Raw genomic sequence first — 54,003 nt, 5'->3', positions numbered from 1 at the left:
TGCGTTTCCGACTCTATCAGACGCTTTCGTGTCAGATTCCCGGTCGGCGGGATCGCTTTCAGGTCTCCGCTTTCGCGTTTCCCTTTCGGCGTGGTCACTACTTTAGCCGATTTCCCCGGTGCCTCATAATCGAGGCGACTTGAGTCGATCGGATTTGAATTTCGGCATGCCGAAATCCCACCCGGTCGGGGTTGTCGTCAGTAGTGGATGGCCGCTCCGGAGCTGCTGAAAAGCAGTACCCGTTCAAGCGGCTCGGGCTACGTTAGGCGTCGCGTCGGTCCGAGTCAAGTCGCCGTCGGCGCGGCGCGTGGGCCCGGTACGGGCTCACGGTCGGGTCGCCCTCGATCCAGAACCGCCACGGGTGGTACGCACCTTCACCGCTGACTCCCGTCCGCGGTCCATTGAGGACCTGGTCAGGCGGGGGCGGGTTGCCCTGGAGGAGCGTCAGAGGGGAAGCCGGGCCGTTGCAGAGGTCTGCGCCGTTGAGCGCGCGGTCGACATCGAGAGCCGTGGCCAGCCGCGCGGGGCCTTTGGCCAGTTCCTTGTCATGACGGGCCGAGACACGACGTCTGCGGGTGAGCTCGGCCCCCAACTGGATCTCCCCGGCCCTCAGCAGGATTCCGCTCGCCTTGCCCTCCGGGCCGCACACCACATTGAGGCAGTGCCACATGCCGTAGGTGAAGTAGACGTACGCATGGCCGGGCGGGCCGAACATCACCTCGTTGCGCGCGGTCCGACCGCGGAAGGCGTGGGAGCCGGGGTCGGATTCGCCCGCGTATGCCTCCACCTCGGTGAGGCGTAGCTCTATCGGGCCGTCTTCCGTCATGCGGACCAGCGTGTGGCCGAGCAGTTCGGGTGCCACTTCCAGGACCGGGCGGTCGAAGAAGGCACGGGGCAGCGGCGTACGGTCGGAGCTCTCGATCATTGCTTCGAGCGTACCGGGGAACCGACTACGGTCGTCGGGCGTATGTAGGGGTCAGGACCTAGAAGGAGTGGACATGGGCTTCAAGAAGCTGCTCGCAAGCCTCGGCGCCGGTGGTGCGTCCGTCGAGACGGTGCTCACCGAGGAGAACGTCGTTCCGGGTGGTGTCGTCCAGGGCGAGGTGCGGATCCAGGGCGGCTCGGTCGACCAGCAGATCGAGGGGCTGTCCGTCGGTCTCCAGGCGCGCGTCGAGGTCGAGGGCGGCGACCAGGAGGTCAGGCAGGACATCGAGTTCACCAAGCAGCGGCTCGGTGGCGCCTTCGAGGTCAAGGCCGGCGCGGTGCACGTGGTGCCGTTCGGTCTCGAGATCCCGTGGGAGACGCCGGTCACGGCGATCGCCGGGCAGCAGCTGCGCGGGATGAACATCGGTGTGACGACGGAGCTGGAGATCGCGCGTGCCGTGGACTCGGGCGACCTCGACCCGATCAATGTGCACCCGCTGCCGTCGCAGCAGGCGATTCTCGACGCGTTCATCCAGCTGGGCTTCCGCTTCAAGAGCGCGGACATGGAGCGCGGGCACATACGGGGCACGCGACAGCGGCTGCCGTTCTACCAGGAGATCGAGTTCTTCCCGCCGCAGCAGTACCGCGGGCTGAACCAGGTCGAGCTGACCTTTGTCGCGGACGAGCACGAGATGGACGTCGTCCTGGAGATGGACAAGAAGCCGGGCCTGTTCAGCGAGAGCAGTGACTCGTACAAGGCGTTCAAGGTCGGCCACCACGACTTCGCGGCGACCGACTGGGCGGCGTACCTCAACCAGTGGCTCGCCGACGTCGGTGGCCGTCGCAACTGGCTCTAGGCTCGGGGCACAGACGCAGGACAGCCGAATCGGAGGTTTTGACGTGACCGAGCTGAAGCGGGCGCCTCTTCCCCACGACTTCCATCCGCCGGTGCCGTCGTTCACGGTGGTGAGTGACGACATCGAGCCGGGGGCGGTGCTGAAGGACGCTCAGGTCTATGCGGCGGGCAACACGTCTCCGCATCTGCGCTGGGAGGGCTTCCCGGCGGAGGCCAAGAGCTTCGCCGTGACGTGTTTCGACCCGGACGCTCCGACGGGCAGCGGCTTTTGGCACTGGGTCCTCTTCGACATCCCGGCGTCGGTGACCGAGCTTCCCGCGGGGGCGGGCACCGGGAAGTTCGAGGGGCTTCCCGAGGGAGCGGTCCAGGTCCGTAACGACTACGGGTCGAAGGACTTCGGCGGCGCTGCTCCCCCGGCCGGTGAGAGGCACCGGTATGTGTTCACGGTGTATGCGGTGGACAGCGAGAAGCTGGGGCCGGGCGCGGATGTCTCGCCGGCGGTGGTGGGCTTCAACCTGCGCTTCCACACGATCGCCCGTGCGCAGCTGATCGCTGAGTACGAAGGTCCCGCCGAGAGCTGATTGTTCGTTTTTCGTTTGCCCTGCCCTGGTCTTGGAGAGATCAGGGCAGGGCAGTTTTGTTGCCGGGGGCCGGGGGTTCGTCCTCCCGGCAGGCACAGATATTGCGTTGTCCATCTCGGCGCGCCCGGCCAGAGTTGATCCGAGTCCGATGCCCGCCGAAAAGGCTGGGCCGGCGAACGGGAGGTGGGCGAGATGCGGGACACGCTGGTGCTGAATGCGAGCTTCGAGCCGCTGTCGACGGTGACGCTCAACCGTGCGGTGGTGCTGGTGCTCCAGGACAAGGCGGTCGTCGAGCAGGCCCACCCCGGTCTCCGTGTGCGCGCGGCAGCCGTCGATCTTCCGGTGCCCCGGGTCATCAGGTTGTGCAGATATGTACGGGTGCCGTTCCGAAGACAGGCGCCGTGGTCGCGGCGGGGTGTGCTGGTCAGGGACCAGCACCGTTGTGCGTACTGCGGCAGGAGGGCGACGACCGTGGACCACGTGGTGCCGAAGTCGCACGGTGGCGCGGACTCCTGGCTGAACACGGTGGCTTCGTGCGCCGAGGACAATCACCGCAAGGCGGACCGTACGCCGGAGCAGGCGGGTATGCCGCTGCTGCACGAGCCCTTCGTGCCGTCGCCGGCGGAGGCGATGCTGCTCGGTCTGAGGTCGGGCGAGCGGGCGGCTCTGCCGGACTGGCTGGCGGCGGACACGGCCGCGTAGTCCGCGGGCGTCCGGTCGGTGGCGCCGTAGCGCGTGTCGGGCGTGGTCCCGGGCCATGCGGCCGTGGTGTGTCGTGAGGGAGCCCGTCCCCGTACGGATCGGGGCGGGCTCTTGCTCGTCTCAGCGCAGGAGCAGCTGCACGATGGCGAAGCTGCCGACGACCACGATGAACGCGCGCAGGGCGGTGGGGTGCAGTCTGCGGCCGATCTTGGCTCCGAACTGGCCGCCGATCGCCGAGCCGACGGCGATGAGGAGCACTGCGGTCCAGTCGAAGTCGGCGACGAAGAGGAAGAACAGCGCGGCGATGCTGTTCACGACGGCCGCGAGGACGTTCTTGACGGCGTTGAGGCGCTGGATGGTGTCGTCGAGCAGCATGCCCATGAGGGAGAGGTAGATGATCCCCTGGGCCGCGGTGAAGTAGCCGCCGTAGACGCTGGCGAGCAGCATTCCGCCGAAGAGGACGGGGCCGCCGTCGGTCTTGGTGTCGGTGCCGTTGCGTGCGCGGCGGCGCTGGACGGCCGTGGAGATGCGGGGCTGGAGCACGACGAGCACCAGGGCCAGCCCGACGAGGACGGGCACGATCGTCTCGAAGGCGGTGGAGGGCAGCATCAGCAGCAGGACGGCTCCGCCGAGACCGCCGATGGCGGCGGCGACGCCGAGGCGCATCACAAGGGGGCGCTGGCCCTTCAGTTCCTCCCGGTAGCCTATGGCGCCGCTGATGGAGCCGGGGATCAGGCCGAGGGCGTTGGAGACCGTGGCGGTGACCGGCGGCAGCCCGGTGGCGAGCAGTACGGGGAAGGTGATCAGGGTCCCCGAGCCCACGATGGTGTTGATGGTGCCGGCGCCCATTCCGGCGGCGAAGATTGCCAGTGACTCCCAGATGGACAACGCCATCTCCTCCACGGTCGGTGAGACGCCTCCCCGCCATCAAGGTCGAGGGGCCTCACCGATCATGCATGAAGAAGTCTCGGCTTCAGTCGATGGGGGGCTGTTCGCGGCGCTCGGTTCCGCTGCCGTTGTCCGCCTTGCCCGATCCGCCGCCCATGCCGGCCATCGGGTTGAAGTTGCCCATGGCTCCGGAGAGTCCCTTGAGCGCGTCGCCGATCTCGCTGGGCACGATCCAGAGCTTGTTGGCGTCGCCCTCGGCGATCTTCGGGAGCATCTGGAGGTACTGGTAGGCGAGGAGCTTCTGGTCGGCGTCGCCCGCATGGATGGACTCGAACACCGTACGAATGGCCTGGGCCTCGCCCTCGGCGCGGAGGGCAGCCGCCTTGGCCTCGCCCTCGGCGCGGAGGATCGCGGACTGCTTCTCGCCTTCGGCGGTGAGGATCTGCGACTGGCGGATACCTTCGGCGGTGAGGATGGCGGCCCGCTTGTCGCGGTCGGCGCGCATCTGCTTCTCCATCGAGTCCTGGATGGAGGTGGGCGGCTCGATCGCCTTGAGCTCGACACGGTTGACGCGGATGCCCCACTTGCCGGTGGCCTCGTCGAGGACTCCGCGGAGCGCGGCGTTGATCTCCTCGCGGGAGGTCAGGGTCCGCTCCAGGTCCATGCCGCCGATGATGTTCCTCAGGGTGGTGACGGTGAGCTGCTCGATCGCCTGGATGTAGCTGGCGACTTCGTATGTCGCGGCGCGGGCGTCGGTCACCTGGTAGTAGATGACCGTGTCGATGTTGACGACCAGGTTGTCCTGGGTGATCACCGGCTGGGGCGGAAAGGGGACGACCTGCTCGCGGAGGTCGATGCGGTTGCGGATGGAGTCGATGAAGGGGACGACGATGTTGAGGCCCGCGTTGAGAGTGCGGGTATAGCGTCCGAACCGCTCCACGATGGCGGCGCTGGCCTGCGGGATGACCTGGATCGTCTTGATCAGGGCGATGAAGACCAGCACCACCAGAATGATCAGGACGATGATGATCGGTTGCATCGCGTTTCCTGTGCCCTTCGCTGCCGGATGATTCTGCGGGTTGAGCTGACGACGGTCTGACGGCGGATCTGACGGCTGTTCCGACGGTCGTGATGATCAGTTTCCCAGAACAGGGGCTGTGCTGTGGGCAGTTCGGTCCGTTCGGCCGGTTCGCTCGCTTCCGTCCGGTCGTCTCGGGTGGGGTGCCGTGGCGGCGCTCACATCACCACGGCGGTGGCTCCGTCGATCTCGACCACATCGACCTGCTGGCCCTGCTCGTAGGACATGGACGCGTCGAGGGCGCGGGCGGACCAGACCTCGCCGGCCAGCTTGATGCGGCCGCCGTTGCCGTCGACCCGTTCGACGACGACCGCCTGACGGCCTTTCAGCGCGTCGACGCCGCTGGCGAAGCGGGGCCCCTGCTGGGCTCGGTGACGAGCCGCGATCGGGCGTACGACGGCGATGAGCGCGACGGACACCGCGGCGAAGACGAGCACTTGAGCCACCGATCCGCCGCCGACCGCCGCCACGACGGCCGCGGCCACGGCTCCGGCGGAGAACATTCCGAATTCGGGCATCGCGGTCAGCACGAGCGGAATGCCCAGTCCGACCGCGCCGATCAGCCACCACACCCATGCGTCGATGTCCACGTGGTCATGGTAGGTCCGCCGGTCGCGGTCGGGACAGGGGGCGATGTCAGATACGCCCCCGTTTCCTGGGGAGTTCAGCCGAGCGGGAGACCCTGCGCGGTCCAGCGCTCGCCGTTGCGCTCGACGATGAGCGGGAGGCCGAAGCAGAGGGAGAGGTTGCGGGAGGTCAGTTCGGTCTCCATCGGGCCCGCGGCGAGCACCTTGCCCTGGCGGATCATCAGGACGTGGGTGAAGCCGGGCGCGATCTCCTCGACATGGTGGGTCACCATGATCATCGACGGTGCGTACGGGTCGCGGGCGAGCCGCCCGAGACGGCGCACCAGGTCCTCGCGGCCACCGAGGTCGAGACCGGCTGCGGGCTCGTCGAGGAGAAGCAGCTCCGGGTCGGTCATCATGGCGCGGGCGATCAGGGTGCGCTTGCGCTCGCCCTCGGAGAGGGTGCCGAACTTGCGGTCGAGGTACTCGGTCATGCCGAGGCGGTCGAGGAAGGCGCGGGCGCGCTGCTCGTCGACCTCGTCGTAGTCCTCGTGCCAGGTGGCGGTCATGCCGTACGCGGCGGTGAGCACGGTCTGGAGGACCGTCTGGCGCTTGGGGAGCTTCTCCGCCATGGCGATGCCGGCCATGCCGATGCGGGGGCGGAGATCGAAGACGTCGACGCCGCCGAGGCGCTCGCCGAGGATGTCGGCCCGGCCGGTGGTCGGGAAGAGGTAGCTGGACGCGATGTTGAGCAGGGTGGTCTTGCCGGCGCCGTTCGGACCGAGGATGACCCAGCGCTCGCCCTCCTTGACCGACCAGGAGACGTCGTCCACCAGAGCGCGTCCGTCGCGGACCACGGATACGTCCACCAGCTCCAGTACATCGCTCATGAGCGCGTTGTCTCCCCATGCAATCGTCGAGGTCTTCGGGTGCGTGTGGGCGGTTTGTGCGCCTGTGGGCACAGCACCCAGGGAAAACCTACGCCACCTGCCCGGGGCGACGGTCGCCCGGCCCCGCGCTAGGGGCTGGGCGCCGGATCAGGACCGGACAGGGCGCGGCGTCCGGTGCATCGGGGCTCCCAGGGCCGCAGGGACGTCTCCCCAGGCTCCCAGGGCCGAGGGATGGGGTCTGGTGTGCCCGCCAGGGCCAAGGAACCGGGTCTCCCCTGCCCATCAGGGCCGATGGGTCGGGCCCTGGTTGCCCGCCAGGGCCAAGGAACCTCGCCACCCCAGCCCGCAGGGACCGAAGATGAGACCACCCCAGGCCCGCCAGGGCCCGAGAGATCGGGCCATCCCATGGCTGCCAGGTGCCAGGGACGGGGTCCCCAGGCCGCCGGGACCGAGGGACGGGACTCCCCACGGGGGCGGGAAGACCGATCCCCCACGCCCGCAAGGACAGAGGCAACGGGGCCTCTTTAGGCCGCAGGGCCGAGGGACTGGGTCCCCTCAGGGCCGCCAGGCCGAGAGACGGGCTCTCCCCACCCCGCCAGGACAGAGGGGCGGTCCTCCCCCGGGCCCGCCAGGGCCGAGGGATGGGGCCTCCTGAGGTGAACCAGGGGGCCGGGGGAGGCAGTCTCCCCAGGGCCCCAGGCCACAGGGTCGAGGGGAGGCTTGGCAAGGCGCCGGAGTGCCCTGGCGGCGGAGCTGTCCGGGCATCTCGGCAACGCGGCGTGGGACCCCGGAGGACACAGAGGGAGTGCTGGGGCAGCCCCAGGCGAAGCCCTGGGCGAGTCGTGATCCCTGCCATGATCCGGCGGGCGCCCCTGGGGAGCGACCCCCGGGCACGCCTAGGGTATTGGCATGCTTTCGGAACCACGTTCAGGCCGCCTGGCGGCATGGGGAAATGCCCTTCTCGCCGGGCTTGTTTCGCCGGACGACGCGGTGCACGCGATCGTCGGCGACGATGCCGTGCACCGGGTGGAGGGGCTGCCGGGCGAAACCGGTCCCGTCGGGCTCACGCTGGCGCTCGGGCGGCTGCGGACGCTGGGTGTGACCGGTTACCGGGTGGCGCTGCCCGCGCCGGGGCATCCGCTGGGTCTGAGCGGACCGCCCGAGTTCAATGCGCGGGCGCTGGAAGCCGCGGAGGCCGTCGTCGCGACGGGGGCGGCGTACGGGCTGGTGCCGGAGATCCGCGAGGCCGGCCCGTCGGGGGACGTGCATGTGGAGGTGGTGTGGCACTGCCTTCCGGTGCGCCCGGCCCCGCCCGCGGACGTGCCCTCGCTCAGTGAGGCGGAGCGGGAGCTCGCGGAGGCGCTGCGGGATGCGACGGATGCGCTGACCCGGCTCGACGTGGCCGCGTCGGGGCCGGTGGCGGAGGCGGCGGTGGACGCGTACCGGGCGCGGGCGGAGCGCGGGGCGTCGCAGACGCTGGCGCCCGGGTATCCGTCGCGGGCGGCACGGGTGCTGGAGCTGGCACAGCGCATCGGGCTGCTGATCTCGGTGGCGTACGAGAACGGGCACGGCGGCGCGGTGAGCGCGTCGGAGATGGCGGCCCGGGGCGAGACGCTGCGTCCGGTGGAGCGGGTGGCGCGGCGGGCGCAGGTGGCGGCGTACAACGCGTACGTGGAGGAGCGGGAACGGGAGTGAGCGGGAACGGGCGGTGTCCCTGCCTGGGGCTGTTACCGGGGGGTGCCTGCTGCCCGTCAGGGGCAGGCACCCGTCGACGTGGGAGTCCCCAGGCATCTGCACGTAGAACCCTGGTTACGCCGGTCCCGTCAGCCGGCCAGACCGTGCCGTACCGCCCAGAGCGCCGCCTGCGTGCGGTCCGACAGGTCGAGCTTCATGAGGATGTTCGACACATGCGTCTTCACCGTCTTCTCGGACAGCACCAGCGCCCTGGCGATCTCCCGGTTGGACCGGCCGTCCGCGATCAGCCCCAGCACCTCGCGCTCCCGCTCCGTGAGGTTGCCGCCGCGGCCCGTGCCGCTCGGTGCGTCGTCCTCGGACAAGAGCGCGCCCGCGACCTCCGGCTGCAACAGGACATGGCCCGCGTGGACCGAGCGAATGGCGCCGGCCAGTGCCTCCGGGTCGATGTCCTTGTACACGTACCCGGACGCGCCCGCGCGCAGGGCCGGAACCACCGTGCGCTGCTCGGTGAAGCTGGTGACGATCAGCACCTTGGCCGGGTTGGCGAGCTCGCGCAGCTTGCGCAGGGCGTCGATGCCGTCCATGCCCGGCATCTTCACGTCCATCAGCACCACATGCGGCTTCAGTTCCTCGGCCCGCGCAACGCCCTCCGCGCCGTCGCCGGCCTCCCCGACCACCTCTATGTCGTCCTGGACCTCCAGGAACGTGCGCAGCCCGCGCCGCACCACCTGATGGTCGTCGACCAGCAGCACGCGGATCTTCCTGTCAGCCACCGGGGACCTCCATCTCGACCGTGGTGCCCTTGCCGGGCGCCGATTCCACGCTGAGTGTGCCGCCGACGCCACTCGCCCGGTCCCGCATCGACACAAGACCGAGGTGGCGCCCGGCCCTGCGCACGGTACGCGGCTCGAACCCCTTGCCGTCGTCGGTGACGGTGAGCATGGCGCCCTGGCCGCGGCGGACGAGCACGACATCGACCCGGTCCGCGCCGGAGTGGCGCAGCGCGTTGTGCAGTGCCTCCTGAGCGACCCGCAGCAGCGCTTCCTCCTGGGCGGCGGGCAGGGCCTTGATCCCGCAGGTGTCGAAGGTGACCTTGGCGGTGTGGGCGCGGTCCAGGACCTGGATCTGGGTGCGGAGGGTGTTGACGAGGCCGTCCTCGTCGAGGGCCGCCGGGCGCAGTTCGACGACGGCGGCGCGCAGCTCGTCGGCCGCCTCGGCGGCGAGCTCGGCGACCTGCTGGAGCTCGCCCTTCGCCCGCCCCGGGTCGCGGTCTACCAGGGCGGCCGCGGCCTGCGCGGTGAGCCGCAGCGAGAAGAGCTTCTGGCTCACGGCGTCGTGCAGCTCATGGGCGAGGCGGGAGCGCTCCTCGGCGATGGTGAGTTCGCGGCTGCGCTCGTACAGCCGGGCGTTGGTGAGGGCGATGGCCGCGTGCTGGGCGAGGATGCCGAGCAGCTCCTCGTCGTCCTCGGTGAATCCGCAGCCGCCGTCCTGTCGTGGGCAGCGCTTGTTGGCGAGGAAGAGGGCGCCCATGACCTCGTCGCCGTCCTTGATGGGCAGCCCCAGGAAGTCGGACATCTCGGGGTGGGCGGACGGCCAGCCCTCGAAGCGGGGGTCCTCGCGCACGTCCGCGAGCCGCTCCACCTTCGCCTCGCGCAGCATCGCGGCGAGGATGCCGTGCTGGCGCGGGAGAGGGCCGATGGCCTTCCACTGGGCGTCGCTGACGCCGTCGACGACGAACTGGGCGAAACCGCCGTGGTCGTCGGGCACGCCGAGCGCCGCGTACTCCGCGTCGAGGAGATCGCGCGCGGAGGCCACGATCGTCTTCAGCACATCGCGCACCTCGAGATGTCTGCTCATCGCGAGGAGGGCGGTGCTGACGGCGGCCAGGCCGGAGCTCGGTCGGTGACTCATGACCTCACGGTACCGGCGGGTTGTGACAGTCCGTATCGGTCCGGGGACCGCCGCTGCCCGGGTCCCTGGTCGTAGGTCGAAGTGCCTTGCCGAGTGGGGCCTCTGGCACGAGGCGGCGGGCGCTTCCCCGTTCCTACGTTGGCTGCACCACACAGGACCGCGCGGAAGCGGTAGGGCGAAGGGGACGGTTCTCATGCCGGTAGCGGTGATCACAGGGGCGTCGAAGGGGCTGGGCCGCGCGCTCGCGGCCGCTCTCGCCGAAGAGGGCTGGGACCTGGTGCTCGGCGCCCGTGGCGAGGGCGTACTGAAGGAGAGTGCCCGGCTGGCCGGTGCGCACGGGACGCGTGTGGTGCCGGTGGCGGGGGACGTCACGGACGGCGCGCACCGCGCGGCGCTGGTGGCACAGGCCCGTGCGCTGGGTGGGCTCGATCTGTTGGTGAGCAACGCGAGCGCGCTGGGTGCGGAGCCGCTGGTGCGGCTGGACGCCCTGCCGCTGGAGGGTCTGCGGGCGGCGCTGGAGACCAATGTGGTCGCGGCGCTCGGTCTGGTGCAGGAGGCCCTGCCGCTGCTGCGGAGGTCGCCGGCCGGGGCGGTGGTGGCGGTCAGCTCGGACGCGGCGGCGGAGGCGTACGAGACGTGGGGCGGCTATGGCGCTTCCAAAGCGGCGCTCGACCAGCTGGCCGCGGTGCTCGCGGTGGAGGAGCCGGGTCTGCGTGTGTGGAGCGTCGATCCGGGCGACATGGCGACGGACCTCTATGCGGCAGCGGTGCCGGACGACGACGAGCCGCGGCCGTCGCCGGAGTCCGTCGTCCCCGGTTTCCTGCGGCTGCTAGCGCTGCGTCCGGTCAGCGGCCGGTATGCCGTTGCCGCGCTGCTGGAGTCCCGATGAGGACGGTCGGGGAGACAGGCGCCGTGCTGGAGGCGCTGAGGGTTCCCGAGGAGCTGTCGGCGCGGGTGCCGGCGGAGGAGCGGGGCTCGGGGCGCGACGACGTACGGCTGCTGGTCTCGCGCGGGACGCGGGTGTCGCATCACGCGTTCGGTGATCTTCCGGGGCAGCTGCGGGCCGGTGACGTGCTGGTCGTCAACACCTCCACGACGCTGGCGGCTGCCGTGGACGGCCGGGTCGGCGGCGAGCCGGTGGTGGTGCACTTCTCCACCCAGGGCGACGACGGGCGGTGGGCGGTGGAGCTGCGGCGCCCGGACGGCTTCGGCAGTACGGCGCCGCGCCCGGGCGGGCCGCGGGGCACTGTGGTGCGGCTGCCAGGGGGTGCGCAGCTGGTGTTGGAGGAACCGCTGGCGCCGGGCGCCCTGCGGCTGTGGTGGGCGTCGGTGCCGGTCGGCGTACCGGGTCTGCTGGCGCGGTACGGGCGGCCGATCCGCTACGGGTACACGACGAGGGACCAGCCGCAGTCCGCGTACCAGACGGTCTTCGCGCTGCCCTCCCCCGACGGTTCCGGCTCGGCGGAGATGCCGAGCGCGGGGCGGCCGTTCACCGCGCGGCTGGTGGCGGAGCTGGTGAGCCGGGGGGTGCAGTTCGCGCCGATCACGCTGCACACCGGGGTGGCGTCGGCGGAGGCGCACGAGCCGCCCTATCCGGAGCGCTTCGAGGTGCCGGCGACGACGGCGTGGCTGGTGAACGCGGCGCGGGCGGCGGGCGGGCGGGTCCTGGCGGTGGGTACGACGGCGGTGCGGGCGCTGGAGTCGGCGGCGGATCCGGCGGGGGTGGTGGCGCCCGCGGCGGGGTGGACCGATCTGGTGGTGACGCCGCGGCGGGGGGTGCGGGTGGTGGAGGGTCTGCTGACCGGCCTGCACGAGCCGGCGGCGTCGCATCTGCTGATGCTCGCTGCGATCGCCGGCGAGGCGGCGCTGACCTGTGCGTACTCCGAGGCGCTTGAGCAGCGCTACCTCTGGCACGAGTTCGGCGACGTCCATCTCCTCCTCCCGGCGGACGGCCCTCACTGACTGGATTGCTGAAGCAACACATGGTGAGGACGCCATGTGCCCGATGTGAGCCCGGGCATAGGACGCAGGTCACTTACGAAGCTCGCTAGTGGACGCATAAGGGGCATCTGAGCATGCACAGCACGGGTGAATCGGACGTATGGGGCAACCGTGATCCACTATCCCGGATCGTACGTCACACCTTTGCCACAGGATTTTGCTGCCGCTAAGAATTGCCGACGTCGCTTCCGAACAGCGCAGAGCCGAACCGGCCTGGAGCGACTTTCCGCTATTCGAAGAGGTACGTCTGTATGTCCGCGTTCAGCACCGCAGCTCTCCGTCGCCTTCGATCGCGCAAGGCCGCGGTCGCCGCCGCCGCCGTCGCCGCCTCCGCCGCCATGGCGCTTTCACTCGCCCCGGCCGACGCGGAAGCCGGCACGACGACCGAGGTCGCCGCGGCCGCCCCGATCGCCTGGAAGGTCAACGAGAAGCAGGCCACCGCGGTGCAGGAGAGCATCGCCAACCAGCAGACCGCCTTCGAGGCCCAGGTCGAGGCCGCGCAGGCGAAGAAGAAGGCCGAGGCCGAGGCCAAGAAGGCCGCCGAGGCCAAGAAGAAGGCTGAGGCCAAGAAGAAGGCCGAGGCCGCCGCGAAGAAGCGCGCCGCCGAGCAGGCCGCCAGCCGGTCAGCCGCCCGCAAGCCCGCGAAGGTGACCTACCCGAACAACCTGGACGGGTGGATCCGCGAGGCGCTGTCCATCATGAAGAAGCACAACATCCCCGGCACCTACGAGGGCATTCACCGCAACATCATGCGTGAGTCCAGCGGTAACCCGCGTGCCATCAACAACTGGGACATCAACGCCATCAACGGTGTGCCGTCCAAGGGCCTGCTGCAGGTCATCAAGCCGACCTTCGACGCGTACCACGTCGCCGGCACCTCCTGGGACCAGTACGACCCGGTCGCCAACATCGTCGCCGCCTGCAACTACGCGGCCGACCGCTACGGCTCCATGGACAACGTGAACAGCGCCTACTGAGGCTCTGGCACGAACCGCCCCGCGACGAAGCGGTGGCAGGACATACGCCGAAGGGCGCACCCCGCGCGGGGTGCGCCCTTCGGCGTCGTCAGCGGCCGTGTGCCATCACTTGCGCATGACCTCGGGCTCGTGGCGGCGCAGCAGGCGCTGGACCACGAAGCCGCAGATGATGCCGATGGCGAGCAGGACGGTCATGTTCATGCCCCACTGGCCGGCCGTGTGCTCCCACAGCGGGTCGAGGTCGGTGGGGTTCTTCGGGTCCCACGGCGGCATGAGGTGCGCCAGGTCGAGCGTCGCACCGGCACCGGCGATGGCCCAGCGGGACGGCATCAGCCAGGCGAACTGCTCCAGCCCGGGCGAGCCGTAGACCTGGAAGAGGATGCCGGTGAAGACGACCTGGACGATGGCGAACATGACCAGCAGCGGCATGGTCTTCTCGGCGGTCTTCACCAGCGAGGAGATGACCAGTCCGAACATCATCGAGGTGAACCCGAGCGCGATGACGACGAGGCAGATCTCGACGGCCGGCGGCATGATCAGGCCCTCTTCGGGCAGCTTGCGGGTCGCGAAGCCGATGCCGCAGATGATGACACCCTGCAGCGCGGTGATCAGGCCGAGGACGATGACCTTGGACATCAGGTACGCCGAGCGGGACAGGCCGGTGGCCCGCTCACGTTCGTAGATGACCCGTTCCTTGATCAGCTCTCGTACGGAGTTCGCGGCGCCGGAGAAGCACATGCCCACGGCGAGGATCAGCATGATCGTGCCCGCGTCGCCGTTGAACCGGGACCTGCCGTCGTCGGGGGCGGCCAGGCCGAAGTCGGCCGGGATGACGACGGAGACCAGGCCGAGGACGGCCGGCAGGATCACCATCAGGCCCATGAAGCCCTTGTCGGACGCGATCACCGAGGAGTAGCGGCGGATCAGGGTCCACAGCTGCGATCCCCAGCTCTGCGGCTTGGGCGGCCTGATCTGCTGCGGCGGCGGCATGTTGACCGCCTGGGGGGCGACGGCGTCGAGGTCCGCCGCGTACATCTGGTAGTGCTGCGAGCCGCGCCAGCGGCCGGCCCAGTCGTAGTCGCGGTAGTTCTCGAACGCGGAGAACACGTCCGCCCACGTGCTGTAGCCGAAGAAGTTGAGCGCCTCCTCCGGCGGGCCGAAGTAGGCGACGGAGCCGCCGGGCGCCATGACGAGGAGCTTGTCGCACAGCTGGAGCTCCGCCACGGAGTGGGTGACCACGAGGACGGTGCGGCCGTCGTCGGCGAGGCCGCGCAGCAGCTGCATGACGTCGCGGTCCATGCCCGGGTCGAGGCCGGAGGTCGGCTCGTCCAGGAAGATCAGCGACGGCTTGGTCAGCAGCTCCAGCGCGACGGAGACGCGCTTGCGCTGGCCACCGGACAGGGAAGTGACCTTCTTGTCCTTGTGGATGTCGAGCTTGAGCTCGCGCAGCACCTCGTCGATGCGGGCCGCGCGCTCGGCCGGCGTGGTGTCCGCGGGGAAGCGGAGCTTGGCCGCGTAAGTGAGCGCCTTCCGGACGGTCAGCTCCTTGTGCAGGATGTCGTCCTGCGGGACCAGACCGATGCGCTGGCGCAGCTCGGCGAACTGCTTGTAGAGGCTGCGGTTGTCATAGAGGACGTCGCCCTGGTTGGCGGGCCGGTAACCGGTCAGCGCCTTGAGCAGGGTGGACTTTCCGGAGCCCGACGGGCCGATGACGCCGATCAGGGACTTCTCGGGGACACCGAAGGAGACGTCGCGCAGGATCTGCTTGCCGCCGTCGACCGTGACGGTCAGATGACGGGCGGAGAAGGAGACCTCACCGGTGTCGACGAACTCCTCGAGACGGTCACCGACGAGCCGGAACGTGGAGTGACCGACACCGACGATGTCGTTCGGGCCGATGAGGACCGAGGACGACTTGGCGATCGGCTGACCGTTGACGTACGTGCCGTTGTGGGAACCGAGGTCGCGGATCTCGAAGCGACCGTCGGGCGTCGCGACGAATTCGGCGTGGTGGCGCGAGACCTGGAGGTCGGAGACGACCAGCTCGTTCTCCAGGGCACGACCGATGCGCATGACGCGGCCGAGGTCCAGCTGGTGGAACGTCGTGGGACTGCGGTCGCCGTAGACCTGCGGGACGTCCTGTGCCTTCTGCACGCCCTGCTGGTGCGGGATCGGGGGCGGCTGCTGTGCGTGCGGTTGCGGAGCCTGCGGCTGCTGTGGGTGCGCCTGCTGCCATCCCTGCTGAGGCGCGGCCTGCTGGGGCGCCTGGGCCTGCGGCCAGCCCTGCTGCTGGGCGGCCGGGGCCTGCTGGGCGGCAGCCTGCTGCGGGGCGGCGGCCTGGGCGCTGTAGGCGCCGGCGGCGGCGGTGAGGCTGACGCGGGGACCGTCGGTCGCGTTCCCCAGGTGTACGGCAGAGCCGGGGCCGATCTCCATCTGATGGATCCGCTGGCCCTGCACGTACGTGCCGTTGGTACTGCCATGGTCCTCGATGACCCAACCGCGCCCGCCCCAACTGATCGTGGCGTGCCGCCACGAGACCCTGGCGTCGTCGATCACCAGATCACCCTGCGGATCGCGGCCGAGGGTGTACGACCTGGACGGATCGAGGGTCCAGGTCCTTCCGTTCAATTCCAGTACGTGTTCCGGCACTCCATGCCCCACTAGTTGTCCCCCGAGCTACCCCCGTTGCCGGGAGCTTAGGGATGGCGAACATCGTGGGGAACTATTTCAGGCCGGGTCCCGTATCCGAAAGCCGGGCCCTGTGAAGACCTTGTTCGGTACGGAGTTGGGACGTTCGTGGCCCCTCCGGGACGGGTCTCGGGACGGCACTGCACCACCACTGCCCATGAATGGTGATAACAGTGTGCAACCGCAATGAACCAGAACGTGAGCAGTTTCCGGGCGCGAGTGTCCGGCAGACGGGACAGGACGTCGGATCGCGGCGGTCGCCCGATACGGTGGTAGCACCATGAGTGCATCGCAGCCCCCTCTCGGCACCGACGTCCCGACCCTTCTCGTCAAGATCTTCGGGAAGGACCGGCCAGGTATCACCGCCGGCCTCTTCGACACCCTCGCCGCCTACTCGGTCGACGTGGTCGACATCGAGCAGGTCGTCTCGCGAGGCCGCCTCGTGCTGTGCGCCCTCGTCACGGCGCCGACGGCCGGTGGCACCTCGGAGGGCGAGCTGCGGGCGACCGTGCACGGCTGGGCCGAGTCCCTGAAGCTGCAGGCCGAGATCATCTCCGGTACGGGCGACAACCGGCCGCGTGGCAGCGGCCGTTCCCATGTGACCGTGCTCGGGCACCCGCTGACCGCCGAGGCCACGGCGGCCATAGCGGGCCGGATCAGCGATATGGGCGCCAACATCGACCGTATCTTCCGACTGGCGAAGTACCCCGTGACGGCGGTGGAGTTCGCGGTGTCCGGCGTGGAGACGGAGCCGCTGCGCACCGCGCTGGCCACCGAGTCGCACGAGATCGGCGTCGACGTGGCCGTCGTGTCGGCGGGGCTGCACCGGCGGGCCCAGCGCCTGGTCGTGATGGACGTCGACTCCACGCTCATCCAGGACGAGGTCATCGAGCTGTTCGCGGCCCATGCGGGCTGCGAGGACCAGGTGGCCGCGGTGACGGCGGCTGCGATGCGGGGCGAACTGGACTTCGAGCAGTCCCTGCACGCGCGCGTGGCGCTGCTGGAGGGACTGGACGCATCGGTCGTGGACAAGGTGCGTGCGGAGGTACGTCTCACCCCGGGCGCCCGGACCCTGATCCGCACGCTGAAGCGACTGGGCTTCCAAGTGGGCGTCGTCTCGGGCGGTTTCACACAGGTCACCGACGATCTCAAGGAGCGTCTCGGCCTCGACTTCGCCTCGGCTAACACCTTGGAGATCAAGGACGGCAAGCTGACCGGCCGGGTCGTCGGCGACATCGTGGACCGGGCGGGCAAGGCGCGGCTGCTGCGGAGCTTCGCGGCCGAGGCCGGAGTGCCGCTGTCGCAGACGGTCGCGATCGGCGACGGCGCCAATGACCTGGACATGCTGAATGCGGCGGGGCTGGGAGTGGCGTTCAACGCCAAGCCCGTGGTCCGCCAGGCCGCGCACACCGCGGTCAATGTGCCGTTCCTGGACACCGTGCTCTACCTGCTGGGCGTCACCCGCGAAGAGGTCGAGGCGGCCGACGACGGCACCGAGGAGCACTGAGCAGCACCGAGAGGTGACTGCGGACGGAAAACGGAGGCCCCGGCGCACGGTGCGTGCGCCGGGGCCTCCGGTTCCGCGGGTCGATGGTGCGGGCCGCGGGTCGGTCGACGGTGACCGCGGGTCACTCGTGCGGGGTCCAGTAGTCGAGCAGCTTGCCCACGCCGTGCTCCAGCGACTTCCACGAGCCGGCGAACGAGAGGACGGCGAATGCCGAGGTCGGGAAGCCGTCCTGGGTCATACGGGCCAGCGCGTCGCCCTCCGCGGTGCCCGCGAGCGCGTCGGCCAGCGCGTGCATACCGGGGTTGTGGCCGATGACGAGCAGGTCGTTCACCTCGTCGGGGGTCTCGTTGAGCAGGGCGATCAGCTCACCGAGGGACGCCTCGTACAGCCGCTCCTCGTAGACCGTCTTCGGGCGGTGCGGCAGCTCGTGCACCGCGAGCTTCCATGTCTCGCGCGTTCTGGTGGCGGTGGAGCACAGGGCCAGGTCGAAGGAGATTCCGGTCTCGGCCAGCCGGCGGCCGGCCACGGGGGCGTCCTTGCGGCCGCGCTCGGCGAGCGGGCGCTCGTGGTCGGACACCTGGGGCCAGTCGGCCTTCGCATGCCGAAGGAGGACGATCCTGCGGGACTCGGGAGGTCCGGGGGGTGTCCCCCCGGAAGACACAGCGGCGCTCATGCACCCCAGCTTCGCATGAAATGAGCCAGTGGGCGCAGGGTGTTGACGGCCTCTCCCCCGAAGGGGAACACGTCAGCGGACCAGGATCCGCAGGATCTGACGCAGGGTGTCACCGGCCGCCGGGTCCCCCGCCGCCTGGGCCTCGCCGGGGGCGGCTATGAGCATCAGCAGTGCGGCGAAGGCGAGCACGGGCAGCGCGAGGGCCCACCAGGGCAGCGTGGCCGCGACGGCACCGGTGGCAGCGGGCTGGGTCCGGGTGTGCGTCTGGGCCGCCATGGCCGCCTCCGTGAGGTCTGAGGTCGAGTGCCTCAAACGTACGGATCACGAGGAGCGGGGCCCATCCGGTGACCCACCCACTTCACCCTGACCCTGGCCCCCTAGGGGACGGGGGTGCCGGCACCACTGTTCTGCTTCGCCGGGGACCCCCACGGGGCCTTTCGACACCCGCGCGGCCCCTTCGGCTCACTCGCCCTCGTGCCGAGCCGGGTCGGCGTCCGTCACGGTGACGCCACGGTGGCGATGATCGCGATCACCACGCCGATGAGAAGCATCGCGCCGAAGACTCCGAGGAGCTTCTTCTGGCCGTTCTGGGGGTTCGGGTCGAGCACAGGCATGGGATCAGTTTCGCACCCGCGGCTCGTCCTCGATCGTCCGGTCCCGTCCTGCCATCACGCCCATGATCATCTGGGGCACCAGCAGACCCGCCATCAGCCCCAGCGGCAGCGTCCAGCCGCCGCTGTGCTGGTAGAGCACGCCGATCAGCAGCGGGCCGGGGATCGAGATCAGATAGCCGGTGGACTGGGCGAACGCCGACAGCCGTACGACTCCGGTGCCCGTACGGGACCGCATGCCGATCATGGTGAGGGCGAGCGGGAAAGCACAGTTGGAGACGCCCAGCAGCAGCGCCCAGGCCCATGCGCCCGCCGCCGGCGCCAGGAGCAGGCCGAGGTAGCCGGTCAGTCCGCACGCGCCCAGGGCGACGACGATGGGGCCCTGGTTCTTCATCCGGCTCGCAAGCCGCGGGATGACGAAGGCGAGCGGCACGCCCATCACCATGGTGACGGCCAGGAGCACTCCCGCGGTGGACGCGGAGACGCCCGCATCGCGGAAGATCTGCGGCATCCAGCCCATCGTGATGTAGGCGCCGGTGGCCTGGAGCCCGAAGAAACAGCCGAGGGCCCACGCCGTGGGACTGCGGGTGATACGCGGCGCGGGCACCTCCCCGGCGGCGGCCGCGCCTGCGGTGTCGGGACGGGCGCGGCCCCGGTCGCGCACGAGGGCGACCCAGGGCAGTACGGCCACCGCGGCGATCGATGCCCAGGCCGCGAGCCCGACGCGCCAGCTGCCGCCCAGCATCTGGGTGACGGGCACGGTCGCTGCGGCGGCGAGCGAGGTGCCGAGGGCCAGTGCCATGGAGTAGAGACCGGTCATCGAGCCGACCCGGTCGGGGAAGTGCCGCTTGACGATCACCGGCATGAGGACGTTGCTGACGGCGATGCCCATGAGAGCGAGGGCGCTGGCGGCGAGGAAGCCGGCCGTGCCGCCCGCGAAGGGGCGGACCGCGAGCCCGGCGGCGATGGCCGCCATACCGGCGCACACGACGGCACCGGGCCCGAAACGGCGGGCCAGCCGGGGGGCCGCGATGCCGAAGACGGCGAAGCACAGCGGCGGTAGTGAGGTGAGGAGTCCGGCGACGCTGCCGCTCATGTGCAGGCCCACGCGCGCCTCTTCGAGCAGGGCGCCGAGGCTGGTGATCGCGGGCCGCAGGTTGAGGGCCGCGAGGACGATGCCGACGACGACGAGCCGGGTGGTCCACACCGCGCGCCGCGTCGCGCTCCCTGGGGTGGCGGAGTCCAGGGATGCGGCGGAGGAGGCCGCCGTGGCGGCGGGGCGGAGGGTCCGGGTCTCGTCATGCATGAGGACCATCATAGAATCATGGGATGATTGGTTGTCCAATCCCGTACAGGCTCCGCTTCCTCCCGGACGGGTCCGCGTACGAACATGGGTGGGCGACTTCCACGACAAGGAGCACCATGGCGCTGTCCTCTCCCCGGCGTTCCGCGCTCTCGGACCAGGTGATCGCCGCGCTGCGGAACCAGATCACCTCGGGCGAGTGGCCGGTCGGCTCGCGGATCCCGACCGAACCGGAACTGGTCGAGCAACTGGGCGTCGCCCGCAACACCGTCCGTGAGGCGGTACGCGCGCTAGCCCACAACGGTCTCCTGGACATCCGGCAGGGCTCGGGGACGTATGTGGTCGCCACCAGTGAGCTGGCCGGCGTGATGCACCGCCGGTTCGCCGACGCCGACCCCCGCCATGTCGCCGAGCTGCGCTCCACGCTGGAGTCCTCGGCGGCCCGGCTCGCCGCCGAGCGGCGCACCGCCAAGGACCTCAAGCAGCTGGACACGCTGCTGGCCCGCCGTGAGGAGGCGTGGGCCTCCGGCGACGCCGAGCGGTTCGTGGCAGCCGACGCGACGTTCCACCTGGCCGTGGTGGCGGCCTCGCACAACGAGGTCATGACCGAGCTGTACGCGGACCTGGCGGACCTGCTGCGCGACTGGCTGCGCGACGACATCGGCACGGAGCTGCGGCCGGAGCACCACATGGACCACGGGCGCATGGTGGAGGCGATCCGCGCCGGGGACGGCGAGGCCGCTGCCGCGGAGGCGGCGGGCTATCCGTTCATGTGCCTGCGGCCCGCTGCGGCTGGTGGCTGATCCACACGGCCCGGATCTCCTTCCAGCAGCGCTGGGTGAGCTCCGCGTATCCCGCGGGGTGCAGCTCGACCGGCGCCGAGTCGGCGTCGACGTCCCACCAGCGGGCGCACTCGACGTGCAGCCGTATGCGGTCGGTGGCGGGATAGGGATTGTGGCAGTAGGCGGTGGCCTTGGAGCCGTCGATCACCGTTCCGCAGTCGGCGCGGTAGTCGGGGGGCTGCTCCCGCGTGTGCTGCCGGGGGCTCTGCTGCTCCTGACGACTGCCGGTCCGGGACGCCGTCGGTGTCGCCCACAGCAGGACCGTCACTGTGGCGAGTACGCAGGCATGACGCCATTTCGTACACACAAGCAGGACCCCCTCGGCCGAACTGCGGCGCCGGGCGCCGCAAAAGCACCACAAGGAAGAGTTGCCCCTCCAGCATCACCGCCCCCCGTTCGGGCCGCTCACCCACAGGGCCGAACGGGCGACGCCCCGCCCCCCGCGCGCAGCGGGGAACGGGGCGTCGCTCTTCTACGTTCTGCCTGGTCAGGCACCCATCATGTGCACGCCGCCATCGACGTGGATGATCTCGCCCGTGGTCTTCGGGAACCAGTCGGACAGCAGTGCGACGACACCGCGTCCGGTCGGCTCGGGGTCGGACATGTCCCACTCCAGCGGGGAGCGGTGGTTCCACACGTCCGCGAGCTCGGAGAAGCCCGGGATGGACTTGGCGGCCATCGAGGCGAGGGGGCCCGCCGAGATCAGGTTGCAGCGCACGTTCTGCTTGCCGAGGTCACGCGCGATGTAGCGGCTGGTGGCCTCCAGTGCCGCCTTGGCCGGGCCCATCCAGTCGTACTGCGGCCAGGCGAACTGCGCGTCGAAGGTGAGGCCGACGACCGAGCCGCCCTCCTGCATCAGCGGCAGGCAGGCCATCGTCAGCGACTTCAGCGAGAACGCCGAGACATGCACGGCCGTCGCGACGGACTCGAAGGGAGTGTTGAGGAAGTTGCCGCCCAGCGCGTCCTGCGGCGCGAAGCCGATGGAGTGGACGACGCCGTCGAGGCTGCCGAGCTCGTCGCGGACGAGGTCCGCCAGCCGGTTCAGGTGCTCCTCGTTGGTGACGTCGAGCTCGATGACCTTGGCGGGCTTGGGGAGCTTGCGGGCGATGCGCTCGGTCAGCGTGGGGCGGGGGAACGCGGTGAGGATGACCTCGGCGCCCTGCTCCTGCGCGAGCTTTGCGGCGTGGAAGGCGATGGAGGACTCCATCAGCACACCGGTGATCAGGATGCGCTTGCCGGCGAGGATTCCACTCATGTGATCAGTGACCCATGCCCAATCCGCCGTCGACGGGAACGACGGCTCCAGTGATGTACGAGGCGTCGTCGGAGGCGAGGAAGCGCACGGCGGCGGCGATCTCCTCCGGCTGCGCGTAACGGCCGAGGGGCACCTGCGAGACGATGCCGGCGCGCTGCTCGTCCGTGAGCGCCTGGGTCATGTCGGTGTCGACAAAGCCGGGCGCGACGACGTTGAACGTGATGTTGCGCGAGCCGAGCTCACGCGCGAGCGAGCGGGCGAAGCCCACCAGACCGGCCTTGGAGGCCGCGTAGTTCGCCTGCCCCGCGGAGCCCAGCAGCCCCACGACGGAGGAGATCAGCACGACGCGGCCCTTCTTGGCGCGCAGCATGCCGCGGTTGGCGCGCTTGACGACCCGGAAGGTGCCGGTGAGGTTGGTGTCGAGGACGGAGGTGAAGTCCTCCTCCGACATACGCATCAGCAGCTGGTCCTTGGTGACGCCGGCGTTGGCCACCAGCACCTCGACGGGACCGTGCTTCTCCTCGATCTCCTTGTACGCCTGCTCCACCTGCTCGGCGTCGGTGATGTCGCACTTGACCGCCAGGAAGCCCGCCGGGGGTTCCCCCGACCGGTAGGTGATCGCGACGTTGTCGCCGTTCGCGGCGAACGCGCGGGCGATGGCGAGGCCGATGCCCCGGTTTCCTCCGGTGACGAGAACCGAGCGGCTCAACGGATCACCCTTTCCCTATGCGGTCTGGTACGTCTGCAAACTATCGGTACGGCACTGCGTACGGAGAATCGGGCCCTGACAGCGCCTTGTGTCCGTCGCTGTCGGGTCCCTACAGAAAGCCCGTGGCCACCGACCCCGGGAACCGGCTGGCGACGGCCCCGTCCGGCGCGACATGATCGGGGCGACCCGTCTCGACGACAGGAGACATCCGTGCCTCATTCCCTCGACGAAGCCTTCACGGCGCTGCCGCTGCGGGCGCTCGCCGACGCGGCACTCGCCCGGGCGCGTGCACTCGGCGCCGCGCATGCCGACTTCCGCCTGGAGCGTGTACGCAGCGCCTCATGGCGGTTGCGTGACGCCAAGCCCGCCGGATCGTCCGACTCCACGGACCTCGGATACGCGGTGCGGGTGGTGCACGGCGGCGCCTGGGGGTTCGCCTCCGGGGTCGACATGACCATGGACGCCGCGGCCAGGGTCGCCGGACAGGCCGTGGCGATGGCAAAGCTGTCCGCGAAGGTGATCGCGGCGGCGGGCTCGGACGAGCGCGTGGAGCTGGCGGACGAGCCCGTGCACGCCGAGAAGACCTGGATCTCCTCGTACGGGATCAACCCCTTCGAGGTGCCCGACGAGGACAAGACCGCGCTGCTCGCCGACTGGAGCTCCCGGCTGCTGGGGGCCTCCGGCGTGGCGCACGTGGACGCCTCGCTGCTGACCGTCCACGAGAACAAGTTCTACGCGGACACCGCGGGGACCGTCACCACGCAGCAGCGGGTACGGCTGCACCCGCAGCTCACGGCGGTCGCCGTCGACGAGACGTCCGGCGAGTTCGAGTCCATGCGCACCATCGCGCCCCCGGTGGGACGCGGCTGGGAGTACCTGACCGGCACCGGCTGGGACTGGGACGCGGAGCTGGAGCAGATCCCGGAGCTGCTCGCGGAGAAGATGCGCGCGCCGGGCGTCGAGGCCGGGCGCTACGACCTGGTGGTCGACCCCTCGAACCTGTGGCTGACGATCCACGAGTCGATCGGCCACGCCACGGAACTGGACCGCGCGCTCGGCTACGAAGCCGCGTACGCGGGGACGTCGTTCGCGACCTTCGACCAGCTGGGGAAGCTGGCGTACGGATCGTCGGTGATGAACGTGACCGGCGACCGGACCGCCGAGCACGGGCTGGCGACGATCGGGTACGACGACGAGGGCGTCGAGGCGCAGAGCTGGGACCTGGTCAAGGACGGCACGCTGGTGGGCTACCAGCTGGACCGGCGGATCGCGAAGCTGACGGGCCTCGGCCGCTCCAACGGCTGCGCCTACGCCGACTCCCCCGGCCATGTGCCGGTGCAGCGGATGGCGAACGTGTCGCTGCAGCCGGACCCGGGCGGTCTGTCGACGGAGGACCTGATCGGCGGGGTGGAGCACGGCATCTATGTGGTCGGCGACCGGTCGTGGTCGATCGACATGCAGCGCTACAACTTCCAGTTCACCGGGCAGCGGTTCTTCCGCATCGAGAACGGCCGGCTTGCGGGTCAGCTGAGGGACGTCGCGTACCAGGCGACGACGACGGAGTTCTGGGGCTCGATGGAGCAGGTGGGCGGCCCGCAGACCTATGTGCTCGGCGGCGCCTTCAACTGCGGCAAGGCCCAGCCGGGCCAGGTCGCGTCGGTCTCCCACGGCTGCCCCTCCGCCCTCTTCCGCGGAGTCAACATCCTCAACACGACGCAGGAGGCGGGCCGATGAGCCGCGTGAGCAAGCCGCACGAGATCGTCGAGCGGGCGCTGGAGCTGTCCACGGCGGACGGCTGTGTCGTCATCGCCGACGAGCACTCCTCGGCCAATCTGCGCTGGGCCGGCAATGCGCTGACCACCAACGGCGTGACCCGCGGCCGCACCCTCACCGTGATCGCCACGGTGGACGGGTCCGAGGGCACCGCGTCGGGCGTGGTCTCGCAGTCCGCCGTGACCGCCGCCGACCTGGAGCCGCTGGTGCGCGCCGCCGAGGCCGCCGCCCGGTCCGCGGGACCGGCCGAGGACGCGCAGCCCCTGGTCACCGGGACCGAGGCGTCTCCCGACTTCGCCGACGGGCCCGCCGAGACGTCGTCGGCCGTGTTCGCCGACTTCGCGCCCGCGCTCGGGGAGGCCTTCGCCCGGGCCCGCGCCGGCGGCCGTGAACTGTACGGCTTCGCCAACCACGAGCTGACCTCGACGTACCTCGGTACGTCGACGGGGCTGCGGCTGCGCCACGACCAGCCGACCGGCACGCTCGAACTCAATGCCAAGTCGCCCGACCGGACGCGCTCGGCCTGGGCGGGCCGCTCCACGCGGGACTTCAAGGACGTGGACCCGGCCGCGCTCGACGCCGCTCTGGCTGAGCGGCTCGGCTGGGCGGAGCGCCGCGTCGAGCTCCCGGCCGGCCGGTACGAGACGCTGCTGCCGCCGACCGCCGTGGCCGATCTGCTGATCTACCAGATGTGGTCGTCGGCGGCCCGGGACGCGGCGGAGGGCCGTACGGTCTTCTCCAAGCCCGGCGGCGGCACCCGTATCGGCGAGGCGCTGTCCTCGCTGCCGCTGACGCTGCGCAGCGATCCGCACGAGCCCGGCCTGGAATCGGCCCCGTTCGTGATCGCGCACTCCTCCGGCGACGACGCCTCGGTGTTCGACAACGGTCTGCCGCTGGCCCCCACGGACTGGGTGCGTGACGGAAAGCTGGAGCACCTGGTCACGACCCGGCACAGCGCCGGTCTGACGGGGCTGCCGGTCGCTCCGGGTGCGGACAACCTGATCCTGGACGCGGGCGGCGAGCGCTCCCTGGCGGAGATGGTCTCGGCCACCGAGCGGGGTCTGCTGCTGACCTGCCTCTGGTACATCCGCGAGGTCGACCCCGCCACACTGCTGCTGACCGGGCTGACCAGGGACGGCGTGTATCTGGTGGAGAACGGCGAGGTCGTCGGCGAGGTGACCAACTTCCGCTTCAACGAGTCGCCGGTCGACCTGCTCGGCCGGGCGACGGAGGCCAGCCGGACCGAGAAGACGTTGCCGCGCGAGTGGGGTGACTGGTTCACCCGCGCCGCCATGCCCGCGCTGCGGGTGCCCGACTTCAACATGAGCTCGGTCAGCCGGGGCGTGTGACCGGCCTAGACTGGCTCCCACCGATCCATTGACGTACGAGGAGACGGAAGAACCGTGACGGACATCGTCGACGAGCTGAAGTGGCGCGGGCTGATCGCCCAGTCCACTGACGAGGACGCTTTGCGCAAGGCGCTCGCGGACGGTCCCGTCACCTTCTATTGCGGCTTCGATCCGACGGCGCCGAGTCTGCACGTCGGGCACCTGGTGCAGGTGCTGACCGTGCGCCGGCTCCAGCAGGCCGGGCACCGGCCGCTGGCGCTGGTGGGCGGGGCCACGGGCCAGATCGGCGACCCGCGGCCGACCGCCGAGCGCACGCTGAACGATCCGGAGACGATCGCTCAGTGGGTGACCCGGCTGCGTTCGCAGATCGAGCCGTACCTCTCCTTCGAGGGCGACAACGCCGCGATCATGGTGAACAACCTGGACTGGACCGCGGGCATGTCCGCGATCGAGTTCCTGCGGGACATCGGCAAGCACTTCCGCGTCAACAAGATGCTCACCAAGGACTCCGTCGCCCGGCGTCTGGAGTCCGAACAGGGCATCAGCTACACGGAGTTCAGCTACCAGCTGCTGCAGGGCATGGACTTCCTGGAGCTGTACCGGCGCTACGGCTGCACCCTTCAGCAGGGCGGCAGCGATCAGTGGGGCAACCTCACCGCGGGGCTGGACCTGATCCACCGCCTGGAGCCCGACGCCGAGGTGCACGCCCTGGCCACCCCGCTGATGACCAAGGCGGACGGCACCAAGTTCGGCAAGTCCGAGACCGGCACGCTCTGGCTCGACCCCGAGATGACCACACCGTACGCGTTCTACCAGTACTGGCTGAACACGGACGACCGGGACATCAACCGGTACCTGCGCATCCTCAGCTTCAAGAGCCGCGAGGACCTGGAGGAACTGGAGAAGCAGACCGCCGAGCGTCCTCAGGCCCGTGCCGCGCAGCGCGCGCTGGCCGAGGAGCTGACGACCCTGGTGCACGGCGCCGACCAGTGCGCCGCCGTCATCGACGCCTCCAAGGCGCTGTTCGGGCAGGGCGAGCTGGCCGAGCTCGACGAGCCGACGCTGCGTGCGGCGCTCTCCGAGCTGCCGCACGCCCGGGTCACCGAGCTCGCCCCGGTCGTCGACCTGTTCGCCGAGGTCGGCCTGGTGGCCAGCAAGTCGGCCGCCCGGCGCACGGTGAAGGAGGGCGGCGCGTACGTGAACAACGTGAAGGTGACCGCCGAGGATGCCGTGGCGACGCGGGGCGACCTGCTCCACGGGCGCTGGCTGGTGCTGCGCCGCGGCAAGAAGAACCTGGCGGCGGTCGAGGTCACGGCCGGCTGACCGGACGACACGGACGAACGGCGGCGGCCGGGCGGGGCATCATGCCCGCCCGGCCGCCGCCGTTCGTCGTCCGGCTACGCCCGCCGTTTCTTCCCGCCGCGCACCGACGTGTACGCCATGTCACCGAGGAACACGATGACGATGGCCGCGGCGAGCTGGAGTGCGTGCCTGCCCCAGTCGATGCCGCTGGTCTCCGCGATGCCGAAGCCCCGCGCGACCGCGTTGCCGATGATGGCCCCGATGATGCCGAAGATGGTGGTCAGCCAGAGGGGACTGTGCTGCTTTCCCGGAATGACGGCTTTCGCGATCAGACCGAGCACGAATCCCACGATGATCGCCCACAACCAGCCCATGGCTGCCTCCTTGTTCGGCTCCGCGTGAGCAGTTACGCCTGCCAGTCTCGGCCACTGGACCGTACGGCGCATGTCGGAGCCACCCGTACGTGTCCCGGCGCACGCGGGGCGCGCACAGCGTCGACCCGCTCTCGTAGGCGGCGCGGTGGCGGCGTACGGTGGATGTGGTCGGGGCGGGGATGTCCGGGAACGTCCGGGGTGGGAATCGGGTGGTGGAGATGCACAGGCGCGGCGGCAGCGAAGTCTTCCGGATCACCGGGGCCCGGCAGGGGCTCGCCGACGATGTCCGCGGCCGGCAGCGCCGCTATGTGATCTCGATGTCCGTGCGCACGGTGTCGGTGATCCTCGCCGCGGTCCTGTGGAACGTGGAACGTCATGTGGCCGTCGTCGCGCTGGTGCTCGGCATTGTCCTGCCGTACATCTCCGTGGTCATCGCCAACGCCGGCCGCGAGAGCGCGCCGACGCCGCCTCCGACGTTCGTCCCCACGCCGTCGCGACCCATGATCGAGGCGGGGTCCGACGACTCCCCGACGGCCGACGGATCTTTCACGGATGAGCGCCCCATGTCCGAACAGGGCTGATGACGACCGTCTGCGACGGGCTCCGGGAACCTCAGGAAAACCTCAGATCAATCATGAAGTTCCTGTGCACTCGGGCCCGTTGCCCATGACATACTGCGTACGCGCTCCGCATCCCCCGTCGGAGCGACGGACCGACGCCGGGCAGCTCCCCCCGTGGCTGCTCGGCGTCGCCATGTTGGGACAATGATCCGGTGAGTGACGAAACCCCGATCTGTTCCGCCAAGGGCTGCCGCGCCGACGCCGTGTGGGTCCTCGCCTGGAACAACCCGAAGCTGCACACTCCTGAGCGCCGCAAGACCTGGCTGGCCTGCGAGGAGCACCGGGAGCACCTGTCGCAGTTCCTCGGCGTACGCGGGTTCCTCAAGGACGTCGTGACCCTGGAGGAGTGGGAGCGGCTGCGGCCCGGGGACGGATCAGCCGCCGATCGCTGACATGGGGCGCTCGGGCTGGAGGAAGGACGGGTCGTCGAGTCCGGATCCGGCCTTCTTCCCCCACATCGCCAGCCGCCATATGCGGGCGATCTCCTCGTCCGACGCATCCGAGCGCAGCGCCGCCCGCAGGTCGGTCTCCTCGGTCGCGAAGAGGCAGGTGCGCACCTGACCGTCCGCGGTGAGGCGGGTGCGGTCGCAGGCCCGGCAGAAGGGGCGCGTGACGGAGGCGATGACACCGACGCGATGCGGCCCGCCGTCGACGATCCACCGCTCCGCGGGGGCGGAGCCGCGCGCGGCGTCGCCCTCGGCGGTCAGCGTGAAGCGGGTGCGCAGAGAGACGAGGATGTCACCGGCGGTGATCATCCCGTCACGCTTCCAGCCGTGCTGGGCGTCCAGGGGCATCTGCTCGATGAACCGCAGCTCGTAGTCGTGGGCGACGGCCCAGGCAAGCAGGTCGGGGGCCTCGTCGTCGTTCAGCCCCGGCATGAGGACCGCGTTGACCTTGACGGGGGTGAGTCCGGCGGCGCGGGCGGCCTTCAGACCGTCGAGCACGTCGTGGTGGCGGTCGCGGCGGGTGAGCGTCTTGAAGACGTCGGGGCGCAGCGTGTCCAGGGAGACGTTGACCCGGTCGAGGCCGGCGTCCTTGAGAGCGGCGGCCGTGCGCCCCAGCCCTATGCCGTTCGTCGTCAGGGACATCTTGGGGCGCGGCTCCAGGGCGGCGACACGCTCGACGATGCCGACGAGGCCAGGGCGCAGCAGGGGCTCGCCGCCGGTGAAGCGGACCTCGGTGATGCCGAGGTCGGTGACGGCGATGCGGATCAGGCGGACGATCTCGTCGTCGGTGAGCAGATCGGGCTTTTTCAGCCATTGCAGGCCCTCTTCGGGCATGCAGTACATACACCGCAGATTGCAGCGGTCAGTCAGGGAAACCCGCAGGTCAGTAGCCACTCGGCCATAGGTGTCGATGAGCACTGTGGGCCCCCTCCCCGGTTCGCGGATGTGACTCTTCGAGCCTACGTCAGGCCACCGACAGTGAAAGTGGCCCGTTTGGCACGAGGCGCGGCACGGCCGCGTCGTAGGACCCTACGACGCGGCCGCTACGGCCGGGTGTCGGTGGGCTCACTCAATGGGCCCCGACGCCGGTGAGGGACTTGACCTCCAGCTCCGCGTATTTGCCCTTGTCGGGCTCCTCCCTCGACAGCAGGGAGCCGATCCAGCCGAGCAGGAAACCGACGGGGATCGAGATCAGGCCGGGGTTCTCCAGCGGGAACCAGGCGAAGTCGGCGTCGGGGAACATCGAGGTGGCCTTGCCGGAGACGACCGGCGAGAAGAGCACCAGGACGACCGACGACGCCAGACCGCCGTAGATGGACCACAGGGCGCCCTGGGTGGTGAATTTCTTCCAGAACAGGCTGTAGAGGATCGTCGGCAGGTTCGCGGACGCGGCGACCGCGAAGGCGAGGGCGACCAGGCCGGCGACGTTCAGGTCGCGGGCGAGGGCCCCGAGCGCGATGGACACGATGCCGATGGCGACGGTCGCCCAGCGGGCCGCCCGGACCTCCTCCTTCTCTGTGGCCTGTCCCTTGCGGATGACGTTGGCGTAGATGTCGTGCGCGAAGGACGACGAGGAGGCGAGGGTGAGGCCCGCGACCACGGCCAGGATGGTGGCGAAGGCGACGGCGGAGATAACGGCCAGGAGGATCGCGCCGCCCGCGGAGCCGACGCCGCCGACATGCAGGGCCAGCAGGGGCGCCGCCGTGTTGCCCGCCTTGTTGGACGCGGTGATCTCCGTCGGCCCGACGAGCGCCGCCGCGCCGAAGCCGAGCGCGATGGTCATGAGGTAGAAGGCGCCGATGATGCCGATGGCCCAGTTGACGGACTTACGGGCGGCCTTGGCGGTGGGCACGGTGTAGAAGCGGATCAGGATGTGCGGCAGGCCCGCGGTGCCGAGGACGAGCGCGATGCCGAGGGAGATGAAGTCCAGCTTGGACGTCCCGGTGGCGCCGTACTTGAGGCCGGGCTCCAGGAACGCTGCGCCCTTGCCGCTCTTCTCGGCGGCCTGGCCGAGCAGCTCGGAGATGTTGAAGTTGAACTTCAGCAGCACCAGGAAGGTGATGAGCACGGTGCCCGCGATGAGCAGGACGGCCTTGACCATCTGCACCCAGGTGGTGCCCTTCATGCCGCCGATGGTGACGTACACGATCATCAGCAGGCCGACGAGGGCCACGATGGCGACCTTCCCGCCGTCGCTGGTGATGCCGAGCAGCAGGGAGACGAGGACGCCGGCGCCCGCCATCTGGGCCAGCAGGTAGAAGATCGAGACGACGATGGTGGAGGTGCCGGCCGCGGTGCGCACGGGGCGCTGGCGCATCCGGTAGGCGAGGACGTCGCCCATCGTGTAGCGGCCGGAGTTGCGCAGCGGCTCGGCGACGAGAAGCAGGGCGACGAGCCAGGCGACCAGGAAGCCGATCGAGTAGAGGAAGCCGTCGTAGCCGAACAGGGCGATGGCGCCGGCGATACCGAGGAACGAGGCGGCCGACATGTAGTCGCCGGAAATGGCGAGGCCGTTCTGGAAGCCGGTGAACTGGCGGCCCCCCGCGTAGAAGTCGGAGGCGTCCTTGGTCTGCCGCCCCGCCCATACCGTGATGAAAAGGGTGGCGACGACAAAGGCTGCGAACAGGGTGATGATGAGCGGCCGGTGCTCGGTGGTCGCGCTCGACGCGGCGAGCTGGAGCGTGGGGCTCATACGTCGGCCTCCATACGGGACTTGATGGCTTCCGCCTTCGGGTCGAGCTTCACTGCGGCGTGCCGCGAGTAGAACCAGGCGATGAGGAACGTGGTCGCGAACTGTGCGAGGCCGAAGACCAGGGCGACGTTGATGTTGCCGAAGACCTTCGTGCCCATGAGGCCGCCCGCGTAGTTGGAGAGCAGGACGTAGAGCAGGTACCAGGCGATGAACGCGACGGTCAGGGGGAAGGCGAAGGAGCGGTAGGTACGGCGTAGTTCGCCGAATTCCGTACTCTCCTGCACCTGAACGAACGACTCTGTCGTGGGCTGGGCGGGGCTGGTGCCCGTACCGCCCGGGGGCGGCGGTGCATCGGTGGCCACGGAGACTCCTCGCGACGCGGGTGCGGTGGTGATGGTCATGGGGATGGTGCCTGTGGGGGCGGTTTGATGTTGCTCCACTCCCTGACAACGGCACGGAGCACACACCGAACCGGTTCACCTCCGGCCTTTTTCCTCCGCACTTCTTGTCGTACTTGTTGCCGTACATCTGCACGAATCCATTGAAGAGCCGCCTTGATCAGCGATAGCTTCGCCCGGCATGAACCCGCCCATTCGCAAGGGGTGTTTGGGCGGTTTGTCACGGATGATGTGGAGAACCCATGGCTCATCTGGGATCCAGACGTCGGCGCGCACTCGCGCTGCCCGTCGGTCTGGCGCTCACGGCCTCACTCGGATTCCTGCCGACGGGTACGGCGTCGGCAGCAATCACCGACGAGGTCCCGGCAGTGGTCTCGACCGATGGCCCGAAGCTGTCGTACGTGGTCAATGTGAACGGCGGTCACGGCACCGCGAAGGCCGTCAAGAGGGCGATAGCCAAGGCCGGCGGGACGGTCGTCCACTCGTACGACCAGATAGGCGTCATCGTCGTCCACTCGCAGAATCCTGCGTTCGCGGAGACGATCCGTCAGGTCCGCGGTGTCCAGTCGGCCGGTGCCACGCGCACCGCCCCGCTGGCGCCCGTGACGGACACTGCCATCGAGTCGGAGCGTCCGCTGACCGCCGAGGAGGCCGAGGCGGCGGCGGGCCAGGCGACGGCGGACCAGGACGCGCTCGAGCCGCTGCAGTGGGACCTGCCCGCCATCAAGGCGGACAAGGCGCACGAGAAGACGCTCGGCAGCAAGAAGGTGACGGTCGCCGTCATCGACACGGGTGTCGACGACACGCACCCGGACCTCGCGCCGAACTTCGACCGGGAAGCCTCCGTCAGCTGTGTCGGCGGTGTGCCCGACACGGCGGACGGCGCCTGGCGTCCGGGCCCGACGGAGAGCGACCACGGCACGCACGTCGCGGGCACCATCGCGGCGGCGAAGAACGGCACCGGCATCACGGGTGTCGCGCCGGGGGTGAAGGTCTCCGGCATCAAGGTCTCGCAGCCGGACGGCTTCTTCTACACGGAGGCCGTCGTCTGCGGCTTCGTGTGGGCCGCCGAGCACGGTGTCGATGTGACCAACAACAGCTACTACACCGACCCGTGGCTGTTCAACTGCAAGAACGACGCCGACCAGCAGGCTCTGATCGAGTCGCACAGGCGCGCCATCCGGTACGCGGAGAGCAAGGGCGCGGTGCACGTGGCCGCCGCCGGCAACTCGCGGATGGACCTCGCCTCCGACGAGCTCACCGACACCACGAGCCCGAACGACACCACGCCGGTCGAGCGGAAGATCAACCCGAGCGAGTGCCTGGACATCCCGACGCAGATCCCGGGCGTCGTCACGGTCTCCGCGCTCGGCGCGAAGAACCTGAAGTCCTCGTACTCCAACTACGGCAACGGCGTCATCGACATCTCCGCCCCCGGCGGCGACGCCACCCGCTTCCAGGCGCCCGACGCGCCGGCCGTCGACGGCCGGATCCTGTCGACGCTGCCGGGCGGCGGCTTCGGCTACAAGGCCGGTACGTCGATGGCCTCCCCGCACGTCGCGGGTGTCGCCGCGCTGATCAAGTCGACGCACCCGTACGCGTCGCCGGCGATGGTGAAGGCCCTGCTCTCCGTGCAGGCCGACGACACCGCGTGCACCAACCCGTACGACATCGACAACAACGGGACGGTCGACGCGGTCTGCGAGGGCGACGAGGACGAGAACGGCTTCTACGGTGAGGGTGTCGCGGACGCTCTCGACGCCGTTCGCCGGTAATCACCTCTGATCCACCGCTTTCGGGGGCCCGGTGCGATGTCCGCACCGGGCCCCTTCGCGTGACTCGGTGCCATAGTGGCTGTATGGGTCAGACATCTTCGAGCGGTACGGCCGCGGCCTGGGCCGCTCTGGGCGGCGATCCCGCCCTGGTGGACCACGTGACGTGCGAGGGCCGGGGCGCGCTGCCGGCCCGCCTGCCGGTCATGGAGCTGGCGCGTTCCACCGTGGCGGTGTGCTCGCTGGCCGCCGCGGAGCTCGCAGCCCGCCGCACCGGCGGCAGCGTCCCCGCGGTGCGGGTGGACGACGGGGCGGTGACGACGGCGTTCCTCAGCGACCGGCTGGTACGGGTGAACGGGGTGGCACCGACGACGTTCGCGCCGCTGTCCCGCTTCTGGCCCGCCGCCGACGGCTGGGTGCGGACGCACGCCAACTACCCTCATCACCGGTCCCGGTTGCTCGCCGCACTCGGTATGCCGGATGACGCGGGCGTGGAGGCCGTCGCGGCCGCCGTGGGCGAGCGGCGGGCGCTGGACGTCGAGGAGAGCGTGTACGCCGCCGGCGGCCTGGCCGTCGCGGCGCGCGGCCCGAAGGAGTGGGCCGCGCATCCGCAGGGCGCCGCCGCGGCCGCGCAACCGCTGCTGGTCATGGAGCGCATCGGGGACGGCCCCGCACCGAGGGCGGCCGACGGTTCTGCGACGCGGCCCTGCGCGGGGCTGCGGGTGCTCGACCTGACCAGGGTGCTGGCCGGCCCGGTCGCGACCCGCACGCTCGCACTGCTCGGCGCGGACGTCCTGCGGATCGACGCCCCCGGCCTGCCGGAGAGTCAGGAGGCCCACAACGACACCGGTATGGGCAAACGATCCACCCGGCTCGATCTGGCGGCCGCCGCGGACCGCGCCGCGTTCGAGGAACTGCTCGCCTCCGCCGACGTGGTGGTGACCGGCTACCGGCCGGGCGCCCTGGACCGGTTCGGTCTCGCACCGGAGGAGCTGGTGGAGCGGCGCCCGGGCCTGGTGGTGGCCCGGCTCTCGGCGTGGGGCCGGTACGGGCCGTGGGCGGCGCGGCGCGGTTTCGACAGTCTGGTGCAGGCCGCGTCGGGCATCGCGGAGATCGAGGGCGACGGGGAGCGGCCGGGCGCGCTGCCGGCACAGGCCCTGGACCACGGCACCGGGTACCTGCTCGCCGCCGGTGTCCTGCGCGCGCTGACCGAACAGCACGGGACGGGCGGCGCCCAGCTGGTGGAGCTCGCCCTCGCCCGGACGGCCGCCTGGCTGGTCGAGGGCCTTCACAAGACGCCGGACAACGGTTCCGGGGAATACGACGCCGAGCGATGGCTCACCGAGACGGACAGCCCCATGGGCCGCCTGCGCCATGCCCTGCCCCCGGTCTCGTTCGACGGCGGCCCGGTCAGCTGGACCCGCCCGGCGGGGCTTTTGGGCACGGACGTGCCGGAGTGGCGCGGCTGACGCACACGGCGTGAGGCCTCGGCCGTCGCGCGGGGGCCGCCGGCCACGCCGTCACCGCCCGGGGACGGCGGCCCCGTCGGCGCGCTCGGCAGGGCGAGCCGTGGTCCCACCGGCGGGCGGACCACGGAAAGACGGCCCCGGAGCGGCCGGTCGCGCAAGGGCGCGCCCCCGCGGAGGAGACGGACCGCCAAGGAACGGGCCCCGCCAGGAGAATGACCGCGGAAGGGCAGGCCCCGCCAGGGGCGGCCCGCACCGCCGGGCGGTGCGGGCCGCACCGGTGGTGCGGCTCAGACGCCCGCCGCGCCCAGCAGCGTTCCCGCCGCGTGCGTGACCGCCATGGCCAGCGCTCCGCCGCCGGTGTTGCGCAGCACGGCCGGGACCGGGTCCGCCGCGCCCAGGCGGGCGCTCCACCAGCCGGTGAGCGCCAGGGCCGCCAGCACCGACACAACGGTGACGTAGAGGCGGACCGACGAGGGCGGCAGGACGATCGCGAGCAGGGGCAGCAGCGCGCCCGCCGTGAAGGCGAAGAAGCTCGCGCCGGCCGCATGCCAGGGGTTGGTCAGCTCGTTGGGGTCGATACCGAGCTCCACGCGCGCGTGGGCGCGCAGGGCGTCCCGCTCGGTGAGCTGTTCGGCGGCCTCGCGGGCCACGTCCCGGGACAGGCCGCGTTCGGTCAACAGGCGGGTGAGCTCGTCGAGTTCCTCCTCGGGCTGCTCGCGCAGCTCGCGCCTCTCGACGGCGAGGGCCGCCTTCTCCGAGTCGCGCTGGGTGGACACGGACACGTACTCCCCGGCGGCCATGGACATGGAGCCCGCGAGCAGTCCGGCGAGGCCCGCGGTGAGCAGAGTGCCGCGCGCGTCGGTCGCTCCGGCGACCCCGACGACGAGGCCGGCGGTGGAGACGACCCCGTCATTGGCGCCGAGGACCGCGGCGCGCAGCCAGTTGAGGCGCGTGCCGAGTCCGCCGCCGTGTGGTTCGTCGTGCGCTGCGCCCGTGGTCTCGTCACTCATCCCGGGAGGGTCTCACCGGTCCGTGCGGTGGGCGCGGACAACCCGCCGGACGACAGGTGGAGGGCCTGCGGACCAGGGCCCGTTGGCGGCTGCGATCCGGAACGGGCCGCGGCCGGGGAGCCGGTCGCGGCCTCCGTACGCGAGGGCCGGGGGACGGGGCGCTCCGCCGCTGTCGGTCCCGGCCCGTATTCTCTGTGACCATGCTCGACGACCGTACGACCGCAGCGACGACGTGGCCGGCCGCCTACCCGCAGGGGTACGCGGTCGTCGACGTGGAGACCACCGGACTGTTCAACCACGACCGGATAGTGTCCGCTGCCGTCTACCGCCTCGACGGCCGGGGCAACATCGAGGACCACTGGTACACGCTCGTCAATCCCGAGCGCGACCCCGGCCCGGTGGAGATCCACGGTCTGACGGGAGAGATGCTCCGGGACGCGCCGCTGTTCGGCGACATCACGGCCGAGTTCACCGCGCGCCTGGAGGGCCGCGTCCTGGTCGCGCACAACGCCGGCTTCGACTGGGGCATGATCGCGCGGGAGTACGCACGTGTGCGGCGGACCGCGCCGACCCGGCAGCGCCTGTGCACCATCGCGCTCGCCAGGGAGCTCGGGCTGCCCCTGCGCAACTTCAAGCTGGAGACGCTCGCGGCGCACTACGGCGTCGTGCAGCAGCGGGCCCACCACGCGCTGGACGACGCCCGGGTGCTGGCCGAGGCGTTCCGGCCGAGCCTGCACTCGGCCGCCCGCGACGGGGTACGGCTGCCGCTGCTGGAGTGCCTGCCGCTGACCGAGTGGTCCGACGCCCCGCCCGCCCCGCGCATCGGATACCAGCCGTCGTACGGGCAGAGCAGCTGGCGGCCGTCGCGCAAGCGGCCCCCGTGCCCCTTCCCCAACCCGGGCAGGTACCGGCCGGGCGGGCAGCTGATGCAGGGGATGCGGGTGGCGTTCTCCGGCGACACCTCCATTGAGCGGGAGTTGCTGGAGGACCGGGCGACCGAGGCGGGCCTGCACGTCGCCACGAGTGTGTCGCGGCTGACGAGTCTGCTGGTGACCAACGACCCGCACGCGACGACGTCGAAGGCGGTCAAGGCCGCGTCGTACGGCACACCGGTGGTCGACGAGGCGGCGTTCACCCAGCTGTTGGGGCATGTGGTCCCGGCCGAGGGCACGGCCGGGGAGACGGCAGGCGTTCCGGTGGGGGCAGGCACGCCGGTGAATACGCCGGCAGGCGAAGGCTCGCCGGTGAATGCGCCGGTGAGCGGCTCACCCGTGAGTTCGCGGGCGAGCGGAGGCTCGCCGGGGACGGGACGCGCGGGGCTCTCGCCGGAGCAGCGAATGCTGCCGGGGGCGAGAAGCGCGGAGCAGGGAGTGCTGCCGGGCATGGCACCCGCATCGGAGTGAACCCGGCGCGACTCGCCCGCTGTCCGCTCGCCCCCCGCCCGCCTCGCGTCCCACCCTGTGGCGCATGGCACGTTGCGAGGTTTGCGGAAACGACTACGGCATGTCCTTCGAGGTGCACGCGCAGGGCGCGGTGCACGTCTTCGACTGCTTCTCCTGCGCCATTCACCGCATGGCGCCCATCTGTGAGCACTGCCGGGTGCAGATCATCGGCCAGGGCGTCGAGGCCGAGGGCCACTGGTACTGCGGCGCCCACTGCGCCCGCGCCGAGGGGAGGGCCGGCATCATCGACAGGGTGTGATCGCGTGGTGCCACCGGGCCCGGGGACGGCCGCCACCGGGACCCCCCGTCCCGGCCCGGGGGCACTGCAGGTACGGTCGAAGCCGTGTACCGCTTCCTGTTGTCCCGGCAGTGGGTGATCCTCACCCTCATCGCCCTCGTTCTCATCCCCACGATGGTCGAGCTGGGCTTCTGGCAGCTGCACCGCCACGAACGCCGCGTCGCGCAGAACGCCCTCATCGCCCGGAACCTCGACGCGAAGCCGGTGCCGGTGGGCGAGCTCACCTCCCTGGGCCACACCGTCCCGCGCGGCGACTACTGGCGGCAGGTAACCGCGACGGGCTCGTTCGACACCGCCCATGAGGTCGTCGTACGCCGCCGCACCAACGCCGACGACCGCGTCGGCTTCCACGTACTGACCCCCCTGGTCCTGAGCGACGGCACGGCCGTGCTCGTCAACCGCGGCTGGGTCCCGGCCGCCGCCGACCAGAAGGCGTTCCCCGAGGTCCCGAAGGCCACGGCCGGCACGGTCACCGTCACCGGCCGGCTCAAGGCCGACGAGACGACCGGCGCCAGCGGGATCAAGGACCTGGCCGGTCTGCCCCCGCGCCAGGTGATGCTGATCAACAGCGAGCAGCAGGCGAAGCTGCTGGACCGCCCGGTGCTCGGCGGCTATCTGGAGCAGACGGAGCCGAAGCCGGCCGCCGGCCCGGAGCAGATCCCCGACCCCGACCACGACTCGATCGGCGCGCACATGGCGTACGCCGTCCAGTGGTGGCTGTTCGCCGGCGCGGTACCCGTCGGCTGGGTGATTCTGGTGCGCCGGGAGAAGCGGGACAGGGCGGCGGCCCGCAACGGCGTGCCGGAACCTGTCCACGCGCCTGCTTAGCGGCCAACCGGGCCGGGAACACGCCAGAGCGTGAGCCAACGTATCGAGGACTACGCCCTCATCGGCGATCTGCAGACCGCGGCACTGGTCGGTGCGGACGGTTCCATCGACTGGCTGTGCCTGCCCCGCTTCGACTCGGCGGCGTGCTTCGCGGCGCTCGTGGGCGACGAGGAGAACGGCCACTGGCGGATCGCGCCCAAGGGCGCCGGACGGTGCACAAGTCGTGGCTATGTCGATGAATCACTGGTCCTGGAGACGGTGTGGCGCACCCGAACCGGCACGGTCAAAGTCCTTGATTTCATGCCACAAAGGGATGAAGCGCCCGATGTGATCCGCATCGTGGAGGGCGTCGTCGGCACCGTGGAGATGGCTGCCACCCTCCGGCTGCGCTTCGACTACGGCAGCGTCGTGCCCTGGATGCGGCGCGCGGACGGCCACCGGGTCGCGGTCGCGGGCCCCGACTCCGTCTGGCTGCGCTGCGAGCCGCCGGTGCACACCTGGGGCCAGCAGTTCAGCACCTGCTCGTCGTTCACGGTCGCGGCGGGCGAGAAGGTCGCCTTCGTCCTCACATGGCACCCCTCGCACAGGCCGCGCCCCAAGCTGGTCGACCCCTATGTGTCACTGCGCCACTGCCTGGAGGACTGGGCCGAGTGGTCGTCCCGCTGCCGGTACCAGGGGCCCTACCGCGAGGCGGTCCTGCGTTCTCTGATCACCTTGAAGGCGCTCACCTACGCGCCCACGGGCGGGATCGTCGCCGCCCCGACGACGTCCCTGCCCGAGGAGATCGGCGGCGTACGCAACTGGGACTACCGGTTCTGCTGGCTGCGCGACTCCACCCTGTCGCTCGGCGCCCTGCTCGCGGCCGGCTACCTCGACGAGGCCGCGGCCTGGCGCGACTGGCTGCTGCGCGCGGTGGCCGGCGACCCGGCCGACCTGCAGATCATGTACGGACTCGCGGGCGAACGCCGGCTGGCCGAGATGGAGCTGGGCTGGCTCGGCGGCTACGCGGGATCCGTCCCGGTCCGGGTCGGCAACGACGCGGCGTACCAGCTCCAGCTCGACGTCTACGGCGAGGTCATCGACTCCTTGTTCCTCGCCAGGAAGATGGGTCTGAAGACCGAGCGGCACGCGTGGAACATTCAGTTGAGCCTCCTCGGCTTCCTGGAGTCGAAGTGGCGCGAACCGGATCAGGGGCTGTGGGAAGTGCGTGGACCGCGCCGCCACTTCGTGCACTCCAAGGTGATGGCGTGGGTCGCGGCCGACCGTGCCGTACGCACTCTGGAGGCCGACCCGACGTTGCGCGGGAACGCGGCGCGCTGGCGCGCCATGCGCGACGAGGTGCACCGGGAGGTGTGCGAGAAGGGCTTCGACCCGGTACGGAACACCTTCACGCAGTCGTACGGCTCGACGGACCTGGACGCGGCGGTGCTGCTGATTCCGCACGTCGGCTTCCTGCCCCCGGACGATCCCCGGGTCCTCGGCACGGTCAAAGCGGTGCAGGCCGAGCTGGGCAGCGGTCCGCTGGTGCGGCGCTACAGCACCGCGGGCGTCTCCGTCGACGGGCTGCCGGGCGACGAGGGCGCGTTCCTGGCGTGCTCGTTCTGGATGACGGACGCGCTGTGCATGACGGGCCGTGAGGACGAGGCCCGGGAGCTGTTCGAACGGCTGCTGGCGCTCCGCAACGACGTGGGCCTGCTCTCCGAGGAGTACGACCCGCTGGCCGGCCGCCAGCTCGGCAACTTCCCTCAGGCGTTCAGCCATATCGGGCTGGTGAACGCCGCCCTCGCGCTGGGGCGGCACGAGGCGGCAGGATAGAGCCATGGATCTTGGACTCAAAGGCCGCGTCTACATCGTCACCGGCGCCTCCCGGGGCCTGGGCAACGCCTCCGCGCGGGCGCTGGCGGCCGACGGCGCGAAGCTGGTCATCACGGGGCGGGACGAGCAGACGGTCAAGGACGCGGCGGCCGAACTGGGCCCGAACGCGGTGGGCCTGGCCACGGACAACGCGGACCCCGCCGGCGCGGAGCGTCTGGTCGCCGCGGCCCGGGCGCACTTCGGCCGGGTCGACGGCGTCCTCATCAGCGTGGGCGGCCCGGCGCCGGGCTTCGTCGCGGACAACACCGACGAGCAGTGGCAGTCGGCGTTCGAGTCGGTGTTCCTGGGCGCGGTGAGGCTGGCGCGGACCGCGGCGGCGGAGCTGTCCGAGGGCGGGGTGATCGGTTTCGTCCTGTCCGGCTCGGTCCATGAACCGATCCCCGGCCTGACGATCTCCAACGGCCTGCGCCCGGGCCTCGCGGGCTTCGCCAAGTCACTCGCCGACGAGCTGGGCCCGCGCGGCGTCCGCGTAGTCGGCCTGCTGCCGGCACGCATCGACACCGACCGGGTACGGGAACTCGACGCGCTCTCCGGCGACCCGGAGGCGGCGCGCGCGGGGAACGAGTCCCGCATCCCGCTGCGGCGCTACGGTACGCCGGAGGAGTTCGGCAGGGTCGCGGCGTTCCTGCTGTCGCCCGCGGCGTCGTACCTGACGGGTGTGATGGTCCCGGTCGACGGCGGCGCACGCCACGGTTTCTGACGGCTGCGGCGTTTGGGCCGGGCCTCGGCGCCTCACGCCGCCGGCGGGCGAAGCCCGGCGAGTCCGGCCCGTCCGGCGTCACGCCACACGTTCCGCCCGGTGCTTCGACTCGCGCAGTCGCACCTCCACCGGGAGCGCCTGCACGCCGGCGGACTCCCGCGCATGCGCCACCGCCTCGTCCACCAGCCGGGCCAGCGTCTCGGCCGGTTCGGCATGCGGCTCCAGCTGCAGCAGGACCCGTGCCTCGGGAGCACTTCGACTGCGACCCGTCAGCATGACGTGGGCGTGGGACACGCCGTCCAGCGACTCGGCCTCCCTGGCCATCACGGTCTCCAGCGCCCGGCCCCGCACCAGCGCGCCCTCGCCGTCCCCGGTGTCCACCAGGACCTCGGCGAGGCGGGCGCGGCGCAGCTGGGAGAGCAGCCACCACAGGGCGAGGAGCACCAGCACCGCGAGGACCGCGATGACGACCGGCCACCACCAGCCCTCGTCCCGCCACCTCATGCGGTCCGCTGCGCTGAGCAGCACGTCGCGCCGCCCGCTGTAGGGCCACCAGGAAGGCACGGACAGCCCTGCCCCGGCCGCGAGAACGGCACCGCCTGCGCACAGCAGCGCCAGCCCGGCGAGACCGAGCAGGATCCGGTTGACCGCTCTGAGCATCCCTCTCACCCCTTGTCCCTCACCGCTTGCCCGCCGGCGGCCGGCCGACGTGCACGGCCAGCGCCGGGGGTCTGGCGAGGCCCAGTTCCCTGATGCCCGCCCCGAGGGCGGCGTCCAGATCGGCGCGTACGTCGTCCAGTTCGCGGAAGTGCGAGCGGGCCCGCACCCGGGCCTTGGAGCGTGTCATCCGTACCCGTACGGATGACACTCCGGAGACTTCCATCGCGCGGTCGCGCAGCACGAGCGCCGCCGCCTGACGGTTGAGGCCGGCCCGTACGTGCGCGCGGTCGCGGTGCATGGGCAGCACCGTGCGCAGCCCCGGCGTCACCGCGAGAACGATCAGCCAGACGCCGATGAGTGCCACGGCCCCAGCGACAGCGAGGACCGCCACCTCGTCCAGGCGCCAGCGGTCGAGATGGTCCGCCAGCGCGCGCCGCCAGTGCATGGCCGACCGGCCGGCGCGCACCGCGGCGATGTCGTAGAGCAGCAGCCCCGATCCGGCGAGGATCACCAGGGCGACCAGCGCGGCGGGAACGCGACGCGCCGACCAGAAGCGCCCCGCCTTGCCGTGCTCCCCTTTCGCGGGGGCGGGGGCGGGGTCGTAGTCCGCCGCGGATGTGGACTGGTCCAGTTCCAGAACGGGCCGGTCGCTGTGTTCGGGCTCGGTCATCGGATCCTCCCCTGCGCCCCGTGACGCGAGTGGACGGAGTGCAGGCGCTCGACCTGGACCGCCACCTCGGGCACCTCCATCCCCGCCAATGCCCTTACCCTTTTGACCACTTGGCGACGCACCGCGCCGCACTGGCGGCCGATGTCGCCGGGGTAGTCGAGTTCCAGGCTGACGCTGACGCGGGCGGTGTCATGGTGCACGACGACCATCGCGTGCGGCGGCGGAGTGCCCTCGGGCACGCCCTCGAGCGCCTCGCGTGCCGCCTTCGCGGCGATCTTCGCCACGACACGGTCGGCGATGGTGGTCGCCCCGCGTTCGGCGGCGGCGACGCGTTCGGCGGCCACCGTGCGTCACCGCCGCCCGTCGCCGCGATCGCGGGTCCGGAAGAAGTCGCCGACCTCCAGGTCGCCCTCGAGGAACCTGCCCACCACGAAACCGACCGCCCCCAATGCGGCGACCAGGAGAAACGCCCCGAACCCACCGAAGTAACCGGCGAATCCGAGCGCCATGCCGGCCAACAGGCCGACCGCGGCCATGCTCATGCTGACCTCCTCTACTGGAGACGCTGCTCCGACTCGTCCTCTTCCTCATCGGGCAGCTTGACGTCGGTCACGGCGATGTTGACCTCCACGACTTCCAGGCCGGTCATCCGCTCGACTGCGGCGACGACGTTCTCCCGGACATCGCGGGCGACATCGGAGATGGCGACGCCGTAGTCGACGACGATCTCCAGGTCCAGGGCCGTCTGCACCTCACCGACCTCGGCCTTGACGCCCCGGGTCACACTGGACCGGCCGCCTCCGCCCGGCACACGGTCGCGTACGGCGCCGAAGGTGCGGGAGATGCCGCTGCCCATCGCGTGGACGCCGACGACGTCCCGTGCGGCGAGTCCGGCGATCTTCTCCACGACGCCGTCGGCGATCGTGGTGCGTCCTCGGACCCCCGCTTCCACGCGCTTACCGATGGAGGTCCTGCGGGGCGACGGCTCGCCGGATTCGTTCCCCGCGCTCTGCGGCCGGTTGCGTTCACCTGTCTCGGTCATCGCGTTGTCCTTTCGGGTGGTGGTGACCTCCCTTTGCCCACATTAGGTGTGCTTGCCCCGTTTCGCGCCAGAGATGCGGCAGGCTGGAGGAATGACCACTGCGGGAGCGATGGGGCGGATGCGGCGGGCGCTGGGGCTCGGTCGGCTGGTGGCGCTGGGCGGGCCGGAGGACGGCACGTGGCTCGCCGAACGCGCGGCCGGATCGGTGCTCATCAGAGCCGCCGCGAAGGCGGTGCGCGGAGCTGCGGTCACCCGCCTCGACGTGAGGCTCGCGGACCCCGAAACGGCTGCGGAGCCCATGCTTCCGCCGCCGCCGAGCGCGCTTCCACCAGGGTCGTACCGACTTTCGGCGCAGGTCGCGGTGTGGAGCGGTGAGCCGCTGCCCGAGGTGACGGCGGCGCTTCGGTCGGCGTTGTCCCGGACGGCGGCGGACCGGCTGGGCCTGGTGGTCGGCGAGGTGGACCTGCGGGTGGTGGAGCTCCCGGACAGTCCGCTGGAGCCCGCCCCCACCCCTTCCCCCACAGTGGTGGCGCCCTCGGACGCGGCCGGTACTACGGCGGCGGCGACGGCCGGTGTGGTGGGCCTGACGGCGGAGCTGAGCGGCCGTGCCGTGCACCTGGCCGACGACCACGTACGGATCGAACTGGCCACGGCCGAGGGGTTCCGGGCGCTGGACGTGGCCCGCGCGGTGCGCGCGTCGGTGTCGGGCGCGATGGCGGACGGCCGCCCGGTCACGGTCCTGATCTCATCGGTGGCCTGACCTCGCCTTCGCAGGGCGCGCACCAAGGCCGGTGGGCGCCCTGCGCAAAGGGGCCGGCGGTCAGTCGCCGAGACCCGCGAGGTCCCTGAGCCGACGGGCCTGGGCGGCGCGCTCGGCCGTGCACTGCTCCTCGTAGGAGCGGCCCGCCGCACCTTGCAGCAGCGCCTTGGTCTCGATCACGGCGTCACGGGGCGCGGCGACGAGCGCCGCGGCGAGGTCCCGTACGGCCGCGTCCAGCTCGGTCCCGGGCACGACGAGGTTGGCCAGGCCGGTGCGCTCGGCCTCCTCCGCGTGGACGAATCGGCCGGTCGCACAGATCTCGAGCGCGCGGGCGTAGCCGACCAGCGACACCAGGGGGTGGGTACCGGTGAGGTCGGGAACGAGCCCGAGAGCAGTCTCCCGCATGGCGAACTGGACGTCGTCCGCCACGACCCGCAGGTCGCAGGCGAGGGCAAGCTGGAAGCCCGCGCCGATCGCATGGCCCTGCACGGCCGCGATGGTGACGATGTCGCTGCGACGCCACCAGGTGAAGGCTTCCTGGAACTCGGCGATGGCCGCGTCGACCTCCGCGTCACTGCTGCGCGCGAGGTCGATGAACGACGGCTCGCCGTCGAAGCCCTCGGGCGTGAAGGCCTGCCGGTCGAGCCCGGCGGAGAAGGACTTGCCCTCGCCGCGCAGCACCACGACACGCACATCACCCGGCAGTGACCTGCCGGCCTGCGTCAATGCCCGCCACAGCGCGAAGTCCTGGGCGTTGCGCTTGTCCGGCTTGGTCAGGGTCACCGTGGCAACGGCGCCGTCGACGGTGAGTCGCACACCGTCCTTGTCGAGCACAGGGTCGAGCGAAGTCATGGGACGCCTCCGGTTCGGTGCAGTGATGCCTACGAAGATAAGCGACTGCACAGTAACCACCCGGACCGGTCGGACGACCGCCCGGGTGGCCACCGCGGAACCGATGGGCCGAAGGAGTCCTTACGACGGGGCTGGTCAGGCCGAGGCGGCCTTCTTGCCCCTCGTCGCTCCGCCGCGTCCACGCAAAGCGACTCCGGACTCACTGAGCATCCGATGGACGAATCCATAGGAGCGACCGGTCTCTTCGGCCAGCGCCCGGATGCTCGCACCGGAGTCGTACTTCTTCTTCAGGTCTGCCGCGAGCTTGTCGCGCGCGGCGCCGGTAACCCGGCTGCCCTTCTTCAGAGTCTCGGCCACCCGTGCCTCCTCATGGGAAGTGCGCTCTGGACTTCTCATGATCACCCCTTACGGGCGTCCTGGCCACCCATTCGACAAGGTCCGTACGGATCGCTTGGCAACGCGATATGCGGCCACCGTTACCGGAATCAACCCTTCCGATCCGGCGAGAGGGAACGTATCGCCTGACCTCCCGCGAAAACGCCTGGTCAGCAGCGTGACGGAGGACACACCGGGACGGGAGGCCGGAACGCGGCAATTGGCCAGCCGCCACACTGCGGTACGAGACGCTCTCACACAGATGACGGATCACGCGTAGGCCGAATGATCCATACGGAGTGGATCAACAGCGCCCGGGATGCCGCCCGACCGCGTCAGGCGAGCGCCACCAGGTCCGCGTAGTCCGCACCCCACAGGTCCTCGACACCGTCCGGCAGCAGAATGATCCGCTCCGGCTCCAGCGCCTCGACGGCGCCCTCGTCGTGGGTGACGAGGATGACGGCGCCCTTGTAGGTGCGCAGCGCGCCGAGGATCTCCTCGCGGCTGGCCGGGTCCAGGTTGTTGGTGGGCTCGTCGAGCAGCAGGACGTTGGCCGACGAGACGACGAGCGTGGCCAGCGCCAGGCGGGTCTTCTCACCACCCGAGAGCACCCCGGCCGGCTTGTCGACGTCGTCACCGGAGAAGAGGAACGAGCCGAGCGTCTTGCGCACCTCGACGAGGTCGAGGTCGGGCGCGGCGGAACGCATGTTCTCCAGGACCGTGCGGTCCGGGTCGAGGGTCTCGTGCTCCTGGGCGTAGTACCCGAGCTTGAGGCCGTGACCGGGGGTGACCATGCCGGTGTCGGGCTTCTCGACGCCGGCGAGAAGGCGCAGCAGCGTCGTCTTGCCCGCACCGTTGAGGCCGAGGATGACGACGCGCGAGCCCTTGTCGATGGCGAGGTCGACATCGGTGAAGATCTCGAGCGACCCGTACGACTTGGACAGGCCCTCGGCGGTCAGCGGGGTCCGCCCGCACGGTGCGGGCTCCGGGAAGCGCAGCTTGGCGACCTTGTCGGCCATCCGGATGTCCTCGAGGCCGGACAGCAGGCGCTCGGCGCGGCGGGCCATGTTCTGCGCGGCGACCGTCTTCGTGGCCTTGGCACGCATCTTGTCGGCCTGGGAGTTGAGGGCGGCCGCCTTCTTCTCCGCGTTCTGCCGCTCGCGCCTGCGGCGCTTCTCGTCGGCCTCCCGCTGCTGCTGGTAGAGCTTCCAGCCCATGTTGTAGACGTCGATCACCGATCGGTTGGCGTCGAGGTAGAAGACCTTGTTGACGACCGTCTCGACGAGGTCGACGTCGTGGGAGATCACGATGAACCCGCCGCGGTACGTCTTCAGGTAGTCGCGCAGCCAGACGATCGAGTCGGCGTCGAGGTGGTTGGTGGGCTCGTCGAGCAGGAGGGTGTCGGCGTCCGAGAAGAGGATGCGCGCGAGCTCCACCCGGCGGCGCTGACCGCCGGAGAGCGTATGCAGGGGCTGGCCGAGGACCCGGTCGGGCAGGCCCAGCGCGGCGGCGATGGTGGCCGCCTCGGCCTCGGCGGCGTAACCGCCCTTGGTCAGGAACTCCGTCTCCTGGCGCTCGTACTGCTTGAGCGCCTTCTCCCGCGTGGCGCCCAGTCCGTTGGCGATGCGGTCCTCGTTCTGGCGCATCTTGCGGATCAGCAGGTCGAGTCCGCGGGCGGAGAGGATGCGATCGCGGGCGAGGACGTCGAGGTCGCCGGTGCGGGGGTCCTGCGGGAGGTAGCCGACCTCGCCGGAACGGGAGATCGTGCCTGCGGCGGGGATGCCCTCGCCGGCAAGGCACTTGGTGAGGGTGGTCTTGCCCGCGCCGTTGCGGCCGACGAGGCCGATGCGGTCGCCCTTGGCGATACGGAAGGAGGCGGACTCGATGAGGACGCGCGCGCCGGCGCGCAGCTCGATACCGGATGCGGTGATCACGGGGAAATACTCCAGGGCGGTGGGACGGCGGAAGGGACGGGCGCAGCGACGCTTCGACGCCGTCTAATGCACAAGGAGAATTGCCATACGGGCCAGTCTAACGGGGCAGGGCAAGTGCTTTTCCGGCTGCGACAGCTGCCGGACGGGTGCTCTGCGGCCCGGTGAGCGCATGGCGCGCAGCCGTGAAGCAGCCCGCCCGAACGGGGGCGGACGGCCGCGACGGTCCGGGCGCGGGGCGGCGATCGGCGGCCGGGGGCCGGCGGGCGGATCCGGGAGCGCCACCAGGGCCGGGACGCCCCGAAGGCCGGGACGAATGGCCCGGCGGCGCGGACGCGGCGGTCGTTCGCGACCGGCCGCGGCACGGGGCAGGGGCCGCTGCGACACGTTCGCCTGAGCCGTACGGAGCGGTGTTGACAGGCGCGGCCGCTGCGGGCCGGGATTGTCTGTGGGCGGTGCCAGACTGAGACGCAGATCACCATCCTGTCGTCGAGCGAGTGAGGAGTGATCGGGATGACGCAGTCGCCGAGCATCTGTCCCACGCTGGTCTACACGGACGCCAAGGCCGCGATCAGACAGCTCACCGAGGCTTTCGGCTTCACCGAACACGCGGTGTACGAGGACGAGGACGGCGGGGTGCTGCACGCCGAGCTGACGTATGGGAACGGCATGGTGATGCTGGGCAGCAGGGGCACCGGCAGCGAGTTCGACAAGCTGATGCAGGACGCCGGTCCGGCAGGGGTGTTCGTGCATGTCGACGACGTGGACGCGCACCACGGCACCGCGGTGGAGCACGGCGCGGAGATCGTCATGCCGCCGACCGACCAGGACTACGGGGCGCGGGACTACATGGCCCGCGACGTCGAGGGCAACATCTGGAGCTTCGGTACGTACACACCGGGGGCGGCGGAGTCCTCGTAGCGCTGCGCCGCCCCGGGTGCGGTGTGCCGGATGTCAGGCGCGACCGGTGTGCACCTGGAAGGCCGCGCGCCGGACGGCCTTGGCCAGGGCGGGGTCCGGGTGCGCGGCGGCGAGGGCGACGAGGACCTGGACCGTACGCGGGTGCCCGCCGGCCCGGACTTCCTCGATCAGCGCGGGGACCGTGCCCTGCACGGCGGAGTCGAGGTGGCGCAGCAGCAGCTGGGGCTCACCGTGGTCGGCGACGGCGGCCGCGGTGTCCACCCAGAGCCAGGTGGCCTCTTCGCGGGTGAGGACATCGGCGGCGTCCTCGGGATCGGCGCCCTCGTACTCCGCCAGCCACAGCAAGGCATAGGGCCTCAGGGACGGTTCGGCGGCGGCGGCGCGCACCTCGGGCTCGGCGGGGCCGCCGACGACGCGCAGCGCCTCGAAGGCCAGTCCGCGCAACAGGGCGTCCTCGCCGCGGGCGACGCCGAGGAGTTCACCGACCGCGCTGGAGACGGTGCGGGCGGCGAGCCACGCGCGGTACTCGGCGCGTGCCGGTCCGGGGGTGAGGCGGGCGCATCCGCGCAGCATGTCCTCGGCGGACTGCTCGATGTTGCCCGCGGGGCTCTGGGCGGCGACGCAGATCTGCTCCAGTTTGACCCACACCGCCCAGTTGCCGAGGGGGGTGAGCGTGGCCTGACCGCGCTCCAGGGTCAGCGCGCCGATGGCGGCCAGTCCTTCCAGGGCCCAGTCGAGCAACAGGGAGAGGGGAACGTCGCCGTCACCGGGGCCGGCCGTGACCGGCGAGGCGGGCGCGGCGGGGCCGGCGGCGGGCTGCTCGCCGGCAGCGCAGGGCGTCTCGCCGCGGGGGCCGTAGGGGACCTCGCAGCGTTCCTCACGCAGTTCGGCGACGCGCTGCTGCAGCAGATCGAGCAGGGCCGGTACGAGCACGGGTCCGGCCGAGAGCTGGAGGAGGGAGAGCACCTGGGGCACGGCCTCGACGACCTCGGCCACGGCGGTGGGTGCGACGACCTCGGGGGCGGGGTGCGCGAGCGACCAGGCGTCGAAGAGGGCGACCCAGCCGCGCAGCACGGCCATGTCGTCCCGGTCCCAGGCGCGCAGCCGCCAGCCGGGGCGTGCGGTGCCGCCGTGCAGTTCGACGAGACCGGCGAGGCGGGCACGGTCCCAGCCCGCGCGCACCTGGTCCGGCGTCAGGTTCAGTGCGGCAGCCGCCCGTTCCTGGGCGCCGATCGCCGACGGGACCGTGGCCGGGTGGCCTCCGGGCGGCCCTTCGGGCAGGGAGGGGGCCACGCCCGCGGCGGCCCACCGAGCGATGCGTACGGCGTCGGCGAGGACCGCGCGGGCCTGTCGGGCCAGCTCGGCGGGAGCGGGGGTGCCCTCCGGCGGGCGGGGCGCCGGACGGGTGCGCCGGGTCGTCACGGCCCGTCGTGCGGTGGCCAGCGATCGCGGGCGGACAAGACGGAGTCTGGAGTTGCGCGCCAATTGCTCATCAGGCTTTCGGGACGTCACGGGGAGCAGTCTTCCCGCTGACGGCCCGAAAGCCCAAACGGAACGTGGGGCGCCGGGCCCTTGACGTTTCCCGCCTGCGGCTGTGTGAGCTACATGAGAGGCGTGAGGAAGCGGCGGAGGGCCTCTTCGTACGCCATGGGGTCGGCGTTCCACATCGCCGCGTGCGGGGCGCCGGGGACGGTGTGCAGGGTGGCCAGAGCGGGGCGGCCGGCGGCCAGGCGGCGCGAGTGCTCCCACGAGGCGAGGGTGTCGTCCGGCCCGTGGAAGATGAGCATCGGGACGCGGACGGCGAGCGGGTCGGCGGCCTCGGCGAGGCGGTCGCCGTGGGGGCCGGTACGGCCGAGCGCGGCGCGCACCGCGAGCGGCAGCAGCGGGGCGGGGGTGCGCCGGGCGGTGGCGAGGGCGCGCAGGGTCGCCTCCCAGTCGAGGACCGGGGAGTCCAGGACGAGTCCGCTGATCCTGTCGCGCAGACCCGAGTTGGCGGCGGCCCGCAGGGCCATCGAGGCACCAGTGGACCAGCCGTGGACGACGACGCGTTCGGCGCCGTGCCGCACGGCGTGCCGTACGGCCGCGTCGAGGTCGCGCCACTCGGAGTCCCCGAGGTGGCTCAGGCCGTCGGGCGGCCGGGGGGCGCCCTCGTCGCCGCGGTAGGCGAGGTTGAGCACGGGGAACTGGTGGTCGCGCAGGAACGCGAGCAGGTTCAGCGGGTGCTCCCGGGTGGTGCCGATGCCGTGCACCGTGATCACCCAGGTGCTGCGGGCACCTGGCACGAACCACGCGGGCAGCGCGCCGAGTTCGCCGGGGACGAGGACGTCGGCGTACGGGATGCCGAGGGCGTCGGCGGGGTTGCCGCTGTGCACCTGCGGCGTGAAGCGGACCCGGCTGCCCGGCCGGAGCCCCCCGTCGGCGGCGCGCTCCAGGCGCCGTACGACCGTGTCAGCGGAGTGCGTGACCTCGTCGAGCACGGGCCCGACGACGGCGTGGACCCCGGAGCCCTGAAGTCCGTACGTCCCCGGGCGCAGGGAAGCGAGGCTGCGGGTGAGCGTCACGCGGGCGGGGCCGGTCTCGTGCACGGTGAGCCTCGGGTCGCCCGGCAGAGGGCGGCGGATGGGCGCCCCGAGGGCGGCGCTGCACGCGTGACGGCCGGCGGCGACCGCCGCCGCGCCGACGCCGATGAGTGTGGTGACGGCCGCTGCCGTCGCTGTAGCGGGGCGCACGGGTCCAGTGTCGACGGGGGCGGGCGGGGGTGCCAGTGGGCGGGAGGGGTGGATCTCGGTGGGAGGTCTTTCCCCACCCCGCCCCTTCCCGTAACTGGGGCTTCGCCCCAGGCCCCGTACCACTCTTCGGATGGGGCCTCCCCCGGCCACCGGGCCGTAGGGGGAGTGTCCTCAAACGCCGGACGGGCTGGAATCACCGCCGCCCGGGCGCGAGCAGCTGGCGGCGGATAGCCGCCTCACCGCGCCCGGGGCTCCACCCCGGACCCTGCCGCCTGAGACGAAGCGCCTCCCACAGCCGCCAAGCCCCAGGTGAATGGCCTCAGACACCAGACGAGCTGGAATCACCGCCGCCCGGGCGCGAGCAGCTGGCGGCGGATAGCCGCCTCACCGCGCCCGGGGCTCCACCCCGGACCCTGCCGCCTGAGACGAAGCGCCTCCCACAGCCGCCAGCCCCAGGCGAATGGCCTCAGACACCAGACGAGCTGAAATCACCGCCGCGCGGGCACCCGATCGCCGCCTCAACGCGCTTCCGGGCTACACCCCCGTACGCCGTGTCCTCACATTCCCCCCTGCGCTTCGCCCGGGGGACCACCGGAATCACCGCCGCGCGGCAGCCCGGGCTGGCCGTAGGTGGTCAGGCGGGTGGCGGCGGACGCGAGTTCCTCTTCGGACAGCAGTCGCGGTGTGAGCGGCGGGACCGAGGAGGCCGTGAGCCAGACCTGGCACATCCATTCCAGCTGGGCCGTCCTGTCGTACGCCTCGGCCGGCGTCGTGCCGTATGCGACCGTGCCGTGGTTCTGGAGGAGGCAGGCCGTGCGGTCCCGGAGGGCCGCGAGCATGGCGCGGGCCAGTTCGGGCGTGCCGTACAGGGCGTAGGGCGCCACGCGGACCGGGCCGCCGAGGGCCGCCGTCATGTAGTGGATCGGCGGCAGCTCGGGCACCAGCGTGGAGACGGCGGTGGCGTGCACGGCGTGGGTGTGGACGACGGCCGCGGCCGGTGTGTTCCGGTAGACCTCCAGGTGGAGCGGCAGCTCGCTGGTGGGGGCGAGGGTGCCGATGGTCTGCCGGCCGTCGAGGTCCACGGCGACGACGTCACGTGGCCCGAGCCGGTCGTAGGGCACCCCGCTCGGCGTGACCAGCACGAGGTCGCCGACCCGTACGGAGACGTTGCCGGACGTGCCGACGACCAGTCCCTCCGCGGCGGTTCTGCGGGCCGTCGCGACGACGTCCTGCCAGGCCTGTTCGATCGTGTCCTGTCGCGCGTGATCAGTCATGGCGACGATCCTGGCAGTCAGGGCTCGGAGGCCGACAGGGACGGCGGACGCGACAGAGTGTGTTCGAGTGAACGCCGGGTGCTGTCAACGGGTGCCGAAAGGACAAACGGAACGTCCGCTACCTACTTAACGACACCATGGAGCCGGACCCAGTTCATCTTCCGTTCACCCAGGTTGCCTACGGTCGCCGAGTCAATGACGTCAAACGATTGCCTGGGTAAATGGAACACATCACGCTGCTGCTCGCGATTGTGATCGTGACAGCTCTCGTGTTCGATTTCACGAACGGTTTCCACGACACCGCCAACGCGATGGCGACGACCATCTCGACCGGCGCCCTGAAGCCCAAGACCGCGGTGGCCATGTCCGCCGTTCTGAACCTCGTCGGTGCATTCCTGTCCGTGGAGGTCGCCAAGACGATCTCCAGTGGCCTCGTCGACGAATCAGGCATCTCCCCTGAAGTCATCTTTGCGGCGCTCGTCGGCGCCATCCTCTGGAACCTGCTGACCTGGCTCATCGGTCTGCCGTCCAGCTCCTCGCACGCCCTGATGGGCGGCCTCATCGGCGCCACCGTCGCCTCCGCCGGTTTCAACGCGGTCAACGGCGGCGTCGTCGTCACCAAGGTCCTGATCCCCGCGGTCGCCGCGCCTCTCGTGGCCGGTGTCGCGGCGTTCCTCGCCTCCCGGCTGACGTACAAGATCGGCAAGAACGCCGACCCGAAGGCCACGGCCAAGGGCTACCGCGCCGGGCAGATCTGCTCCGCCGGCCTCGTCTCGCTGGCGCACGGCACCAATGACGCGCAGAAGACGATGGGCATCATCACCCTGGCCCTGGTCGCCGGGAACGTCATCGCCCCGGGCTCCAACCCTCCGCTGTGGGTCATCGTCTCCGCCGGTGTCGCCATCGCCCTCGGCACCTACCTCGGCGGCTGGCGCATCATCCGCACCATGGGCAAGGGCCTGACCGACCTGCAGCCGCAGCAGGGCTTCGCCGCCCAGACCAGCGCGGCGAGCGTCATCCTCGCCTCCTCCAACCTCGGCTTCTCGCTGTCGACCACGCACTCGTGCTCCGGCGCGGTGATGGGCGCGGGTCTCGGCCGCAAGGGCGGTGTGGTCCGCTGGTCCACCGCGACCAGGATGTTCGTCGCCTGGGGTCTGACCCTGCCGGCCGCGGGTCTCGTCGCGGCGGGCTCGGAGTTCGTCACCAAGCAGGGTTCCTGGGGCGTCGCGGCCGTCGCCGTCTTCCTGGTCGCGTCCTGCGTCACCATCTGGTTCGTCTCCCGCCGCCAGGTCGTCGACCACACCAACGTCAACGACGTCTCGGACGGGGAGCCGGCGGGCGTCGTCACCGCGGCCATCGCGGCCGTCACCCCGCCGCCCGCGGGCGAGCTCAAGACCACCATCCCGGCCCCGGCCGCCCCGCCGGCCGAGCCCGAGCCGGTCCGTCCGGCCACGGTGTAAGGAATCATCAGCATGAAGATCGACTGGGCAGCTCTCGGCTCCGTGTTCAGCGTGAGCCTCATCGCCACCGTCGCCCTGGTGGGCCTGTTCACCCTGGGCATCGTGGGCCTGACCAAGCACGAGACGGCGAGCGCGAACGGCGGATCGGCCACCATGGTCCGCACCGGCGCCTACGCCTGCTTCGCCCTGTGCGCCGCGGCCGTGGCGTACGGGATCTATCTCATCGTCAGCTGACCCCGCTGACTCCTGTCGTCCGCTGACGACGCCGTCCCGCTCGGAGCCGGGCCGGAGGCACCCCGCGTGCCTCCGGCCCGGCTTCGGCGC

55 protein-coding genes and 1 pseudogene are annotated in these 54,003 nt (G+C 71.0%); 25 read left to right on the top strand and 31 right to left on the bottom strand.

The genetic code is table 11. The features are described from left to right. Positions 1-262: 262 nt before the first annotated feature. Entirely contained in the window at positions 263-925 is a 663-nt protein-coding gene (locus J7E88_RS16230; protein ID WP_215181469.1) for a DNA-3-methyladenine glycosylase, read from the bottom strand. 73 nt (positions 926-998) lie between these two features. Here J7E88_RS16230 and J7E88_RS16225 point away from each other — a divergent pair, with 73 nt between their 5' ends. The 3 genes from J7E88_RS16225 to J7E88_RS16215 all read left to right on the top strand — a co-directional run bounded on the left by J7E88_RS16225 (position 999) and on the right by J7E88_RS16215 (position 3,063). Continuing rightward, positions 999-1,781, top strand: coding sequence for a sporulation protein (locus J7E88_RS16225; RefSeq protein ID WP_215181467.1), 783 nt, complete (start codon positions 999-1,001; stop codon positions 1,779-1,781). Positions 1,782-1,824: 43 nt separating this feature from the next. Beyond that, complete coding sequence (locus J7E88_RS16220; protein ID WP_215181465.1) at positions 1,825-2,361, top strand: YbhB/YbcL family Raf kinase inhibitor-like protein; 537 nt, start codon at positions 1,825-1,827, stop codon at positions 2,359-2,361. Between the two features lie 192 nt (positions 2,362-2,553). Further along, positions 2,554-3,063 (top strand): HNH endonuclease, encoded by a 510-nt coding sequence (locus tag J7E88_RS16215; RefSeq protein ID WP_215181463.1) that lies wholly within the window; start codon positions 2,554-2,556, stop codon positions 3,061-3,063. Between the two features lie 120 nt (positions 3,064-3,183). Here J7E88_RS16215 and J7E88_RS16210 read toward each other — a convergent pair whose 3' ends face one another. The 4 genes from J7E88_RS16210 to J7E88_RS16195 form a co-directional block, all read right to left on the bottom strand. Beyond that, positions 3,184-3,951: a sulfite exporter TauE/SafE family protein gene (locus J7E88_RS16210; RefSeq protein ID WP_215181591.1), complete on the bottom strand. Its 768-nt coding sequence runs from the start codon at positions 3,949-3,951 to the stop codon at positions 3,184-3,186. 85 nt (positions 3,952-4,036) lie between these two features. Beyond that, positions 4,037-4,990 carry an SPFH domain-containing protein gene (locus tag J7E88_RS16205; RefSeq protein WP_215181461.1) on the bottom strand — a complete coding sequence of 318 codons (954 nt, stop codon included), beginning with the start codon at positions 4,988-4,990 and terminating at the stop codon, positions 4,037-4,039. A 197-nt stretch (positions 4,991-5,187) separates the two neighbouring features. Next, complete coding sequence (locus tag J7E88_RS16200) at positions 5,188-5,619, bottom strand: NfeD family protein (protein ID WP_215181459.1); 432 nt, start codon at positions 5,617-5,619, stop codon at positions 5,188-5,190. 74 nt (positions 5,620-5,693) lie between these two features. Continuing rightward, positions 5,694-6,485, bottom strand: a complete 792-nt coding sequence (locus tag J7E88_RS16195) for an ABC transporter ATP-binding protein (RefSeq protein ID WP_215181457.1) — start codon at positions 6,483-6,485, stop codon at positions 5,694-5,696. Positions 6,486-7,394: 909 nt separating this feature from the next. Between J7E88_RS16195 and J7E88_RS16190 the strand changes: the two genes are divergently transcribed. Continuing rightward, a complete protein-coding gene (locus tag J7E88_RS16190; protein ID WP_215181455.1) occupies positions 7,395-8,180 on the top strand; it encodes a hypothetical protein in 786 nt (261 codons plus the stop codon). Between the two features lie 128 nt (positions 8,181-8,308). Here the strand turns inward: J7E88_RS16190 and J7E88_RS16185 are convergent, their stop codons facing one another. Further along, positions 8,309-8,953 carry a response regulator transcription factor gene (locus J7E88_RS16185; RefSeq protein ID WP_215181453.1) on the bottom strand — a complete coding sequence of 215 codons (645 nt, stop codon included), beginning with the start codon at positions 8,951-8,953 and terminating at the stop codon, positions 8,309-8,311. Beyond that, positions 8,946-10,091 carry a GAF domain-containing sensor histidine kinase gene (locus tag J7E88_RS16180; RefSeq protein WP_215181451.1) on the bottom strand — a complete coding sequence of 382 codons (1,146 nt, stop codon included), beginning with the start codon at positions 10,089-10,091 and terminating at the stop codon, positions 8,946-8,948. The genes J7E88_RS16185 and J7E88_RS16180 overlap by 8 nt, the downstream gene beginning before the upstream one ends. Before the next feature lie 193 nt (positions 10,092-10,284). Between J7E88_RS16180 and J7E88_RS16175 the strand changes: the two genes are divergently transcribed. From J7E88_RS16175 to J7E88_RS16165, 3 genes are all read left to right on the top strand, one after another. Beyond that, entirely contained in the window at positions 10,285-10,980 is a 696-nt protein-coding gene (locus J7E88_RS16175; protein ID WP_215181449.1) for an SDR family oxidoreductase, read from the top strand. Further along, positions 10,977-12,053 carry an S-adenosylmethionine:tRNA ribosyltransferase-isomerase gene (locus J7E88_RS16170; protein ID WP_215181447.1) on the top strand — a complete coding sequence of 359 codons (1,077 nt, stop codon included), beginning with the start codon at positions 10,977-10,979 and terminating at the stop codon, positions 12,051-12,053. The genes J7E88_RS16175 and J7E88_RS16170 overlap by 4 nt, the downstream gene beginning before the upstream one ends. A gap of 290 nt (positions 12,054-12,343) precedes the next feature. After that, positions 12,344-13,069: a transglycosylase SLT domain-containing protein gene (locus J7E88_RS16165; protein ID WP_215181445.1), complete on the top strand. Its 726-nt coding sequence runs from the start codon at positions 12,344-12,346 to the stop codon at positions 13,067-13,069. A gap of 105 nt (positions 13,070-13,174) precedes the next feature. Here the strand turns inward: J7E88_RS16165 and J7E88_RS16160 are convergent, their stop codons facing one another. Then, complete coding sequence (locus tag J7E88_RS16160; RefSeq protein WP_215181443.1) at positions 13,175-15,730, bottom strand: FHA domain-containing protein; 2,556 nt, start codon at positions 15,728-15,730, stop codon at positions 13,175-13,177. Between the two features lie 307 nt (positions 15,731-16,037). Here J7E88_RS16160 and serB point away from each other — a divergent pair, with 307 nt between their 5' ends. Further along, the gene (gene serB / locus J7E88_RS16155) at positions 16,038-17,264 is read left to right on the top strand and encodes a phosphoserine phosphatase SerB (RefSeq protein ID WP_215181441.1); all 1,227 of its coding nucleotides are present in this window, start codon (positions 16,038-16,040) and stop codon (positions 17,262-17,264) included. A 121-nt stretch (positions 17,265-17,385) separates the two neighbouring features. Here serB and J7E88_RS16150 read toward each other — a convergent pair whose 3' ends face one another. From J7E88_RS16150 to J7E88_RS16140, 4 genes are all read right to left on the bottom strand, one after another. After that, positions 17,386-17,937 (bottom strand): histidine phosphatase family protein, encoded by a 552-nt coding sequence (locus J7E88_RS16150; RefSeq protein WP_215181439.1) that lies wholly within the window; start codon positions 17,935-17,937, stop codon positions 17,386-17,388. A 72-nt stretch (positions 17,938-18,009) separates the two neighbouring features. After that, positions 18,010-18,213: a hypothetical protein gene (locus J7E88_RS16145; protein ID WP_215181437.1), complete on the bottom strand. Its 204-nt coding sequence runs from the start codon at positions 18,211-18,213 to the stop codon at positions 18,010-18,012. A gap of 221 nt (positions 18,214-18,434) precedes the next feature. Beyond that, entirely contained in the window at positions 18,435-18,551 is a 117-nt protein-coding gene (locus J7E88_RS35915; protein WP_251022593.1) for an SGM_5486 family transporter-associated protein, read from the bottom strand. Between the two features lie 4 nt (positions 18,552-18,555). Beyond that, complete coding sequence (locus J7E88_RS16140) at positions 18,556-19,854, bottom strand: MFS transporter (RefSeq protein WP_215181435.1); 1,299 nt, start codon at positions 19,852-19,854, stop codon at positions 18,556-18,558. A 116-nt stretch (positions 19,855-19,970) separates the two neighbouring features. On the opposite strand from J7E88_RS16140, the gene J7E88_RS16135 reads away from it, so the two are divergent. Beyond that, positions 19,971-20,654: a FadR/GntR family transcriptional regulator gene (locus J7E88_RS16135; RefSeq protein ID WP_215181433.1), complete on the top strand. Its 684-nt coding sequence runs from the start codon at positions 19,971-19,973 to the stop codon at positions 20,652-20,654. On the opposite strand, the gene J7E88_RS16130 is transcribed toward J7E88_RS16135, so the two are convergent. The 3 genes from J7E88_RS16130 to fabG form a co-directional block, all read right to left on the bottom strand. Continuing rightward, positions 20,620-20,961 (bottom strand): hypothetical protein, encoded by a 342-nt coding sequence (locus tag J7E88_RS16130; RefSeq protein WP_308307505.1) that lies wholly within the window; start codon positions 20,959-20,961, stop codon positions 20,620-20,622. The genes J7E88_RS16135 and J7E88_RS16130 overlap by 35 nt on opposite strands. A 219-nt stretch (positions 20,962-21,180) precedes the next feature. Continuing rightward, on the bottom strand, positions 21,181-21,948 hold the full coding sequence (gene fabI, locus J7E88_RS16125; RefSeq protein WP_215181429.1) for an enoyl-ACP reductase FabI: 768 nt from the start codon (positions 21,946-21,948) through the stop codon (positions 21,181-21,183). A 4-nt stretch (positions 21,949-21,952) separates the two neighbouring features. Further along, positions 21,953-22,657 carry a 3-oxoacyl-[acyl-carrier-protein] reductase gene (gene fabG / locus J7E88_RS16120; RefSeq protein ID WP_215181427.1) on the bottom strand — a complete coding sequence of 235 codons (705 nt, stop codon included), beginning with the start codon at positions 22,655-22,657 and terminating at the stop codon, positions 21,953-21,955. A gap of 210 nt (positions 22,658-22,867) precedes the next feature. On the opposite strand from fabG, the gene J7E88_RS16115 reads away from it, so the two are divergent. Genes J7E88_RS16115 through tyrS form a run of 3 tightly spaced genes read left to right on the top strand, consistent with a single transcriptional unit; the run spans position 22,868 to position 27,102 of the window. After that, positions 22,868-24,391 (top strand): TldD/PmbA family protein, encoded by a 1,524-nt coding sequence (locus tag J7E88_RS16115; protein WP_215181426.1) that lies wholly within the window; start codon positions 22,868-22,870, stop codon positions 24,389-24,391. Next, positions 24,388-25,779: a metallopeptidase TldD-related protein gene (locus tag J7E88_RS16110; protein WP_215181424.1), complete on the top strand. Its 1,392-nt coding sequence runs from the start codon at positions 24,388-24,390 to the stop codon at positions 25,777-25,779. Before J7E88_RS16115 ends, J7E88_RS16110 begins: the two co-directional genes overlap by 4 nt. 54 nt (positions 25,780-25,833) lie before the next feature. After that, the gene (gene tyrS, locus J7E88_RS16105) at positions 25,834-27,102 is read left to right on the top strand and encodes a tyrosine--tRNA ligase (protein ID WP_215181422.1); all 1,269 of its coding nucleotides are present in this window, start codon (positions 25,834-25,836) and stop codon (positions 27,100-27,102) included. A gap of 74 nt (positions 27,103-27,176) precedes the next feature. On the opposite strand, the gene J7E88_RS16100 is transcribed toward tyrS, so the two are convergent. Next, positions 27,177-27,455, bottom strand: coding sequence for a GlsB/YeaQ/YmgE family stress response membrane protein (locus J7E88_RS16100; protein ID WP_215181420.1), 279 nt, complete (start codon positions 27,453-27,455; stop codon positions 27,177-27,179). 218 nt (positions 27,456-27,673) lie between these two features. Here J7E88_RS16100 and J7E88_RS16095 point away from each other — a divergent pair, with 218 nt between their 5' ends. Next, a complete protein-coding gene (locus tag J7E88_RS16095) occupies positions 27,674-28,036 on the top strand; it encodes a DUF3099 domain-containing protein (protein ID WP_215181589.1) in 363 nt (120 codons plus the stop codon). Positions 28,037-28,227: 191 nt separating this feature from the next. Continuing rightward, entirely contained in the window at positions 28,228-28,467 is a 240-nt protein-coding gene (locus J7E88_RS16090; protein WP_215181418.1) for a hypothetical protein, read from the top strand. Here the strand turns inward: J7E88_RS16090 and moaA are convergent. The 3 genes from moaA to J7E88_RS16075 all read right to left on the bottom strand — a co-directional run bounded on the left by moaA (position 28,450) and on the right by J7E88_RS16075 (position 31,575). Further along, on the bottom strand, positions 28,450-29,439 hold the full coding sequence (moaA, locus tag J7E88_RS16085; protein ID WP_215181416.1) for a GTP 3',8-cyclase MoaA: 990 nt from the start codon (positions 29,437-29,439) through the stop codon (positions 28,450-28,452). The two genes, J7E88_RS16090 and moaA, sit on opposite strands and share 18 nt — an antisense overlap. 151 nt (positions 29,440-29,590) lie before the next feature. Further along, on the bottom strand, positions 29,591-31,213 hold the full coding sequence (locus J7E88_RS16080; RefSeq protein ID WP_215181414.1) for a cation acetate symporter: 1,623 nt from the start codon (positions 31,211-31,213) through the stop codon (positions 29,591-29,593). Further along, positions 31,210-31,575 carry a DUF485 domain-containing protein gene (locus tag J7E88_RS16075; RefSeq protein WP_215181412.1) on the bottom strand — a complete coding sequence of 122 codons (366 nt, stop codon included), beginning with the start codon at positions 31,573-31,575 and terminating at the stop codon, positions 31,210-31,212. The genes J7E88_RS16080 and J7E88_RS16075 overlap by 4 nt, the downstream gene beginning before the upstream one ends. Positions 31,576-31,853: 278 nt before the next feature. Here J7E88_RS16075 and J7E88_RS16070 point away from each other — a divergent pair, with 278 nt between their 5' ends. Next, positions 31,854-33,386: a S8 family serine peptidase gene (locus tag J7E88_RS16070; protein WP_215181411.1), complete on the top strand. Its 1,533-nt coding sequence runs from the start codon at positions 31,854-31,856 to the stop codon at positions 33,384-33,386. An 83-nt stretch (positions 33,387-33,469) separates the two neighbouring features. Next, a complete protein-coding gene (locus tag J7E88_RS16065) occupies positions 33,470-34,852 on the top strand; it encodes a CoA transferase (protein WP_215181409.1) in 1,383 nt (460 codons plus the stop codon). Positions 34,853-35,139: 287 nt separating this feature from the next. On the opposite strand, the gene J7E88_RS16060 is transcribed toward J7E88_RS16065, so the two are convergent. Further along, complete coding sequence (locus tag J7E88_RS16060; protein WP_215181407.1) at positions 35,140-35,862, bottom strand: VIT family protein; 723 nt, start codon at positions 35,860-35,862, stop codon at positions 35,140-35,142. 200 nt (positions 35,863-36,062) lie between these two features. On the opposite strand from J7E88_RS16060, the pseudogene J7E88_RS16055 reads away from it, so the two are divergent. The 5 genes and pseudogenes from J7E88_RS16055 to J7E88_RS16035 form a co-directional block, all read left to right on the top strand. Beyond that, a pseudogene (locus J7E88_RS16055) lies at positions 36,063-37,028 on the top strand (DEDDh family exonuclease); the annotation flags it as partial. A 301-nt stretch (positions 37,029-37,329) separates the two neighbouring features. Next, positions 37,330-37,563 carry a hypothetical protein gene (locus J7E88_RS16050; protein WP_215181405.1) on the top strand — a complete coding sequence of 78 codons (234 nt, stop codon included), beginning with the start codon at positions 37,330-37,332 and terminating at the stop codon, positions 37,561-37,563. A gap of 84 nt (positions 37,564-37,647) precedes the next feature. Beyond that, positions 37,648-38,430 (top strand): SURF1 family protein, encoded by a 783-nt coding sequence (locus tag J7E88_RS16045; RefSeq protein WP_215181403.1) that lies wholly within the window; start codon positions 37,648-37,650, stop codon positions 38,428-38,430. A 30-nt stretch (positions 38,431-38,460) separates the two neighbouring features. Further along, a complete protein-coding gene (locus tag J7E88_RS16040) occupies positions 38,461-40,245 on the top strand; it encodes a glycoside hydrolase family 15 protein (RefSeq protein WP_215181401.1) in 1,785 nt (594 codons plus the stop codon). Positions 40,246-40,249: 4 nt separating this feature from the next. Then, entirely contained in the window at positions 40,250-41,005 is a 756-nt protein-coding gene (locus J7E88_RS16035) for an SDR family oxidoreductase (RefSeq protein ID WP_215181399.1), read from the top strand. Positions 41,006-41,083: 78 nt separating this feature from the next. Here J7E88_RS16035 and amaP read toward each other — a convergent pair whose 3' ends face one another. From amaP to J7E88_RS16010, 5 genes are read right to left on the bottom strand one after another with little or no spacing between them, the layout of a single operon-like run. Continuing rightward, positions 41,084-41,665, bottom strand: coding sequence for an alkaline shock response membrane anchor protein AmaP (gene amaP / locus J7E88_RS16030; protein ID WP_215181397.1), 582 nt, complete (start codon positions 41,663-41,665; stop codon positions 41,084-41,086). 19 nt (positions 41,666-41,684) lie between these two features. Then, the gene (locus J7E88_RS16025; RefSeq protein ID WP_215181395.1) at positions 41,685-42,335 is read right to left on the bottom strand and encodes a DUF6286 domain-containing protein; all 651 of its coding nucleotides are present in this window, start codon (positions 42,333-42,335) and stop codon (positions 41,685-41,687) included. Continuing rightward, positions 42,332-42,679 (bottom strand): iron-sulfur cluster assembly protein, encoded by a 348-nt coding sequence (locus J7E88_RS16020; protein WP_215181393.1) that lies wholly within the window; start codon positions 42,677-42,679, stop codon positions 42,332-42,334. The genes J7E88_RS16025 and J7E88_RS16020 overlap by 4 nt, the downstream gene beginning before the upstream one ends. A gap of 6 nt (positions 42,680-42,685) precedes the next feature. Next, positions 42,686-42,877 carry a hypothetical protein gene (locus tag J7E88_RS16015; RefSeq protein WP_215181391.1) on the bottom strand — a complete coding sequence of 64 codons (192 nt, stop codon included), beginning with the start codon at positions 42,875-42,877 and terminating at the stop codon, positions 42,686-42,688. 11 nt (positions 42,878-42,888) lie between these two features. After that, positions 42,889-43,377: an Asp23/Gls24 family envelope stress response protein gene (locus J7E88_RS16010; RefSeq protein WP_215181389.1), complete on the bottom strand. Its 489-nt coding sequence runs from the start codon at positions 43,375-43,377 to the stop codon at positions 42,889-42,891. Between the two features lie 91 nt (positions 43,378-43,468). Between J7E88_RS16010 and J7E88_RS16005 the strand changes: the two genes are divergently transcribed. Next, on the top strand, positions 43,469-44,137 hold the full coding sequence (locus J7E88_RS16005) for a hypothetical protein (RefSeq protein ID WP_251022591.1): 669 nt from the start codon (positions 43,469-43,471) through the stop codon (positions 44,135-44,137). 60 nt (positions 44,138-44,197) lie between these two features. On the opposite strand, the gene J7E88_RS16000 is transcribed toward J7E88_RS16005, so the two are convergent. From J7E88_RS16000 to J7E88_RS15990, 3 genes are all read right to left on the bottom strand, one after another. Beyond that, positions 44,198-44,989: an enoyl-CoA hydratase/isomerase family protein gene (locus J7E88_RS16000; RefSeq protein ID WP_215181387.1), complete on the bottom strand. Its 792-nt coding sequence runs from the start codon at positions 44,987-44,989 to the stop codon at positions 44,198-44,200. Between the two features lie 135 nt (positions 44,990-45,124). Further along, positions 45,125-45,346, bottom strand: coding sequence for a helix-turn-helix domain-containing protein (locus tag J7E88_RS15995; protein WP_215181385.1), 222 nt, complete (start codon positions 45,344-45,346; stop codon positions 45,125-45,127). A gap of 353 nt (positions 45,347-45,699) precedes the next feature. Continuing rightward, a complete protein-coding gene (locus J7E88_RS15990) occupies positions 45,700-47,298 on the bottom strand; it encodes an ABC-F family ATP-binding cassette domain-containing protein (protein ID WP_215181383.1) in 1,599 nt (532 codons plus the stop codon). A gap of 510 nt (positions 47,299-47,808) precedes the next feature. Between J7E88_RS15990 and J7E88_RS15985 the strand changes: the two genes are divergently transcribed. Next, positions 47,809-48,216: a VOC family protein gene (locus J7E88_RS15985; RefSeq protein ID WP_215181381.1), complete on the top strand. Its 408-nt coding sequence runs from the start codon at positions 47,809-47,811 to the stop codon at positions 48,214-48,216. 33 nt (positions 48,217-48,249) lie between these two features. On the opposite strand, the gene J7E88_RS15980 is transcribed toward J7E88_RS15985, so the two are convergent. From J7E88_RS15980 to J7E88_RS15970, 3 genes are all read right to left on the bottom strand, one after another. After that, positions 48,250-49,728 carry a hypothetical protein gene (locus J7E88_RS15980; protein WP_374196279.1) on the bottom strand — a complete coding sequence of 493 codons (1,479 nt, stop codon included), beginning with the start codon at positions 49,726-49,728 and terminating at the stop codon, positions 48,250-48,252. 89 nt (positions 49,729-49,817) lie between these two features. Continuing rightward, positions 49,818-50,945 carry an alpha/beta fold hydrolase gene (locus J7E88_RS15975; RefSeq protein WP_215181379.1) on the bottom strand — a complete coding sequence of 376 codons (1,128 nt, stop codon included), beginning with the start codon at positions 50,943-50,945 and terminating at the stop codon, positions 49,818-49,820. Between the two features lie 557 nt (positions 50,946-51,502). Beyond that, positions 51,503-52,219: a class II aldolase/adducin family protein gene (locus tag J7E88_RS15970; RefSeq protein WP_215181377.1), complete on the bottom strand. Its 717-nt coding sequence runs from the start codon at positions 52,217-52,219 to the stop codon at positions 51,503-51,505. Positions 52,220-52,440: 221 nt separating this feature from the next. Between J7E88_RS15970 and J7E88_RS15965 the strand changes: the two genes are divergently transcribed. Continuing rightward, entirely contained in the window at positions 52,441-53,679 is a 1,239-nt protein-coding gene (locus J7E88_RS15965) for an inorganic phosphate transporter (protein WP_215181375.1), read from the top strand. 12 nt (positions 53,680-53,691) lie between these two features. Beyond that, positions 53,692-53,913 (top strand): hypothetical protein, encoded by a 222-nt coding sequence (locus J7E88_RS15960; protein ID WP_215181373.1) that lies wholly within the window; start codon positions 53,692-53,694, stop codon positions 53,911-53,913. Positions 53,914-54,003 lie beyond the last annotated feature (90 nt).

Origin of the sequence: Streptomyces sp. ISL-10, from assembly GCF_018614575.1 — a bacterium.
Taxonomy (GTDB): domain Bacteria; phylum Actinomycetota; class Actinomycetes; order Streptomycetales; family Streptomycetaceae; genus Streptomyces.
The sequence above is the reverse complement of the archived record's forward strand: the minus strand, read 5'-3'. Positions and strand labels throughout refer to the sequence as shown.

Bases quoted from the DNA above. Each gene is read 5' to 3' on its own strand.
- J7E88_RS16225 (WP_215181467.1), top strand. From the start codon at position 999: ATGGGCTTCAAGAAGCTGCTCGCAAGCCTCGGCGCCGGTGGTGCGTCC.
- J7E88_RS16140 (WP_215181435.1), bottom strand. From the start codon at position 19,854: ATGCATGACGAGACCCGGACCCTCCGCCCCGCCGCCACGGCGGCCTCC.
- J7E88_RS16175 (WP_215181449.1), top strand. From the start codon at position 10,285: ATGCCGGTAGCGGTGATCACAGGGGCGTCGAAGGGGCTGGGCCGCGCG.
- J7E88_RS16165 (WP_215181445.1), top strand. From the start codon at position 12,344: ATGTCCGCGTTCAGCACCGCAGCTCTCCGTCGCCTTCGATCGCGCAAG.
- J7E88_RS16000 (WP_215181387.1), bottom strand. From the start codon at position 44,989: ATGACTTCGCTCGACCCTGTGCTCGACAAGGACGGTGTGCGACTCACC.
- serB (WP_215181441.1), top strand. From the start codon at position 16,038: ATGAGTGCATCGCAGCCCCCTCTCGGCACCGACGTCCCGACCCTTCTC.
- J7E88_RS16205 (WP_215181461.1), bottom strand. From the start codon at position 4,990: ATGCAACCGATCATCATCGTCCTGATCATTCTGGTGGTGCTGGTCTTC.
- J7E88_RS16025 (WP_215181395.1), bottom strand. From the start codon at position 42,335: ATGACCGAGCCCGAACACAGCGACCGGCCCGTTCTGGAACTGGACCAG.
- amaP (WP_215181397.1), bottom strand. From the start codon at position 41,665: ATGCTCAGAGCGGTCAACCGGATCCTGCTCGGTCTCGCCGGGCTGGCG.
- J7E88_RS16080 (WP_215181414.1), bottom strand. From the start codon at position 31,213: ATGAGCCCCACGCTCCAGCTCGCCGCGTCGAGCGCGACCACCGAGCAC.
- J7E88_RS16010 (WP_215181389.1), bottom strand. From the start codon at position 43,377: ATGACCGAGACAGGTGAACGCAACCGGCCGCAGAGCGCGGGGAACGAA.
- J7E88_RS16145 (WP_215181437.1), bottom strand. From the start codon at position 18,213: ATGGCGGCCCAGACGCACACCCGGACCCAGCCCGCTGCCACCGGTGCC.
- J7E88_RS15970 (WP_215181377.1), bottom strand. From the start codon at position 52,219: ATGACTGATCACGCGCGACAGGACACGATCGAACAGGCCTGGCAGGAC.
- J7E88_RS16070 (WP_215181411.1), top strand. From the start codon at position 31,854: ATGGCTCATCTGGGATCCAGACGTCGGCGCGCACTCGCGCTGCCCGTC.
- J7E88_RS16065 (WP_215181409.1), top strand. From the start codon at position 33,470: ATGGGTCAGACATCTTCGAGCGGTACGGCCGCGGCCTGGGCCGCTCTG.
- J7E88_RS16035 (WP_215181399.1), top strand. From the start codon at position 40,250: ATGGATCTTGGACTCAAAGGCCGCGTCTACATCGTCACCGGCGCCTCC.
- J7E88_RS15960 (WP_215181373.1), top strand. From the start codon at position 53,692: ATGAAGATCGACTGGGCAGCTCTCGGCTCCGTGTTCAGCGTGAGCCTC.
- J7E88_RS16060 (WP_215181407.1), bottom strand. From the start codon at position 35,862: ATGAGTGACGAGACCACGGGCGCAGCGCACGACGAACCACACGGCGGC.
- J7E88_RS16050 (WP_215181405.1), top strand. From the start codon at position 37,330: ATGGCACGTTGCGAGGTTTGCGGAAACGACTACGGCATGTCCTTCGAG.
- J7E88_RS16110 (WP_215181424.1), top strand. From the start codon at position 24,388: ATGAGCCGCGTGAGCAAGCCGCACGAGATCGTCGAGCGGGCGCTGGAG.
- J7E88_RS16015 (WP_215181391.1), bottom strand. From the start codon at position 42,877: ATGAGCATGGCCGCGGTCGGCCTGTTGGCCGGCATGGCGCTCGGATTC.
- J7E88_RS16100 (WP_215181420.1), bottom strand. From the start codon at position 27,455: ATGGGCTGGTTGTGGGCGATCATCGTGGGATTCGTGCTCGGTCTGATC.
- fabI (WP_215181429.1), bottom strand. From the start codon at position 21,948: ATGAGTGGAATCCTCGCCGGCAAGCGCATCCTGATCACCGGTGTGCTG.
- J7E88_RS35915 (WP_251022593.1), bottom strand. From the start codon at position 18,551: ATGCCTGTGCTCGACCCGAACCCCCAGAACGGCCAGAAGAAGCTCCTC.
- J7E88_RS16095 (WP_215181589.1), top strand. From the start codon at position 27,674: ATGCACAGGCGCGGCGGCAGCGAAGTCTTCCGGATCACCGGGGCCCGG.
- J7E88_RS16135 (WP_215181433.1), top strand. From the start codon at position 19,971: ATGGCGCTGTCCTCTCCCCGGCGTTCCGCGCTCTCGGACCAGGTGATC.
- J7E88_RS16230 (WP_215181469.1), bottom strand. From the start codon at position 925: ATGATCGAGAGCTCCGACCGTACGCCGCTGCCCCGTGCCTTCTTCGAC.
- J7E88_RS16195 (WP_215181457.1), bottom strand. From the start codon at position 6,485: ATGAGCGATGTACTGGAGCTGGTGGACGTATCCGTGGTCCGCGACGGA.
- J7E88_RS16005 (WP_251022591.1), top strand. From the start codon at position 43,469: ATGACCACTGCGGGAGCGATGGGGCGGATGCGGCGGGCGCTGGGGCTC.
- J7E88_RS16150 (WP_215181439.1), bottom strand. From the start codon at position 17,937: ATGAGCGCCGCTGTGTCTTCCGGGGGGACACCCCCCGGACCTCCCGAG.
- J7E88_RS16190 (WP_215181455.1), top strand. From the start codon at position 7,395: ATGCTTTCGGAACCACGTTCAGGCCGCCTGGCGGCATGGGGAAATGCC.
- J7E88_RS16170 (WP_215181447.1), top strand. From the start codon at position 10,977: ATGAGGACGGTCGGGGAGACAGGCGCCGTGCTGGAGGCGCTGAGGGTT.
- J7E88_RS15985 (WP_215181381.1), top strand. From the start codon at position 47,809: ATGACGCAGTCGCCGAGCATCTGTCCCACGCTGGTCTACACGGACGCC.
- J7E88_RS16215 (WP_215181463.1), top strand. From the start codon at position 2,554: ATGCGGGACACGCTGGTGCTGAATGCGAGCTTCGAGCCGCTGTCGACG.
- J7E88_RS16180 (WP_215181451.1), bottom strand. From the start codon at position 10,091: ATGAGTCACCGACCGAGCTCCGGCCTGGCCGCCGTCAGCACCGCCCTC.
- J7E88_RS15965 (WP_215181375.1), top strand. From the start codon at position 52,441: ATGGAACACATCACGCTGCTGCTCGCGATTGTGATCGTGACAGCTCTC.